The 47007-nt window shown below is 65.7% G+C and carries 34 protein-coding genes and 1 pseudogene; 18 read left to right on the top strand and 17 right to left on the bottom strand.

From position 1 onward, the window contains the following. Nucleotides 1-149 precede the first annotated feature (149 nt). A pseudogene (locus tag ACFYOW_RS19135) lies at nt 150-1274 on the top strand (DUF6545 domain-containing protein). Nucleotides 1275-1284: 10 nt separating this feature from the next. Next, nucleotides 1285-2043, top strand: a complete 759-nt coding sequence (locus tag ACFYOW_RS19130; RefSeq protein WP_387289563.1) for a dienelactone hydrolase family protein — start codon at nt 1285-1287, stop codon at nt 2041-2043. Nucleotides 2044-2180: 137 nt separating this feature from the next. Here ACFYOW_RS19130 and ACFYOW_RS19125 read toward each other — a convergent pair whose 3' ends face one another. Beyond that, nucleotides 2181-3347: a transcription termination factor Rho, short form gene (locus ACFYOW_RS19125; protein ID WP_387289561.1), complete on the bottom strand. Its 1167-nt coding sequence runs from the start codon at nt 3345-3347 to the stop codon at nt 2181-2183. A 347-nt stretch (nt 3348-3694) separates the two neighbouring features. Here ACFYOW_RS19125 and ACFYOW_RS19120 point away from each other — a divergent pair, with 347 nt between their 5' ends. After that, nucleotides 3695-4552 carry a cyclopropane mycolic acid synthase family methyltransferase gene (locus tag ACFYOW_RS19120; RefSeq protein WP_387289559.1) on the top strand — a complete coding sequence of 286 codons (858 nt, stop codon included), beginning with the start codon at nt 3695-3697 and terminating at the stop codon, nt 4550-4552. A gap of 4 nt (nt 4553-4556) precedes the next feature. On the opposite strand, the gene ACFYOW_RS19115 is transcribed toward ACFYOW_RS19120, so the two are convergent. From ACFYOW_RS19115 to ACFYOW_RS19100, 4 genes are all read right to left on the bottom strand, one after another. After that, nucleotides 4557-4958: a PaaI family thioesterase gene (locus tag ACFYOW_RS19115; protein WP_387289557.1), complete on the bottom strand. Its 402-nt coding sequence runs from the start codon at nt 4956-4958 to the stop codon at nt 4557-4559. 4 nt (nt 4959-4962) lie between these two features. Beyond that, nucleotides 4963-6165 carry an MFS transporter gene (locus ACFYOW_RS19110; RefSeq protein WP_387289554.1) on the bottom strand — a complete coding sequence of 401 codons (1203 nt, stop codon included), beginning with the start codon at nt 6163-6165 and terminating at the stop codon, nt 4963-4965. A 61-nt stretch (nt 6166-6226) separates the two neighbouring features. Further along, nucleotides 6227-6976 (bottom strand): SDR family oxidoreductase, encoded by a 750-nt coding sequence (locus ACFYOW_RS19105; protein ID WP_387289552.1) that lies wholly within the window; start codon nt 6974-6976, stop codon nt 6227-6229. A 54-nt stretch (nt 6977-7030) separates the two neighbouring features. Next, on the bottom strand, nt 7031-7396 hold the full coding sequence (locus ACFYOW_RS19100; protein WP_387289550.1) for a hypothetical protein: 366 nt from the start codon (nt 7394-7396) through the stop codon (nt 7031-7033). Nucleotides 7397-7619: 223 nt separating this feature from the next. On the opposite strand from ACFYOW_RS19100, the gene ACFYOW_RS19095 reads away from it, so the two are divergent. The 4 genes from ACFYOW_RS19095 to ACFYOW_RS19080 all read left to right on the top strand — a co-directional run bounded on the left by ACFYOW_RS19095 (nt 7620) and on the right by ACFYOW_RS19080 (nt 11331). After that, nucleotides 7620-8141, top strand: coding sequence for a sigma-70 family RNA polymerase sigma factor (locus tag ACFYOW_RS19095; protein ID WP_387289548.1), 522 nt, complete (start codon nt 7620-7622; stop codon nt 8139-8141). Between the two features lie 207 nt (nt 8142-8348). Beyond that, a complete protein-coding gene (locus ACFYOW_RS19090; RefSeq protein WP_387289545.1) occupies nt 8349-9716 on the top strand; it encodes an N-acetylmuramoyl-L-alanine amidase in 1368 nt (455 codons plus the stop codon). Nucleotides 9717-9915: 199 nt separating this feature from the next. Continuing rightward, entirely contained in the window at nt 9916-10941 is a 1026-nt protein-coding gene (locus tag ACFYOW_RS19085; protein ID WP_387289543.1) for a CobW family GTP-binding protein, read from the top strand. Between the two features lie 198 nt (nt 10942-11139). Beyond that, nucleotides 11140-11331, top strand: a complete 192-nt coding sequence (locus tag ACFYOW_RS19080; protein ID WP_387289541.1) for a hypothetical protein — start codon at nt 11140-11142, stop codon at nt 11329-11331. A gap of 47 nt (nt 11332-11378) precedes the next feature. On the opposite strand, the gene ACFYOW_RS19075 is transcribed toward ACFYOW_RS19080, so the two are convergent. The 4 genes from ACFYOW_RS19075 to glp form a co-directional block, all read right to left on the bottom strand. Beyond that, nucleotides 11379-12389, bottom strand: a complete 1011-nt coding sequence (locus ACFYOW_RS19075) for an AraC family transcriptional regulator ligand-binding domain-containing protein (RefSeq protein WP_387289539.1) — start codon at nt 12387-12389, stop codon at nt 11379-11381. Nucleotides 12390-12535: 146 nt separating this feature from the next. Beyond that, nucleotides 12536-12973 carry a molybdenum cofactor biosynthesis protein MoaE gene (locus tag ACFYOW_RS19070; RefSeq protein WP_387289537.1) on the bottom strand — a complete coding sequence of 146 codons (438 nt, stop codon included), beginning with the start codon at nt 12971-12973 and terminating at the stop codon, nt 12536-12538. Then, a complete protein-coding gene (gene moaCB / locus ACFYOW_RS19065; protein ID WP_387289535.1) occupies nt 12960-13997 on the bottom strand; it encodes a bifunctional molybdenum cofactor biosynthesis protein MoaC/MoaB in 1038 nt (345 codons plus the stop codon). Before moaCB ends, ACFYOW_RS19070 begins: the two co-directional genes overlap by 14 nt. After that, on the bottom strand, nt 13994-15262 hold the full coding sequence (glp, locus tag ACFYOW_RS19060; protein ID WP_387289533.1) for a gephyrin-like molybdotransferase Glp: 1269 nt from the start codon (nt 15260-15262) through the stop codon (nt 13994-13996). Before glp ends, moaCB begins: the two co-directional genes overlap by 4 nt. 155 nt (nt 15263-15417) lie before the next feature. Here glp and moaA point away from each other — a divergent pair, with 155 nt between their 5' ends. The 3 genes from moaA (at nt 15418) to ACFYOW_RS19045 (ending at nt 17186) form a co-directional block, all read left to right on the top strand. Next, entirely contained in the window at nt 15418-16461 is a 1044-nt protein-coding gene (moaA, locus tag ACFYOW_RS19055) for a GTP 3',8-cyclase MoaA (RefSeq protein WP_387290077.1), read from the top strand. Continuing rightward, nucleotides 16454-16696 (top strand): MoaD/ThiS family protein, encoded by a 243-nt coding sequence (locus ACFYOW_RS19050; RefSeq protein ID WP_040693948.1) that lies wholly within the window; start codon nt 16454-16456, stop codon nt 16694-16696. The genes moaA and ACFYOW_RS19050 overlap by 8 nt, the downstream gene beginning before the upstream one ends. Before the next feature lie 82 nt (nt 16697-16778). Next, the gene (locus ACFYOW_RS19045; protein WP_387289531.1) at nt 16779-17186 is read left to right on the top strand and encodes a DUF1003 domain-containing protein; all 408 of its coding nucleotides are present in this window, start codon (nt 16779-16781) and stop codon (nt 17184-17186) included. On the opposite strand, the gene nadE is transcribed toward ACFYOW_RS19045, so the two are convergent. Then, nucleotides 17187-18011 (bottom strand): ammonia-dependent NAD(+) synthetase, encoded by an 825-nt coding sequence (gene nadE, locus ACFYOW_RS19040; RefSeq protein ID WP_387289529.1) that lies wholly within the window; start codon nt 18009-18011, stop codon nt 17187-17189. Nucleotides 18012-18017: 6 nt separating this feature from the next. After that, a complete protein-coding gene (locus ACFYOW_RS19035; protein WP_387289527.1) occupies nt 18018-18659 on the bottom strand; it encodes a TetR/AcrR family transcriptional regulator in 642 nt (213 codons plus the stop codon). A 114-nt stretch (nt 18660-18773) separates the two neighbouring features. Between ACFYOW_RS19035 and ACFYOW_RS19030 the strand changes: the two genes are divergently transcribed. The 4 genes from ACFYOW_RS19030 (at nt 18774) to nrdE (ending at nt 22619) form a co-directional block, all read left to right on the top strand. Beyond that, nucleotides 18774-19340, top strand: a complete 567-nt coding sequence (locus tag ACFYOW_RS19030) for an NAD(P)H-dependent oxidoreductase (RefSeq protein ID WP_387289525.1) — start codon at nt 18774-18776, stop codon at nt 19338-19340. A gap of 391 nt (nt 19341-19731) precedes the next feature. Next, the gene (gene nrdH, locus ACFYOW_RS19025) at nt 19732-19965 is read left to right on the top strand and encodes a glutaredoxin-like protein NrdH (protein WP_387289523.1); all 234 of its coding nucleotides are present in this window, start codon (nt 19732-19734) and stop codon (nt 19963-19965) included. A 48-nt stretch (nt 19966-20013) separates the two neighbouring features. After that, a complete protein-coding gene (nrdI, locus tag ACFYOW_RS19020; RefSeq protein ID WP_063046323.1) occupies nt 20014-20475 on the top strand; it encodes a class Ib ribonucleoside-diphosphate reductase assembly flavoprotein NrdI in 462 nt (153 codons plus the stop codon). Between the two features lie 38 nt (nt 20476-20513). Further along, nucleotides 20514-22619: a class 1b ribonucleoside-diphosphate reductase subunit alpha gene (gene nrdE / locus ACFYOW_RS19015; protein WP_387289521.1), complete on the top strand. Its 2106-nt coding sequence runs from the start codon at nt 20514-20516 to the stop codon at nt 22617-22619. A gap of 295 nt (nt 22620-22914) precedes the next feature. Here nrdE and ACFYOW_RS19010 read toward each other — a convergent pair whose 3' ends face one another. Further along, a complete protein-coding gene (locus ACFYOW_RS19010) occupies nt 22915-23907 on the bottom strand; it encodes an LLM class F420-dependent oxidoreductase (protein WP_387289519.1) in 993 nt (330 codons plus the stop codon). Between the two features lie 293 nt (nt 23908-24200). Beyond that, the gene (locus ACFYOW_RS19005) at nt 24201-25193 is read right to left on the bottom strand and encodes an LLM class F420-dependent oxidoreductase (protein WP_387290074.1); all 993 of its coding nucleotides are present in this window, start codon (nt 25191-25193) and stop codon (nt 24201-24203) included. Nucleotides 25194-25350: 157 nt separating this feature from the next. On the opposite strand from ACFYOW_RS19005, the gene ACFYOW_RS19000 reads away from it, so the two are divergent. Both ACFYOW_RS19000 and mgtE read left to right on the top strand, forming a co-directional pair. Next, nucleotides 25351-25860 carry a hypothetical protein gene (locus tag ACFYOW_RS19000; protein WP_387289516.1) on the top strand — a complete coding sequence of 170 codons (510 nt, stop codon included), beginning with the start codon at nt 25351-25353 and terminating at the stop codon, nt 25858-25860. Nucleotides 25861-26196: 336 nt separating this feature from the next. Continuing rightward, on the top strand, nt 26197-27561 hold the full coding sequence (gene mgtE / locus ACFYOW_RS18995) for a magnesium transporter (RefSeq protein ID WP_387289515.1): 1365 nt from the start codon (nt 26197-26199) through the stop codon (nt 27559-27561). A gap of 65 nt (nt 27562-27626) precedes the next feature. Here the strand turns inward: mgtE and nrdF are convergent, their stop codons facing one another. Continuing rightward, nucleotides 27627-28589 (bottom strand): class 1b ribonucleoside-diphosphate reductase subunit beta, encoded by a 963-nt coding sequence (gene nrdF / locus ACFYOW_RS18990; RefSeq protein ID WP_387289513.1) that lies wholly within the window; start codon nt 28587-28589, stop codon nt 27627-27629. Between the two features lie 286 nt (nt 28590-28875). Between nrdF and ACFYOW_RS18985 the strand changes: the two genes are divergently transcribed. Continuing rightward, entirely contained in the window at nt 28876-30996 is a 2121-nt protein-coding gene (locus ACFYOW_RS18985; protein ID WP_387289511.1) for an MMPL family transporter, read from the top strand. An 87-nt stretch (nt 30997-31083) separates the two neighbouring features. Further along, entirely contained in the window at nt 31084-31497 is a 414-nt protein-coding gene (locus ACFYOW_RS18980; RefSeq protein WP_387289509.1) for a hypothetical protein, read from the top strand. Between the two features lie 57 nt (nt 31498-31554). Here the strand turns inward: ACFYOW_RS18980 and ACFYOW_RS18975 are convergent, their stop codons facing one another. The 3 genes from ACFYOW_RS18975 to ACFYOW_RS18965 all read right to left on the bottom strand — a co-directional run bounded on the left by ACFYOW_RS18975 (nt 31555) and on the right by ACFYOW_RS18965 (nt 46611). Beyond that, entirely contained in the window at nt 31555-32433 is an 879-nt protein-coding gene (locus ACFYOW_RS18975) for an intradiol ring-cleavage dioxygenase (RefSeq protein WP_387290072.1), read from the bottom strand. Between the two features lie 171 nt (nt 32434-32604). Continuing rightward, entirely contained in the window at nt 32605-45909 is a 13305-nt protein-coding gene (locus tag ACFYOW_RS18970; protein WP_387289507.1) for an amino acid adenylation domain-containing protein, read from the bottom strand. Between the two features lie 243 nt (nt 45910-46152). Continuing rightward, nucleotides 46153-46611 carry a hypothetical protein gene (locus ACFYOW_RS18965; protein ID WP_387289505.1) on the bottom strand — a complete coding sequence of 153 codons (459 nt, stop codon included), beginning with the start codon at nt 46609-46611 and terminating at the stop codon, nt 46153-46155. Nucleotides 46612-47007: the final 396 nt, after the last annotated feature.

Here is a 47007-nt window from a genome sequence, read left to right as displayed (position 1 = left end):
GGCCCCCCCCCCCCCCGCTGGGGCGCCGCCGCGCCGGGGGGGGGGCCGCGCGGCCCGCCCGCCCCACCCCCCCCCCGCGGCCGCCCCCCCCCCCGGGGGGGGCCCCCCCACGCCTGTTGTGTCAGAGCCTCACGGGTTGCCGGTGTCGTATGTTGCGGCCTGATCGGCAGCACCGCGAAGTTCCCTTGATACCGACCTGCGACAGCTGCGCGGCCCGACGCGTGCGGAGGCCGGCGGTCCGCAGCGCAATGGCGTGCGAGTTCGCAGCGGTATCCTCCGACGGGCACGGTTGCGGCGCCGAGAGGATATCGATGTCCTCACTGGTTCCCGCGACACTCGGCTGGCTGGTGCTCGGCTACGTCGGCGCCATTACGCTGGGTCGGCTGATGTTGTTGCGGGACAAGATCATCGATCAGCTCATCAATCACAACCTGCTCTGGAGCATCGCCGCCCTGCTGTGCTACCGATGCGCCCAGGCGAGTGTCACCAGTCCGGTCTACGTCCTCGCGCTGGGATGCGTGGAAATGACAAAAATGCACCTGTTTGTCATAGGCCGATACATTCTCGCCGAGACCGATTCGACAGTGGTGTGGCGGCTGCGTCGGTTTTCCTGCTCTCGGGCATCCATGAGCTGCGCTTGGGCGACCTCAGCGCCAAGATGCAGGTGGTCTGCTGGATGCTGGGCATCAGCGGCGGCTTCGTCTCGAGTAGTCGCACTTTCCATTGCGCAGTTGCTGACAGGGCGACCCGCCCTCGGTCCGCATTTGCCGGGTGGAGAACTCGATTTCGTGCTCTGCGTGACCCTGCTCGCAATCCCTTTGCTCAGCGCGCTGCGCACGCTGGCCGGTTGTGATCGCGACGCTCGAATCTGTCGCCGACTGCGGCCGCTGTGGCGCGACCTCACCGCGGCGGTCCCGGAGATCGTGCTGCCCGCCGACGCACGACACGGTGCGGATTCGGTCACCCGGCCGTTCCGCATGACTGTGGAAATCCGCGATGCACTGCTGCACCTCGGCTCCTACCTCCCGGCCGAGACCCTGCCACCGCATTAGGTTGAATCGGACTGGGACATAACCGATTACGCACACCGACTGGCACACGCCGTACGTGTCAGAAAGGCAGGCGAACCGCCCGCCGTGGTCGGTTCGAGACCCCGGATGCCCAGCACCGCACACGATTTCGACGCCGAACTCCGGCATCTGCTCGGCCTCGCCCGCGCCTGGCCGAAGACCGCGGTGCGATGTCCGGATGCCGCGGACCACCCACGGCCATAGGCTGTATCCCATGACCTACAGGATCGTTTCTCGGCAGTTCGACCTCGATGTGGACGGCTCATCGCTGACCGGTTATCTGGCCCGACCGGAAGGCGACAGCACATTTCCTGCCATCTTGGTCGGCGCCGAGTTGTGGGGACTCACCGAGGATGCGCGGCGGATTGTCGATCGGGTCGCCGAGCTCGGCTACGTGGCCTTCGTGGTGAACGTCTATCACCGCTCGGGTCCGGAGACGGCTGCGGGTCTTGCCGAGACCGACGAGAACCGGACGCGTGCCTTCGGCCTGCTCGGCGAGCTCACCCGCGACGGTGTCGAGGCCGACTTCCAGGCCGCCATCGCCTATGCCCGCGAGCACGGCGGCGCCACCGATAAGACCGGTGTGCTCGGCTTCAGCCTCGGCGGCCATCTGGCCTACTTCGCAGCCACCCGACTGGACCTGGATGCCGCGGCGATCTTCTATCCGGGCTGGCTGACCACGGCGGGGACCGCGCTGAGCAGGCCCGAGCCGCTGCTGGCCGCGACCGAGAACATCGCCAAGGGCGATGTGCGGCTGCTGCTGTTCTTCGCCGAACTCGATCACGTCATCGATGCCGAACAGCGCGAACAAGTCGAGGCGGCCTTGAATCAGGCCGGTGTGCGGCACGAATCGGTGGTCTACCCGGGCGCGAAGCATGCCTTCTTCTTCCCCGACCGGGAGCCGTACGACGAAGCCGCCGCTACGGATTCGTGGCGGCGCACCGCCGAGCTGTTCGCCACCGAATTGGGCTGAGCTCGAACCGAATACGACGAGAGCCCGACCGGCCCTGTCTCCCCCTCCGAAGACAGGCCCGATCGGGCTGTAATAAATATTCCTCGGAGAGCTTGACAGGGCCTTAAAGGAGCCTTAATGGAGACGTGTCAAGCGGATCAGTGCCGCTTGACACCGAGTTGAGCCAGGAATTCCGCATTGGTCGGAGCCTGACGCAGGCCCTCCAGCAGTAGGTCGGTGGCCTGCTGACCGTCCACCGCGGCGAGCGTGCGGCGCAACAGGTGGGTGGCTGTCAATTCGTCCGGGGTGAGCAGCAATTCGTCCTTACGGGTGCTGGACTGCGCGATATCGATGGCGGGAAAGACCCGGCGGTTCGCGGTCGCGCGATCCAGTTTCAGCTCGGCATTGCCGGTGCTCTTGTACTCCTCGAAGATCACGGTGTCGGCCAGCGAACCGGTCTCCACCAGGGCGGTGGCGATAATGGTGAGCGAGCCGCCGTTCTCGAAATTGCGTGCGGCGCCGAGGAATTTCTTCGGCGGCGCCAGCGCCGCGGCATCGACGCCACCGGAAAGTACCCGTCCGGAGGACGGTGCGGCGTTGTTGTACGCGCGGGCGAGGCGGGTCAGCGAGTCGAGCAGTACAACGACATCCCTGCCCATTTCGGCCAGGCGCTTGGCATGTTCGATGGCGAGTTCAGCCAATGCGATCTGCTCGCCCGGGGTTCGGTCGAAGGTGGCGGCGGCGACGTCGGCGGGTACCGACCTGGCCAGATCGGTGACCTCCTCGGGACGCTCGCCGACCAGCACGAGCATCAGTTCGCACTCCGAGTGGTTCTTCGCGATACCGTGCGCGATCGCTTGCAGCACAGAGGTTTTACCCGCTTTGGGCGGCGCGACGATGAGTGCACGCTGACCCTTGCCGATGGGCATGACCAGATCGGTGACCCGCGTCGTCATGGCATGCGGTTCGGTTTCCAGGCGCAACCGCTGGTTGGGGTAGATGGGGATGAGGTCCTCGAAGCGGGGCCGGGCGCGCTCGGGATCCTGACCGTTGACCGATTCGATGCGGACCAGCGGATCGAGCTTGTCGCTGCGTGCCGGTTCGGCGGTGCCGATAATGAAATCGCCACGGCGCAAACCGAATTCACGAATAAGTCGGGGCGGTACGTGCACGTCACGCGGGCCGGGGAGGTAGCCGTCGACCCGGAGGGCGGCGGCGCGGTTGTCGGCGATATCGAGGATGCCGCTGACGGATCGTACGGGGCGCGGAGCGGTCTCGGCCGCCGCGCCCCCGTCTTGTGATACGGGAAATGTGTTGTCTTTCATGGGTTTTCCTTTGCATGGGGTACGGCGAACGGCCGTGTGAGGCAGCGGCGAGTGGGCTCGCTGCGGTGAATGTCCCTGTGGGCTCCGGGAACGAGGTGGACCATCATCATGGTCGGGAAGTCGAGAAATCTTGCGGGAGTTCGGCTCTGATCGGCCGGGATATCAACATCCACAAGGACAGGGCCGAGGATACATCGTCCAACGGCTGGCGCGCAATGGTCACAGCTCGGTCACGGCGAACGGAGCAGGCCACGTTTTCGTATCGGTAGCCGTTCACGCGAACGGCTCGGCGGTGTGTCTCGTATCAGTCCATATCCGGCCAGGACCGACCGAAGGCAGGAGCTGCAATGGCCGAACTCGAACCGTTCTACCAGCAAGTCCAATCGCACTACGACGTCTCCGACGACTTCTACCGGCTATTCCTCGACCCCTCGATGACCTACAGTTGCGCCTACTTCGAGCGCGACGATATGACCCTCGAACAGGCCCAACTCGCCAAGATCGATCTCGCACTCGGCAAACTGGATCTGCGGCCCGGGATGACCTTGCTCGATATCGGATGCGGTTGGGGCGCAACGATGTTCCGTGCGGTCGAGCGTTACGGCGTGAAGGTCGTCGGTCTCACCTTGAGCCGCAATCAGTACGAGCACGTGCGCTCGGAGATCGGTCGGCGCGGTGTCGCGGGCGTCGAGATCCGGCTGCAGGGCTGGGAGGAGTTCGACGGGGGTGTGGACCGGATCGTCAGCATCGGTGCGTTCGAACATTTCCGCCGCGAGCGGTATCCGGCATTTTTCGAGCACTGCTACCGCATGCTCCCGCCCGATGGCCGGATGCTGCTGCATACGATCATCGGCCATACGCTCAACGACCTGCGTCGCATGAATATTCCGGTGACCAGGGAGGCCGCGCTTTTCCACATCTTCATCAGGCGCGAGATCTTCCCCGGCGGGCAGCTGCCCCAGCCCGCGGAGGTCACCCGCCTGGCCGGGCAGGCCGGATTCGGCACCGAGCGGATCCAGCCGCTACGCCTGCATTACGCACGCACGCTGGATCAGTGGGCGCACGCGCTGGCGGACCAGCACGACGAGGCGGTGCGGATCGCCTCGGAGGAGGTCTACGCCAGATATTTGAAATACCTCACCGGATGTGCCCGGTACTTCCGCAGCGGGCACATCGATGTCATGCAGTTCACATTGGCGAAGTGAGGGGTCAGAGGACGGCTTGGGTCTGGGTCACCTTGGCGACGAGTTTGTCCGCGTCGTCCCGGATTTCGGCCTCCACCACTATGAACGACCGTCCCGCGTGCAGCGGTCGTGCCGTCGCGGTCGCATAGCCGGAACGCACGGCTCGCAGGAAATTCGTCTTGGATTCGACCGTCGTCGTGCCCTGCTTGCCCTCGGGCAGATTCAGGAACGCACACACCGCGGCGGTGCCGTCGGCGAGCGACATCAGCACCCCGCCGTGCAGGACTCCGCCCAGCGTGCACAGCGATTCGTCCCAGGCGATCCGACTGCGCACCAATTCGGTCCCGTGTTCGAGCACCTCGACTCCGAGGCGCTCGGTGAACGGCATGGACTGGTGAAAGAGCTTGGTGCCCACTTCATCGATCATGAAGTCAGCGTGCCCGATGCACCCGGCGCGCGTCGATTACTCCCGAGGTAATGAGCAGTACGAGCAGCACGGTCGCACCGCCGCAGAGCAGCACCGTCCCGGGCGAGGTCCGATCCACGATCACCCCGCCGGCCAGCGCACCGACACAGAAGGTCGCCTGGAACGAGGCGGTGAACAGCACCGACGCCACCTCCGGCGCATCGGGCAGCGCATCGGCGAACCAGGTCTGCAGCACCACCGGCACACCGCCGTATCCGATACCCCACACGATGAGCAGCGCGATCGCGCCGAACTCCCAGCGCCCCAACAACGGCAGCAGCAGCATCGCGGCCGACATCGCACTCGACGCGAAGCCGAGCGCGCGACGGGGACGACCGAGCAGGGTGCCGCCGAGGAAGTTCCCGGCAACGCCCGCCACACCGTAGATCAGCAGCAGCACCGTGATCGTGCCCGCACTGACCTCGGTGACCAACTCCAGGAACGGCGTGACATAGGTGTAGGTGCCGAACTGCGCGATCACCACGAAAAACGTTGCCAGCAAAGCAATTCGGATACCCGGACCGCGCAGACCGAGGCGCAGCGCGGTCAGGCGAAGGGCCTGTTCAGCGGGCAGCGCGGGCAGTGCGACCGCGAGCAGCACCAGCACCACGGCGGAGAGCAGGCCCAAGACCGCGAACGCGGCCCGCCAGCCCGCGACATTGCCGACGAAGGTGCCCGCGGGCACGCCGAGCACCGAGCCGAGTGGAACGGAGGAGAAGATCACCGCGGTCGCCCGGTGCACCGACTCCGGCGGCACCAATCGGCCGGCCAGTCCGGCCGCGATCGACCAGTAGCCGCCGATGGTGATTCCGATCAGCACGCGAGAGCCGAGCACCACCCAGAACTCCGGTGCGAGCGCGGCCACCGCATTGGCGATCGCCAGCAATAATGTGCAGCCGCACAGCAACAGTCGGCGATCGATTCGCGCGGCAGCGACGGTCACCATGGGCGCGGCGACCGTGGCCAGCAGACCGGGCAGCGTCATCATCAGCCCCGCCATGCCGTCGGAGATCGTAAAATCGGCTCCGATCGAGGTCAGCAGGCCGATCGGCAGAATCTCGGTGGTCACGATCGAGAAGATGCCGAGCATCACGGCGACGACGCCGAGCCACCGGATCAGCGGCGGCCGGGCGACGGTGCTGGGGGAGGGCGCAAGAGCTGTCGACATGCGCTCCAGTCCAGCAATCCCGCCCGTCGACTTCTGGCGGGTTCAGGCCCTCATAATGCGCTCAGCTCATCCGGGTCACGACCGCGCCGGGCAGATGCGGCAGCACCACATCGATGAGCAGCCATGGCCACCCCGGAACGCAGGCACGAATCTTCTCGCGCTCGATCGCCCGCACCATCGCCGCGACGCCCTTCGCCAATGGCGTGACCATGCGTGCGTCACCGGCTTTCGCCGCCATATCGGTGGCGATGAATCCGGGAAGAAGTGTGGTCACCGCGATCGGTGAGTTGGCGAATTCGACCGTGAGCGCCTCGCCGAGCGCGGCCAGTCCCGCTTTGCTCGCGGAATACGCGGCCTTCTTGCCCGGCAGGCCGCGCACCGCACTCATCGACGACACCAGCACCAGATGCCCCGACTCCTGGGCACGAAAGACCTCCAGCGCCGCCTCGGTCTGGGCGAGGGCGCTGACGAAATTGGTGGTGGCCGTGGCGATATTGGCATCCGCGCGGCCGGTGCCGATCCGCGCGCCCTTGCCGATACCGGCATTGACGATCACCCGATCCACTCCGCCGAGTTCATCGCGCAGTTCCGCGAAAACCCGTGGGACGGCCGCATGGTCATCGACGTCGAGCGCGCGGACCGCGACGGTAATGCCCGGGTGCGCGGCGGTGAGTTCGTCGCGCAGGGCCTCGAGCGCGTCCAGGCGCCGGGCGCATAGAGCTAGGTCACGGCCCATGGCGGCAAAATTTCGCGCCATGGCCGCACCGAGTCCGGCGCTCGCGCCGGTGATCAGGATTTTGCTCCGCGTCATGGTTGCGAACCATAGCGGCTACTGAACGCGAGTCAATATCCCGTGTGGTTCGGCTCAGCCGCCGAATGAGCCCGTGCTCGGTGGCACCATGTGCCAGGCGCCGCAGTTCACCGTCTTGAAGGCGACATCGGTCGGCGCGATCTCGGCGCGGACCGGACGGTTTCTGGTGAAGTCGTTATTGATGATGTAGTGCTGATCGGTGTTATCGCCTTCGACCTTGCGCAGCCGCCGCCAGTCGCAGCCGACCGCCGGGTCGGGGGTGCCTTGGCCCTCCCAGGTACCGGGGAAGATATCGACGCCGACCAGGTAGACGCCATCCTCGGTGATGGTGTTGCTGGGCTGGGCGGCCGCGGTCCCGGTGCCCAGCAGTGTCACGGTGGATGCCATTGCCCCCGCGATCACGAGCGTGCTTGCACGCATACTGCTGTCTCCTCGAATTGTGCTCTGGCCGCCACTGGCGGCTGACCTGCGGAGATCCCCGTATCTCCGGGGCAAAGGTCTACCAGACTCAGTGGTCGATTTCGGTGGAATCGCCAGATTCCGTCTCGGGCGTGATTCCACTCGCCCCGATTCCCGCGATATCTCTTATATGAGTGGTATTTGTCCGGTGGTCGATGTCGCGGGCGGGCGGTCGACTTGCGGGGTGGCATGTGCTGGGCTCTGTACCGACGACGGGCTCGCCTCCGTGCTAGCCGCGGACCGGGCGCTACTGCATTGGCGCGCCATGCGCGGACTCGGCGATTCGGGCCTTGCCGAACACGCGGTGCAGGAGACGCTGCTGCGAGCCTGGCGCTCGTGCTCGGGGTTCGATGAACGCAAGGGCACGGTGCGCACCTGGCTGCTCGCCATCGAACGCAACGTCATGATCGATATCGCCCGCGCCCGCGCCGCCCGGCCCGCGGATACCAGGTGGGATGAGATCACCGAGCTCAGCGATGTCCGCTTCGCGAATCCGGACTTCGTCGAACGTCTCGTCGACGGTCTGCTGGTCGCCGATCTACTCGCCAGGCTGCCTGAACTGCAGCGCACGGCGGTGGTGGAGGTGATCCTGCGGGACCGGGCCTATCAAGAGGTGGCCGATGACTTCGGCGTCCCGGTCGGCACGGTCAAGACCCGGGTGCACTATGCGCTGCGGTCGTTGCGCCGCTTGCCGATCGGGGCCTGAGCCCGCATCCGGTTGGCAATCCCCGTTTGACGGCGGTGTGAGCCGCATTTTGGTCGTCTGATCAGGGAGAATGCGCTCGACCACATCGATAACATTTCGATAACGTAGCTTGCTTTGCTGATGCTGACGTTGCCAGAGTGAACCACTGGGTTTGGTGTTACTAGTGGGAAGGGAGGGGTGCTCCGTCCCGGGGCACCGACACCGCACATGAAGCCAAGCATCATCAGCACCGGTATCTGCGGCGCCGTCACGGCCGCCGTGGTGGTGACGCTGTCAGGGCTGGCCCCGGCCGCGATCGCCGATCCGGCAGCGCCGGATATGTCCACGAAACTCGCAGGCAAGACGATATTCCTGGACCCGGGTCATCAGGGGCCCAACCACGCCGAGAATTTGGCAACGCAAGTGAGCAACGGTCGCGGCGGCACCAAGGACTGCCAGACCACCGGCATGACCACGGTCAATGGCGTGCCGGAGCACACCATCAACTGGAAGGTCGCCGACCTGGTCCGGGCCGCCCTGCAGGATCTGGGCGCCAAGGTGGTACTCAGCCGTCAGGACGACTCCGGATGGGGCGGCTGCGTCGATGAACGCGCGCGGGCCGCCAATGCCTCCGGCGCCGATGTGGCGGTGAGCATCCACGCCGATGGTGCACCGGCGCAGGACCGCGGCTTCCATCTGATCGTGCCGCAGCTGCCGATCCCGGATCCGAAGGCCGATCAGGTCCAGTCCGGACCCGGTCTCGCGGCGACGAAGGCGGTGCGCGACGCGTATCTCGAGGCCGGATTCCCGGCCGCGAATTATGCGGGCGCGCAAGACGGTCTGCAGACCCGCGCGGATGTGGCCGGTCCCGCGCTGACCACCGTGCCCGATGTTTTCATCGAAATGGGCAATGGCGCCAATGTCGAGGACGCCGCACTGCTGGAGAGTCCGGAGGGTCAGGTCAAACACGCTCTGGCCATAACGACCGGCCTGGTCGGCTTCCTGCTCGGCGCACCGCAGCAGGCGACGGCAGCGCAGGGGACGGTTCCGGGGCAGACCGGGTCGACCGATCGGCCTGCCTCGGCTCCGCAGGGTCCCGCTGCACAGCAGGCTCCTGGTGGAGCGCAGACTTCGGCTATCCCGCAGCCGCAGGCCGTTCCCGAACCCGCGGTGTCCCCGAATTCGACGGGGGCGGTGCCGACCGCATCCGCGTCATCGAATCCGCCGCAGGGGTACAGCCAGGCACCGGGCTACGCGCAGGTGCCGAGCTCGCCCGATCCGCAGACACCGGGATCGGCGCAGTCGCCCAGTACTCCGCAAGCGGGTTCACCACAGGGCTATGGGCTCTCGCCCAACACACCACAGTCGCAGGGTTTCGGGCTATTGCCGAATAGCCCGCAGTCGCCCGGTTCTCAGTTGTCGCCGGGCCAGACCGTGCCGCGCACGACCGGTACTCTGCCGGCCTTGGTCGGCACGATCATGCAACTGATGCTCCCGCTGGCGAAGTCCCTCGGCATGGACAACACCGTGATCACCTCGCAGCTGATCAACTTCGCCTACACCTTGGCCAGCACCCTGCTCGGCCCGACCAAGTAACACAGTCGCCTGACTGTGGAGTTAGTCGCGAGTGGCCCGCGTTCGGTCGCTACCACGGAGCGAGTCCGTTCGCGGCCCATCTTGCGTCCGAGTCGTCGAAGCGCATGCGCCGTAGGCGCGAGTCTCGACGGCTCGGACGCAAGACAGTAGAGGGCCGCGAACACGCAGCGCCGCAGGCGCTGCCAATAGAATCAGCCGGGTGCCTGAGCGGATTCCTGTTCTCATAGTCGCCGGGTTCCTCGGATCCGGGAAGACGACGCTGCTCAATCATCTGCTGCGCAATAACCGGGGCACGCGGATCGGGGTGGTGGTCAACGACTTCGGGGCCATCAATATCGATTCCATGCTGGTGGCCGGGCAGGTCGATGCGATGGTGTCGCTCGGCAACGGGTGCGTCTGCTGTGCGGTGGACGTCGGCGAACTCGACGACTTGTTCACCAAGCTTGCGCAGCCGCGTGCCAAGATCGACGTGATTGTGGTCGAGGCCAGTGGACTGGCCGAACCGCGCAATCTGATTCGGATGGTGGTGGGCAGCGAGAACCCGCGCATCCGCTACGGCGGTTTGGTCGAGGTGGTCGACGCCGAGCAGTTTCCGGACAGTCGCGAGCGTCATCCCGAGCTGGCCACCCATCTGCGCTTGGCGGACCTGGTGGTGCTCAACAAGGCCGATCGGGTGCCGCAGGATCGGCTGGACGGGTTGCGGCAGGAGATCACCGAGCTGATCGGGCAGGTGCCCGTGTACGCGACCACCCGTGGCCGCATCGACCCCGGCCTGCTCTTCGACGAGCCGCTGCGGGAAATCCCGCGGGTCGCCGAACAATTGAGCTTCGACGAACTGCTCCACGACCACGACAATGCCGAGGACCGGCATCTACACGACGACTACACCAGCGTGTCCTTCAGCAGCGATCGTGAATTGGATCCGCGCCGCCTGGTCGAATTCCTCGAGGATCCACCGCCCGGCCTGTTCCGCGCCAAGGGTTTCGCAGCCTTCGGGGTCGCCGCCGAACGCCGCAAGTTCGTGCTGCACATGGTCGGTCGCCATATCGTCTTCGAACCGGACTCCTGGTCGCGCGGTGAATCGCGCACGACCCGATTGGTGCTGATCGGTGCGGGTCTGCCCGCCGCCGCGGCACTGGCGCGGCTGCACGATACCGTGCACACCGCCGCCGAACCGCTGGACCAGCAAGCCATGCTCGGCGTCTGGCGCTACACCCCGCACTGACGCCGGGAAAGTTGGCGCGTTCTGCTCGAAGCTGGCGCGTTCGGTACTTGGAGCGGCGGTCGCGTGGACATAGAACTGAGACATTGCCCCGCCGCGCGCGGCATGTGCGCAACGGAGCGAACGTGGCGCGCGCGGTGTCGGTTCGACCCGAGAACCGTGATCGACCGTATTCGTCTCTACGACCGATTGGAGAGTTCCGTGGCAGAGACCTGGGAGAGTGCCACCGCGTACGTGGTCGCCGCATTGGAGGCGAAGGGCACCGCGACGCGTGACGATTTCGACGTGCCCGCCATCGTCGCCGCATCCCGAGATATTGCCGACAGCTGGGATTTTCGCGCTATCGAGGATGCGACCTTCTGGCGCATCGCGGCGGCGTTCCTGAAGGTCTGACCGCCCGGCGTGACGGTAGGGGATGCGGCGCGTGGGGATGCGGCGGATCAGGCCGGTAGTTCCGATCGGTACATGAGCTGGGTCATGGATCGACGACGGGCCGCCCGCCGCATCGAACCCACATCCGAATATCCGAGCAGTTCGGCTTGGCGTGTTCGGCTCAGCACAGCGCCTTCGGGGCTCGCCTGCGCGAGCCGGGCATTGCGCGCCCGCTCCAATTCCATTCGCCAGGTGGTGCCCGCCTCCATCAGCCGCCGCTGTAGCGTCCGCGGGCTGGTGGCGAGTCGGCGAGCCACCCGATCCAGCGAAACCGCACCGTCCGCCATTGCCTCGGCCAAGGCGGTCGCTACTCGATCCGGCCATGCGGTCGCCAGGGGCGGCGGTGGCGGCAGGGCGTCGGCGAGCGGCTGCAGCACGGCAGCCAGGACGGGATCGCTGGTGGTCAGCGGCAGATTCATATCGCCGGCGCGGAAGGTCATCGCATCGACCGGTGCGCCGAACTCGATAGCGGGGGTGCCGAATACCTCGACAAAGGTCTCGATTTTGGCCGGCGCCTGCTGCCGCAATGCCACCCGCAACGGGACGAGCGGGGTCCGGACCACACGCCGTGCCCTGCTGAGCACCGCCGCCAGGCCCCACACCTGGGTGAGATCCCGGCCGCGGCCCTCGCCATCGATCATGTCGAGGTAGAGCGTGACCTCGTGCTCGTTCTCGGCGACCAGTTCGAACCGATGATTGGTGGTCACCGCGCAGACGTAGGGACCGCAGGTCGCCAGGCCCGCGCCGAGTGTCGGCGCGGTGGCGAACAGGTAGTCGTAGAGGCCGAAACTGTTGAGTTTGTAGCGGCTGGCCACATGCAACGCGACATTCGGATCGCCGAGCCCGTGTTCGCCCAGCTCCCAGAGTCGCGAAAAGGTGTGGCTCGGCAGGTGTACGTCCTCGCCGACCATGGTCCATTCGGGTAGGCCGGTCTCTCGGATCAGTCGATCCCGATCCAGCCCCGCATCCGTGAGCTGCGAGATGACGAATCTGTGCAGCAGCACCTGATCGGTTCCCAATGCGCCCCTCCTACCGCGGATCGACGTCCTCGTGCGGGAGAACGCTATCCCGCGCCTATTGAATCGTCACTGAATTCGCGTCACAGTGTTGTTTCGGGTAACAACATCAGGCGCTCACATCGCCGTTATTCATAGGCAATGGGCCTTTACCCGCAGGCGTTCACCCATTCCGAGAGTCCGTCGGCGAAGAGCTGGCGCTTCCAGATCGGCACCTCGTGTTTGATCCGATCCACCAATTCCGCACAGGTGGCGAACGCTTCGGCTCGGTGCGGTGCGGCGACCGCGACGACGATCGCGAGATCGCCGACGGTCAACTGACCGATTCGGTGGACGGCCGCGACCGGAAGTCCGGAGCGCTCGGCGAGTTCCGCACAGCAATTTCGCAGGAACCGTTCAGCTTCCGGATGCGCCGAATATTCCAGAGCGGAAACCGCCTGTCCGCCATCGTGATTGCGCACCTTGCCGGTGAAAACCACTACGGCGCCGTGCTCCGGTCCGGTCACCGCCGCCTCGACCGCCGCCGGATCCAGTGGCTCATCGCTGATACCGGCTAGGCGTACGGCCGCGAATTCACTTGTTGTCATGGTTGCCGCCTCCGGCTACTTGCGCGAGCAGATGATCCAGCAGCGGCTCGAGCACCGCCATACCGTCTTTGACACCACCGGGGGAGCCGGGCAGATTCACCACCACCGATCGGCCCGCCTGTCCGGCCACGCCGCGACTGAGCGCGGCCAGTGGGAATTTCGCGGTGCCACGTTGCCGAATCGCCTCTGCGACACCGGGTAATTCGCGATCCAGGACGGCCAGCGTCGCCTCGGGTGTCGCATCGGTGGGGGAGGCGCCGGTGCCGCCGGTGCTGATCACCAGCGACGGCTCGAAGCGCAGGGCGTCGGCCAAGCCGATGTCGATTTCGGCGTCGGCGTAGATCAGCGGGCCACGCACCGAGAAGCCGAGTCCGCCAAGCCATTGCGCGAGTACGGGACCGGTGGTGTCCGCTCTGGTGCCGATCGCGGCTCCGGTGGAGGCGACCAGGACGACGGCGGTGCGCTGGTCGGAATCCGAGAGCTCTTCCGGTGCAATGTCTTCGGTGGGCTCTGGTTCGTCGGCGAGTGTGGGGATGTCCACGGGAGCCTGCTCTGCGGGCCGCTCCCAATGTCCGTGTTTGCCGCCCTCTTTGGTGAGTAGCCGGATGCCGTTGAGCGTGGCCGCGGGGTCGACCGCCTTGACCATATCGTGCAGGGTGAGCCCGGCCACCGCCACCGCGGTCAGCGCTTCCATCTCGACGCCGGTGGGGCCCTTGGTTTTCGCGCTCGCCTCGATCGTGATGGTGTCCTCGGTGAAGCCGAATTCGACCTTTACCGAGGACAAGGCCAGCTGATGGCACAGCGGAATGAGTTCGGAGGTTTTCTTCGCACCCGTGATACCGGCGATTCGGGCGGTCGCGAGCACATCGGCCTTCGGCATATCGTCGGCCCGCACCAGCGCGACCACTTCGGCGGTGGTGCGCAGCTCACCGGCCGCGACCGCGATCCGAGTGGTGTCGGACTTCGCGCTCACATCGACCATGCGGGCGCGACCTTCCTGGTCGACATGGGACAACTCACTCATAGCGACCACACTCGCACAGGTGCACCGACCGGCAGCGAGGTGACCTCGGCGGGCACATCGATCAATACATCCGCCCAGGCCATGCCGGCGATGAGATGCGAACCGGGGCCGGAGGCAACCTCGACGGCCGTCGGCCTGCGATGCAATCCCGGCGCCGCGGCATCGTCGCGCACCAGTCGACCGCGCAGGAATTGGCGTCGTCCCTCGGGGGAGCGCACCGCATTGCGTAGCGGCACTTCGTAGATCTCCACTTCGGGCAGGCCCGCGATATGGCGCAGCATCGGCCGCGCGAAGACCTCGAAGGACACCATGGTGCTCACCGGATTCCCGGGAAAGCTCAGTACCGGCACACCATGGACGACGGTAAGTCCTTGCGGCCCACCGGGTTGCACCGCGACCGAGCCGAATTCACCGCCCAGCGGTTGCAGTACATCCTTGACCACCTCGAAGTCGCCCTTGGACACCCCGCCGGAGGTGAAGACGATATCGGCGGATTTCGTTGCGGCGGAAAGCAATGCTCGGAATTTCGCCGGATCGTCGGTGCTGTGCTCCACCGATACGACGCTGACGCCGTTGGCGCTGAGCGCAGCCGCGAGCGCGATACCATTGGAGTTGTAGATCTGGCCGGGCCGCAATGGTGTTCCGGCGGCGACCAATTCGTCACCGGTGGTGATGACCGCCGCCCGAATCGGTTGGAATACCGGCACATTCGGCAGCCCGACCGCCGCCAGTGCGGCGATGTGACGCGGGGCCAGCAGGGTGCCCGCGCGGGCCAGCAGCTCACCGGTGCGCACATCGGTGCCCGGTTCGCGCACGAACTCACCCGCGGTGCGGCCCCGCTCGACGGTCACCGTCGCGTCATCGGTGTGCACATCCTCCACCGGCACCACACAATCGGCGCCGGGCGGAATCGGCGCACCGGTCATCACCTTCATCGCGGCGCCGTGCGGCAACGGCGTCTGTCCGGCCGCGCCTGCCGCGACCACACCGACCAGCGGCAGTGTCACCGGAGTGACCGCCACCGATGCGGCACGCACCGCATAGCCGTCCATTGCCGAGTTGCGGAACACCGGCAGGTCGACCGGCGCGTGGATATCGCCGGCCAGCTGTCGGCCCAGCGCCGCGGGCACCGCGACGGATTCGACCGCGCGGGCGGCCAGCGGGCGCAGCAGCGCCTCGATGGTGTCCCGGTAGGCGTCGACGGACCGGGCGGTGGCGGACGGGCTGGGCCGGTGGCCACCGGAGGTGTCGGCACGCGAGGTCATACGGCCAGCCTAATCGCCCAGCAGTAGCGAGTTCTCTTGTCGTATCGCACGAACGCTCACCCCCCGAACTCGGAGTTTGTGAGCTCAGGATGGTGCGGTCCGCCCATGGGCACAGCGTGCGGACCGGTCATAATGGACATGTGACGCTGGTCGAGATGGGGATTCCCGCCGTACGGTCCAGGCTGCCCTCACTCGACGGACGGCCGGACACGCCGTACCTGGTTGATCGATTCGGGCGCACCGCACGCGATCTGCGCGTATCGATCACCGAGAAGTGTTCGCTGCGATGTACCTACTGCATGCCCGAGGAGGGCCTGCCCGCGATTCCGCAGGACGAACTGCTGACGGTCGAGGAGATTGTGCGACTGGTCACGCTCGCGGTGCGGGAGTTGGGGGTGCGTGAGGTCAGGTTCACCGGCGGTGAGCCGCTGCTGCGCCGCGATCTCGAGCGGATCGTCGGGGGCTGTCATGAGCGGGTGCCCGGGGTCCCGCTGTCCATGACGACCAATGGCGTCGGACTCGCCCATCGGGTCCACGGTCTCGCGGCCGCCGGGCTGAGCCGGGTGAATGTCTCGCTGGATACCGTCGATCGGCTCGGCTTCGCCCGCCTGACCCGCCGCGATCGGCTCGAATCCGTTTTCGCGGGCATCCGCGCGGCCAGGGATGCCGGACTGGCGCCGATGAAGATCAATGCCGTACTGATGCGCGACACCCTCGCCGGTGCGCCGGATCTGCTGCGCTGGTGTCTGGACGAGGGCTGCGAACTGCGGTTCATCGAGGAGATGCCGTTGGACGCCGATCACGAATGGGCCCGCGCCAATATGGTGACCGCGGCCGAATTGCTCGACGTGCTCGGTACCCGGTTCACACTGACCGAGGTCGGCCGGTCCGATCCCGCCGCCCCGGCGGAGAAATGGCTCGTCGACGGCGGTCCGGCGGCGGTCGGCATCATCGCGACGGTGACCCGCAAATTCTGCGACAGCTGCGATCGGACCCGGCTCACCGCCGACGGCATGCTGCGGTCGTGCCTGTTCAGCGATCAGGAATTCGATGTGCGCCAAGCACTGCGGTCGGGCGCGGACGACGATCAGATCGCGACCATCTGGCGTGGCGCCATGTGGAACAAATGGGCGGGACACGGGATCGATGCCGAGGATTTCGTCCCGCCGGAACGCACGATGGGAGCCATCGGTGGTTGAGATCCGCTACTTCGCCGCGATTGCCGACGTCGTCGGCAAGGACCGGGAAACCCTGGACTTTCCGGCCGACGCCACCGTCGCCGACCTGCGCACCACCCTCGCCGAGTGCTACGGTCCCGACCTCGACAAGATGCTCGCCGTCTGTGCCTACCTGGTCGGCGACGAACTCACCCGTGACCCGTCGGTCGCGCTGACTCCGCGTGTCGACGTCCTACCACCCTTCGCGGGCGGCTGACGTGTGCGTGGGCGTGTAGGCGCTCGTCGACCGGGTTAGCATCTGCGCCAATGCAGTTCGCCGGATCGGATCAGGAGTCGATATGTCCCAGCCGTCGAATCAGGCACCTGCGCGGCACCCGGCGGTGGTGCGGTTCCACGAGGTGCGGGCCGAGAGTCTGCAACTACGGGTGGCGGACTGGATCACGAAGTTCGCCGGATCGATGCGGTTCGTCTACATCCACGCCATCGGTTTCGCGATCTGGATGATCTGGGCCGAGCAGAGTCCATGGCCGACGCTGACCCTGGTCGTCTCCTTGGAGGCGATATTCCTGTCCACCTTCGTGATGATCGGCCAGAATCGGCAGGCCGAGTTCCAGCAGATGAAGGCCGATCACGATTTCAACGAGCAGGAGTTGGAGCTCAAGACCAATACCGAGCTGACCAGGGCCATCCACAAGATGACCAAGGAACTGCACCGCAGGCTGCTGGAGACCCCGGATCCGAAGTAATCAGCGCCACCAGGTGTCGAGCGGCGTGACCGGGACGGTGCGCTTGTGGCGGGTGTTCAGGAAGATCGTCTCGAGCTTCTGGGCGACCTCCGGCGTGACGTCGTTGCCCTCCAGATAGTCATCGATCTCGCTGTAGCGCAGGCCGAGCGCCTCCTCATCGGGCAGGGCCGGGCGGTCGTCCTCGAGATCAGCGGTCGGCACCTTGGACCAGATGCTCGACGGCGCACCGAGTTCCTGCAGCAGCGCCGCGCCCTGGCGCTTGGTGAGGCCGGTCAGCGGGGTGATGTCGACGCCGCCGTCGCCGAATTTGGTGAAGAAGCCGGTGACCGCCTCGGCCGCGTGATCGGTGCCGACGACGAGCATATTTTCCTGACCGGCGATGGCGTACTGGGTCACCATGCGTTCGCGGGCCTTGATATTGCCGCGCACGAAATCGCGCAGCTTATCCACCTGCAACGCCGAGGCGACTTCGGCGGCAACGGCATTGGCGCCGGGGCGGATATTGACCACCACCGAGCGGTCGGGCTGGATGAACCGCAGCGCGATCCGAGCATCGGCCTCGTCGGCCTGCACACCGTAGGGCAGTCGCACCGCGATGAAGGCGGCATCAGCGCCGTCGGCACGCAGTTCCTCGACCGCGAGCTGGCACAGTCGTCCGGTCAGCGCACTGTCCTGACCACCGCTGATGCCGAGTACGAAACCTCGTGCGGGACTTGCGCTCAGATAGTCCTTGAGAAAATCGACCCGACGCCGAACCTCGAGCTTCGGTTCGATATTCGATTGGACGCCCAACTCGGCGATGATCTGTTCACGCAGGTTCCCCATGACGCATCACTCTACTGGCCGCGCCGAGACGACCACCCGCCGAACGAACGCCTCCCAGTTGTCGCCGATCTGACATCGGTCGTAACCGAGGACATGCATCTGATGCATCACCAATGCGGCGCCGAGCAGGCCGAGCAGACCATCGGCGACCAGTACGACATCGCCGTCGACCCGCGCCTGCCGCAGCAGCATCGTCACGTGCGCGCGCAGCAGTCCGTAGGGCGGGCCGGTGAAGCGGTCGCCCGCCTCGCCGATTTCCGCGGCGCGATGCAGTTCGCCCGCGACCTCGATATCGAGTAGCCGGGCCCGGCCGAAGGCGACCAATCGCTCCACCGCCGGTGCGCCGGGTCCCATCGGCGGCGGTCCGAACATGAACTCTTCCTGGAACTTTCGCTCGGCGTGGTCCAAGAGCGCGCGCAGCAGCCCCGACCTGCTGCCGAACCGTCGGAAGACGGTGCCCTTGCCGACGCCGGCCCGCTTGGCGAGCGCGTCCATCGTCAGGCTGTCCACACCTTGTTCGCGCACGATCTCCTGCGCCGCGTCCAGGAGTAGCTGGCGGTTGCGTGCGGCGTCGGCGCGTTCGTGATTTCCGGGCAGGGGTGCACCGATGCCGAGCAGCGGTCGCTCGGGCATCATTCCGTCCGGCATGGATGTGCTGTAGCTCACAGGCCTCTCGCGGTTCTCCCGGGAATGGAATCGGACCATGGTCCGGTTAGTGTAGGCAAAAGAACGGACACCACATTCAGTACACCAGGAGAAAACATGAGCGCGACCCGGATTCTTACCCTTGTCGGCAGCCTTCGCGCCGCCTCGATCAACCGCAGGCTCGCCGAGGCCGCGGCGCAGACCGCGCCGGCGGGTGTCGAGTTCACCATCTACGAGGGCCTTGCCGATATCCCCTTCTACAACGAGGATCTCGACGTGCCCGGCTCCGTACCCGCCGCGGCGCAGGCGCTGCGTGACGCGGTCGCCGCATCCGACGGTCTGCTCCTGGTGACGCCCGAATACAACGGGAGCATTCCCGCCGTACTGAAGAACGCCATCGACTGGGCCTCGCGTCCGTATGGCGCGGGCGCCCTCAAGGATCGGCCGGTCGCGGTGGTCAGTGGTTCGATCAGTCCGAATGCGGCCAAGTGGGCGCACGGCGATGTGGTCAAGGCGCTCGGCGTCGCGGGCGCCCGGGTTGTCGAGACCGCCCACCTGCACTTCGCCGGATTCGGCGAGCGGTTCGCCGCGTCGCATCCGCGCGAGGATGCCGAGGCACTGACGCAGCTCGGCGCGACCGTGCACGAACTGGTGCAGGCGACCGGCGAACTGGTGTCTGCCTAAGCCTCGAGGCTTGCTGCCAGGGGCGCCCCCGGCTCCATCCGTGGAGTACGGGGGCGGCCCTTTTTCGTTCGTCGAAAGAAGTTTGCTGGAAGAGCGCTACGGTACGAAATTGTGATCTGCGCCACTGTTGTGTCGGGTTGCGAATCGAGCGTCCAGGTACTTACCGCTTGGGAATTTCATCTTTGTGACTCGCAACATGTCGTGTTTTATGACTCTGTCGGCCACTAGGTGTAGTGTCTTCGGTACTGGAAGACGAGATGAGATCAGCCCGGCCGCGCGCGGCTGAGCAGGGGTTTCAGCTACCGGTCCAGGAGTTTGCGCAGCGTACGTCGGATCAAGCACTGCATACGGATCACAGGCTGTGGATCAGGCATAGGAGAGAGGGACATCATTGACCATCACCGTGTACACCAAGCCCGCTTGCGTCCAGTGCAATGCCACCTACAAGGCGCTCGACAAGGCCGGGGTGGACTACGAAGTAGTCGACATCTCCGAGAACGACGAGGCGCGTGACTACGTCATGGCGCTGGGTTACCTGCAGGCTCCGGTCGTCGTCGCCGGTGAGGACCACTGGTCCGGCTTCCGGCCCGACCGCATCAAGTCGCTCGCGACCGTGGCGGCCTGATCGCATCCTGCTTTCCGGTGTATCCGATGGAAGGGGGAGGAGGTAGCCATGTCCACAGCGACAGCGCTGGTCTACTTCTCCAGCGCCTCGGAGAATACGCACCGCTTCGTCGAGAAGCTGGGACTCCCGGCGACTCGCATACCACTGCACACCGCTGACTCGCTGCGCGTAGACGAACCATACGTGCTGATCGTCCCCACCTACGGGGGCGGTCGGCACGTACTGGGGGGAAATAGATCCGATAAGGATTTCGTGCCGCGGCAGGTCGCCAAGTTCCTCAACGATCCGCACAACCGTGCGCTGCTGCGCGGCGTCGTCGCGGCGGGCAACACGAACTTCGGCGATACCTATTGCTATGCGGGCGAGGTGATCTCGCGTAAGTGCGGGGTGCCCTACCTGTATCGCTTCGAACTCATGGGAACCGCTGAGGACGTCGAGCGCGTCCGAGAGGGATTGGGATTGTTTTGGCAACAGCAACGACAGCACCGACCGGCAAAACGGCTCGCTTAGAGCAGCCACCGGTCCGTACCGCCGAGGCGGGCGAGGTCATGGACTACCACGCCCTCAACGCGATGCTGAACCTGTACGGCGCCGACGGCAAGATCCAGTTCGACAAGGACCGTGAGGCCGCGCACCAGTACTTCCTGCAGCACGTCAACCAGAACACCGTCTTCTTCCACAATCTGGACGAGAAGCTGGACTACCTGGTCGACGAGAACTATTACGAGGCAGAGGTTCTCGAGCAGTACAGCCGCGCGTTCATCAAGACGCTGTTCCAACAGGCCTACGCCAAGAAGTTCCGGTTCCCGACCTTCCTCGGCGCGTTCAAGTACTACACCTCCTACACGCTCAAGACCTTCGACGGTAAGCGCTACCTGGAGCGGTTCGAGGACCGGGTTTGCATGGTGGCGCTGACGCTGGCGGCCGGTGACGAGGTGCTCGCGAGCAAGCTGGTCGACGAGATCATCGACGGGCGCTTTCAGCCCGCCACCCCGACCTTCCTCAACTCGGGTAAGAAGCAGCGCGGCGAACCGGTGTCCTGCTTCCTGCTGCGCATCGAGGACAACATGGAGTCGATCGGGCGCTCCATCAACTCGGCGCTGCAGCTGTCCAAGCGCGGTGGCGGAGTTGCCCTGCTGCTCACCAATATTCGTGAGCACGGTGCGCCGATCAAGAAGATCGAGAACCAGAGCTCGGGTGTCATCCCGATCATGAAGCTGCTCGAGGATTCGTTTTCCTACGCCAACCAGCTCGGTGCGCGGCAGGGTGCGGGCGCGGTGTATCTGCACGCGCACCACCCGGATATCTACCGGTTCCTGGACACCAAGCGGGAGAACGCGGACGAGAAGATCCGCATCAAGACACTGTCCCTGGGTGTGGTGATCCCGGACATCACCTTCGAACTGGCGAAGAAGAACGAGGATATGTACCTCTTCTCGCCGTACGACGTGGAGCGCATCTACGGGGTGCCGTTCGCCGATATCAATGTCACCGAGAAGTACTACGAGATGGTCGACGACAAGCGCATCCGCAAGTCGAAGATCAAGGCGCGCGAGTTCTTCCAGACCATTGCCGAGCTGCAGTTCGAATCCGGCTACCCGTACATCATGTTCGAGGACACGGTGAACCGGGCCAATCCGATCGCGGGCAAGATCACGCACTCGAATCTGTGCTCGGAGATCCTGCAGGTGTCGACGCCGTCGCTGTTCAACGACGATCTTTCCTATGCCAAGGTGGGCAAGGACATCTCGTGCAATCTCGGCTCGTTGAACATCGCCAAGACGATGGATTCACCCGACTTCGCGCGCACCATCGAGGTGGCGATCCGGGCGCTGACCGCGGTGTCGGATCAGACGCATATCTACTCGGTGCCCTCGATCGAGCAGGGCAACAACGAATCCCATGCGATCGGCCTCGGCCAGATGAACCTGCACGGGTATCTGGCCCGTGAGCGGGTGCACTACGGGTCCGAAGAGGGCATCGACTTCACCAATATCTACTTCTATACCGTGGTGTACCACGCGATTCGGGCCTCGAACCTGATCGCGAAGGAGCGCGGCGCCTATTTCGGCGGCTTCCCCGAGTCCAAGTACGCCTCCGGTGAGTACTTCGACAAGTACACCGATCAGGTGTGGGAGCCGAAGACCGAACGGGTCGCGCAGCTGTTCGCCGATGCGGGCGTGCACATTCCGACCCAGGACGATTGGCGTGAGCTGAAGGCCTCGGTCATGGAGCACGGCATCTACAACCAGAACCTGCAGGCCGTCCCGCCGACCGGTTCGATCTCCTACATCAACCACTCCACCAGCTCGATCCACCCGGTGGCGTCGAAGATCGAGATCCGCAAGGAAGGCAAGATCGGCCGCGTCTACTACCCGGCGCCCTACCTGGACAACGACAACCTCGAGTACTACGACGACGCCTACGAAATCGGCTACGAGAAGATCATCGACACCTACGCAGCCGCCACGCAGCACGTGGACCAGGGCCTGTCGCTGACCCTCTTCTTCAAGGACACCGCCACCACCCGCGACCTCAACCGCGCCCAGATCTACGCTTGGCGCAAGGGCATCAAAACCCTCTACTACATCCGCCTGCGCCAAATGGCTTTGGAGGGAACCGAAGTCGAGGGCTGCGTTTCCTGCATGCTGTGATGTGCCTGTTTTCAGCCGCACCAGAGTTTGATCAATCGAGTCATCGTGTCGTGAGCTGATCGCCGACCATTGTGTCAGCGGTCCCAGTGGTGGGAAGTGCGAGGTCCGCGGGCGCATCGGCCTGCGGACCTCGGTCCATCAGCAAGCGCACGGCCATCCGCGCCGAACCCGTCGGGGTGGAACCGATCACGCAACGAGTCGGACTGACCGCCCAAGCCGTCAAACGTCCAAGCGTACGTGGAAGTCCTGGCCCGGTACGGGATCCTGGCTTCCTGAACACGCCGGATACGAGCGGTTACCGCAGGGCTGGGGCTATTTCGCGTTCGAAGAGGTCGATTCCGCTGGTGTCGTAGGCGGCTTCGGGGAAGTTGAAGATGGCGTAGCCCAGACCGAGATCGCGTACCTCGGAGAGGGTTTTGATGATCTTTTCGGGTGTGCCGACCGTGCGGGAGGTACGAAATATGTTGTCGACGAAGGCGGTCGCCTGATCAGAGCCGACGACGGTGGCTACGCGGGCCTGCACGGCGGAAAGGCGTTCTTCGACTTCGGCTTTCGTTGATCCGATGATCGTGTTGAAGTTCGAGGATCGGACGATGGCGTCGAAATCGGTGCCGACATCGGCGCAGTGGGCGCGCAGGATTTCGGACTTGCGGGCGAACTCTGCGGGATCGCCGCTGAAGTTGGTGTACTGGGCGTACTTTGCCGCAATGAGCAGGGTCTTCCTCTCCCCACCGCCGGCGATCCACAGTGGAATTCCGCTTTTCTGCAGCGGAAGAGGGCGGACAATGGCACCGTCGACCTGGTAGTACCTGCCGTCCATAGTGGCCTTCCCCTCGGTCCAGGCCTGTCGGAAGATCTGTACGCCCTCGTCCAGGCGACCGAGGCGCTCAGCGGTCGATAGGAAACCGTAACCGTAGGCGCGCCATTCGTGTTCGTACCAGCCGCCGCCAATGCCCATCTCAACCCTGCCGCCAGAGATCAGGTCCACCGTTGCCGCGATCTTCGCGAGGTAGGCGGGATTTCGATAGCTGATCGAGGTGCACATCTGGCCCAGTCGCACTCGCGACGTCGACGCGGCGAACGCCGACATCAATGTCCATGCCTCATGTGTTGCCTCCTCAGTCGGCATCGGCACCGTATGGAAGTGGTCACAGACCCAGATCGACTCCCAGGTGTCACTCGCATCGATTCGCTGGCCGAGATCGCGCATCACTCGCCACTGCTCTGCCGGGTCGATGTCAACCAGATCTAGCCACCACCCCTGCGGAATGAAGATCCCGAATCGCACAGATATCTCCTTCGTGTGTTTGCCGAATCTGCTCGGTGCGGGGGCGCAGCGCCTCTCGAGGTCACCCCAAAACTGCAGTGGGGTCGCAACGATGGCGGTTGTCGGTTCGTGACGGCTTTGTCTCGGGACCGGCCTGGCGGCTGTCTGCCGAATTGCCGTGGTACACAGTCGGAATCCCCCCGGAGTCGTGCATTCGCAGTCACCGCGAATCGTATTCGATGACCATTGTGCCAGCGGTGTCGTACCCCAAAGCGGCGGACGCCGTCGGGGCGGACGCCGCTTTGGCAGTGGTCTCAGCGCAGGGCTGGGGCTATTTCGCGTTCGAAGAGGTCGATGCCGCTGGTGTCGTAGGCGGCTTCGGGGAAGTTGAAGATGGCGTAGCCGAGGCCGAGTTCGCGGACGGTGGACAGGCGCTCGGTGATCTGCTCCGGGGTGCCGACGGCGGGGGAGGTGCGGAGCATGCCGTCGACGAAGGATTTGGCCCGGTCGTCGCTGATCGCCGTGGCCAAGCGGGTCTGCAGGGCCGAAAGGCGTTGCTCTACTTCGGCTTCGGTGGATCCGATGACGGCGTTGAAGTTCGAGGAGCGCACGATGGCATCGAAATCGGTGCCCACCTCGGCGCAGTGCGCGCGCAGGATCTCGGACTTGTGGGTGAATTCCTCCGGTGCGCCACTGAAGTTGGTGTACTGGGCGTACTTTGCCGCGATTCGCAGCGTCTTCTTCTCACCACCGCCCGCGACCCAGATCGGAATACCGCCCTCCTGCAATGGAAGTGGCCGCACGATCGCACCGTCGACCTGGTAGTACCTACCGTCCAGCGTGGCCTTGCCCTCGGTCCAGGCTTGGCGGAAGATCTGTACGCCCTCGTCGAGCCGTCCGAGCCGCTCACCCGCCGACGGAAACCCGTAACCGTAAGCGCGCCACTCGTGTTCGTACCAGCCGCCGCCGATGCCCATCTCGACCCGGCCGCCGGAGATCAGGTCCGTGGTCGCGGCGACCTTGGCAAGATATGCCGGATTGCGGTAGCTGATCGCGGTACACATCTGTCCCAGCCGAATTCGCGATGTGGTGGCCGCGAACGCCGCCATCAGCGTCCACGCCTCGTGCGTCGCCTCCTCGGTCGGCACCGGCACCGTGTGGAAGTGGTCGTACACCCATAGCGATTCCCAGGTATCTCCGGTATCGGCCCGCTGGGCGAGATCGCGCATCACCCCCCACTGCGCCGCCGGGTCGATATCGACCAAATCCAGCCGCCACCCCTGTGGAATGAAGATGCCGAAGCGCACAGATCTCTCCTTCATGTGTTTTCACCGAACCTAGCCGCAACGATCCTCGCGGGCCTCCCATGATTGGTGCAGAGTTCGGCTCGGCCTGCGTCGAATCTCCTGCTGGCCGGAAAATTCGCTGGCGGCGCCGGTGCGGTCCGGGTCATGCTGAAGGTCGATGAACAAAGAAAGACAACAGCGACTCGGCATCGACTTCGGCCGGGTCATCCAGGGGGCGGCCTTCGCGGCGGGCGCTGCGGACACCGTATTTCTGTCCGGGGGAATCGAGCAGGCGCTGGCATCGCCGCCGAGTGCCGACGCGTTCGAAGTATTGGCGCGGTTGGTGCGTCGGTTCGACGGCCAGGCATGGGTCATCTCGAAATGTGGGCCCCGGGTTCAGGAGCGCACCCTGCAGTGGCTCGACCACCACGAGTTCTACGACCGGACGGGCGTGCCGAAGGACAACGTGCGGTTCTGCCGGGCAAGGGCGGATAAGGCGAAGCACTGCGCGGAATTGGGGCTCACGCACATGATCGACGACCGCCTGGAGGTGCATCAGGCCCTACGCGATCTGGTACCGAATCTGTATCTGTTCGGTGTACAGGAGGGGCCGGTACCGGACTGGGTGGAGCACACGCCGACCTGGCCCGATGTCGAGATCGCCGTCGGCGCCACCTTGTCATCCTGACACCGGATGTGGGTCCGGTCATATCGGAGCGAGATATCGTCGATCTTTACGCGATTCGAGTGTGAACACCGGCGTCACCGCATGTATCCTTCAACCGGAAGCTGTGCGGTCGGCCCGATCCGGGTGCCGCATTCGAGAAATCCGCAGTGGTGACGGCCCTGTGGTGGCGTTGAGGAGGTGGGGTTGCGATGCGCAGCGAACCTCCCAGTCGAAGGCCGCGCGGCGCCGCCCCTTCGTAAAACCGTCCTGTAGTAGTCGGTCCCGGGGTTGGTGCCCGCGGTGTGACTTCGTTCTTTCGATTCACTCGCCTATCTCGCCGTGTGCTGAGGACCTCCCATGTCGCAGACCGATCTCATCGAAGCACGTCCGACGCTGTCCGCATCCCTGCAGGACATCGTGGACACCCATCGTGTCGACGCCGCACTCGACTGGCTCGACAATCAGCAGCCGCACGTCATAGCGGACGAACTCGCACGCATGGACGCCGTGCAGGCGGGCGTCGCCTTCCGTCTCCTCGACAAGGATCTGGCGCTCGCCGTCTTCGAGGAGCTCGAACCCGTTGACCAGCAACAGATTCTGGAGGGTCTGCGCGATCAGAGCTTCCGCGATCTGGTCGAGGCGATGGATCCCGACGACCGCGCCAGGATGCTGCGCGAGGCGCCGGCGAAGGTCGCGAAGAAGGTGCTGGCCGGACTGAGCGCGCGCGAACGCCGGATGACCGCTGCACTGCTCGGCTATCCGGAAGGTTCGGTCGGGCTGTACATGACGCCGGAAGTCGTTGCGCTGCCGCGCAATCTGAGCGTGCCCGACGCACTGCAGACGGTACGGATCAAGGGCATCAATGCCGAAACGGTGTACACGCTGCCCGTCGTCGACGCCGGTCGCCGGCTCACCGGGATTGTCGAATTGCGTGAGCTGGTGCTGAGCCGTCCCGAGACCATGGTGTCGGACCTGGTCGTCACCGAGCCGACATTCGTGCGCGCGACCGACTCCGCCGAGAAGGCGGCGCGGCTGATGCGCGAAACCAATGTCATCAACCTGCCGGTCGTCGACAGTGAGGACCGGCTGGTCGGACTGCTCACCATCGATGACGCCGTGGAGGTCATCGAGGCCGCCGACAGCGAGGACGTCGCCAAGCAGGCGGGTTCGGCACCGTGGGAGGGCCACTACATGGCGGCCAAGGTGTTCCAGCTGGCCCGCTATCGCGCACTGTGGTTGCTGCTGTTGCTGTTCGCGGCCACCCTGACGGTCAGCGTCACCGACTTCTTCGAGGGCACCCTGCAGCAGGCGGCGCACCTGGCGCTGTTCATCCCGCTGCTCATCGGCGCGGGCGGAAATGCGGGGGCGCAGGCGGCGACCGCATGTGTGCGTGCGGTCGCCGTCGGCGAGGTGCGCGGCTCCGACCTGTTCAAGGTGATCTGGCGCGAATGCCGCGTCGGCCTGGTGCTCGGCACCATGCTCGCCACCGCGGGCATCGCCATCGGCGCGCTGTTCGTCGATCCGGGCACGGCACTGGTCGTCGGCATCACCCTGGTCATCATCTGCGGCTGGGCCGCGACCATCGGTGGCACCATGCCATTGCTCGCCAAGCGATTCCACATCGATCCGGCGGTCGTCTCGGCCCCGATGGTCACCACCCTGGTCGACGCCACCGGCCTCATCATCTACTTCACCACCGCCAAGCTGGTCCTCGGCATCTGAGCAAGACCAGAAATCCGGCTCGGTCCCTGCGAACCGAGCCGGATTTCATTGTGGGCGTGTGGGTTTCAGAACTCCCAGTCTTCGTCTTCGGTATTGACGGCCTTGCCGATGACGTAGCTGGAGCCGGAGCCGGAGAAGAAGTCGTGGTTCTCGTCGGCGTTGGGGGACAGGGCCGAGAGGATGGCCGGGTTGACGTCGGTTTCGTCCTTGGGGAACAGGCCTTCGTAGCCGAGGTTCATCAGTGCCTTGTTGGCGTTGTAGCGCAGGAATTTCTTGACGTCCTCGGTGAGGCCGACCTCGTCGTAGAGATCCTGGGTGTATTCGACCTCGTTGTCGTAGAGCTCGAAGAGCAGCTCGAACGTGTAGTTCTTGAGGTCGTCGCGTTCGGCCTGGCCGAGCAGTTCCAGACCCTTCTGGTACTTGTAACCGATGTAGTAGCCGTGCACCGCCTCGTCGCGGATGATCAGGCGGATCAGGTCGGCGGTGTTGGTGAGCTTGGCCCGCGAGGACCAGTACATCGGCAGGTAGAAGCCGGAGTAGAACAGGAAGCTCTCCAGCAGGGTGGAGGCCACCTTGCGCTTGAGCGGATCGTCGCCGCGGTAGTACTCCAGCACGATCTCGGCCTTGCGCTGCAGGTTTCGGTTCTCCTCCGACCAGCGGAACGCGTCATCGATCTCGCGGGTGGAGCACAACGTGGAGAAGATCGAGCTGTAGCTCTTGGCGTGCACCGACTCCATGAACGCGATATTGGTGAGCACCGCCTCTTCGTGCGGCGTCGCGGCGTCTGGGATCAGGCTCACCGCGCCGACCGTGCCCTGGATCGTGTCCAGCAGCGTCAGGCCGGTGAAGACCCGCATGGTCAGTTGCTTCTCGTCGGCGGTGAGGGTGTTCCACGACGGGATGTCGTTGGACACCGGCACCTTCTCGGGCAGCCAGAAGTTGCCGGTCAGGCGATCCCAGACCTCGGCATCCTTCTCGTCGGGCACCCGATTCCAGTTGATGGCCGACACCCGATCGATCAGTTTCATCCTGCCTCCACACCCTTCCCGAGCACGCTGCCGTCACGGAATTGCTACGCCCTGGACACTACTCCTTGGGGGTGACAAGTCCATGCAGCACAACACCTTGTGTCGCAGCGGTGTCTTTCGCGATGGCGCAGATGCGCCGGTGACCACCGCCTGCGGCACCCATTGTGCGGCACGCGATGCGAAATCCGTGCATCGCGCCGGATGGGCGCGCAGTCACATTTTCCCTCGCGGATGGGAGCCCGGCAGTAGCATGGTCCGACCGTGTGGCGGCGACCGAGGGGGCCCGATGTCCGCACCGACCGATCCGGATATGTCCGATCTGCTCGGCCGACTCGCGCGTGTGCCGAGTGGCCGTCGGAGCAAATGGGTGGTGCTCGGCGTCTGGATCATCGCCCTGCTGGCACTGGGCACCTTCGCCGGAAAGCTCACCGGGGCACAGAAGAACGACAATGTCACCTGGCTGCCGGACAGCGCCGAATCCACCCAGGCATTCAAGCTGGCCGAGAAATTCGGCAATAGCGACGATATTCCGGTGGTGCTGGTGTACGAGCGCCGCGACGGGCTCACCGACGCCGATCGGCTGGCGGTCGGCGCCGATGCCAAACGGTTCCGGCAGGTCGAGCATGTCGTGCCCGATAAGGTGCTCGGCCCGATCCAGTCCGGCGATGGTCAGGGGCTGGAAATCCTGGTGCCGATCTCGATGGGATCCGAGGGCTGGAACCGCCTGACGGATGTGGTCGGTGCGATCAATGACGCGGCGGGGGAGCGCCCCGACGGATTGTCCTTCTATGCCACCGGACCGGCCGGGTACGCGGCCGAATTCGGCGAGGTGTTCAAGGGGATCGACGGTCTGCTGCTGTACTCGGCCGCCGCCGTCGTCATCGTCATTCTGCTGCTCACCTACGGTCCGATGCTGTGGGCGTTTCCGTTGATCACCGTCGGTTTCGCGCTGGTGATATCGCAGGCCGCGGTATTCGGCGCGACCCAGGTGGGGCTGACCGTCAACGCGCAGAGCCAGGCCGTCCTCACCGTGCTGGTTTTCGGCGCGGGCACCGACTATGCGCTCCTGCTGGTTGCGCGCTATCGCGAGGAACTGCGCCGCCATCCCGATAAACACGAGGCGATGGCGGTCGCACTGCATCGCGCCGGGCCTGCGGTGCTGGCCAGCGGTTGCACCGTGATCGTCTCGATGTTGGCGCTGCTGGTGGCGGAGATGAACTCGACCAAGGGCATCGGGCCGGTCTGCGCCATCGGAATCACGGTGGCGCTGCTGGCGATGTTGACGCTGCTGCCCGCACTGCTGGTGATCGTCGGCCGGTGGATCTTCTGGCCTCGGCATCCGAATTTCGGCACCGTCAACGAGACCGAATCCGGCGTCTGGGCGCGCGTCGGATTCGCGATTGCCCGGCGGCCGCGCACCGTCTGGATCGGCACCGCATTGGCACTCGGTGCACTGGCACTCGGTGCCGGTGGGCTGGAGGCCGAGGGCATCGCGAATAAGGACGCCTTCGTCGGCTCATCCGCCGCGGTGACCGGAACCGAGGTGCTGGAACGGCATTTCGAGGCGGGCACCGGTCAGCCGGTGATGGTCGTCGCCTCGTCCGCGCGCGTCGATGCGGTCGCCACCGCCTTGGGCTCGACACCCGGAATTACCGCGCCGTCGCGACCGATCGTCAAGGGTGATCTGGCCTATCTCGAGGGCACGCTCACGGATCCGCCGGACAGCCGGGCCGCCGAGGCCACCATCGATCGGGTGCGTGCGGCCGTGCACGCGGTGGATCCGCAGGCCAGGGTCGGCGGGCAGACCGCCGTCGTGCTCGACATAAAACGCGCTGTGGCACATGACAATCGGGTCATCGTGCCGGTGGTGCTCGCCATTGTGCTGGCGATCCTGATGATGCTGCTGCGCGCCGTGGCCGCGCCGATTCTGCTCACGGCGACCGTGGTGCTGTCCTATTTCGCCGCGCTCGGGCTGAGCCGCTGGATTTTCGATCTGGCCGGTTTCAAGGGCGCCGACGCCGGACTGCCGCTGCTGACCTTCGTCTTCCTGGTGGCACTCGGCATCGACTACAACATCTTCCTGATGTCGCGGGTGCACGAGGAGGCGATCAAGCATCGCACCAAGGCGGGCGCGCTCATCGGCTTGGCCGCAACAGGCGGCGTGATCACTTCGGCCGGATTGGTCCTGGCAGGCACATTCGCGGTATTCGCGACCATGCCGGTGGTGACCTTCGCCGAAATGGGCATTGTCATCGCCGTCGGCGTGCTGCTCGATACTTTGATCGTGCGTTCGATCCTGGTCACCGCCCTGACGCTGGATATCGGCGACCGGATCTGGTGGCCGAGCGCATTGGCTCGGCCCAGGGTGGCCGCGGAACGCGAGCCGGAGACCAGTCTCAGTAGGTGACCCGCCGCCGCGCTGCCGTATTTCGGCTGCGGCGAGGGTTACGTTGTGGCCGTCGGTTACCACGCGTTTCGTCAAGGAGGGTGTGTTATGACCAGTCCCGGCCCGACCAAAACCGGACCCGCGCTCAATGACATGACGATCTTCGCGGGCGTATTGATTCTGATCACCGGCATACTGCATCTGCTCGCCGCCATAGCGGCCATCGCCAAGCGTGACTTGTTCGTCTTGACCGAGGATCAGGTCTTCCAGGTGAATGTCTCGGCCTGGGGCTGGGTTCACCTGGTGATCGCGGTGCTGATCATTATCGCGGGCATCGGCATTATCACCGGACAGACCTGGGGTTATCTGGCGGGTATCGTGATGGCCTCGATCAGCCTGCTGGACAACTTCCTGTTCGCGCCGATGTACCCGTTCTGGTCGTTGGTGATGATCGCGCTCGACGTGCTCATCATCTGGGCGCTGTCGCGGCAGATCGGCGCTGAAAGCGGAGTCGCGCGATAGGTTTCGCGTTGTCGGCCCCCGGCCCGTCGAGTACGGGCCGGGGGCCGAGTTGTCTGCCTACCTCGTGCGCGGGGGCGGTCCGCCCTGCCCGCCTTGTCCACCGGGACCACCCTGTCCCGGTGGCGTGCCGCCATTGCCGGACGGGGTGTTCTGCGATTTCTCGGCGACGCCGATGGTGATCGAGACGGTCATACCCGAACTCGGAGTGCCGGTGACCGTGGCCATTTCGGCATCCCAGCCGTCGCCGAAGACATTGTCCGAGGCGAGTGAGATCTGGGAAAGGTTGCCGATGCTCTGTGCGTATCCGGAGTCGGCGGCGAAGACGGTGCTGCACACGTCCTGCGGCAGTGCGATCTGTGAGGTGAGGCGGGCGTTCTCGCCCGCCACGGCGCTGCTGAGCGAGTCGTAGACCTCGAAATGGATATGCGGCCAGCGACCGGAATAGCAGGCTGGGAAGATCGAGGTGAACCTCACCTCGCCATTGGCATCCGCGACTTGGACGCCGCGCAGATAGTTTTGGTCGGTAATGCTCTTACCGTAGAGCGAGTATTCGCCGGAGCGGTCGCAATGCCAGACGTAGACGGCCATGCCCGCGCCCGCGGCGCCGCTCTTGGCCAAGTCCTGCAGCTTCAATCGCAACGTCATCGGAACACCCTGCGCGACACCGGAATACGCACCGAAGCTGGTCGTGATATCGGATCGGACCACACCGGATTCGATCAGCACGTTGGGTCCGTTCGAGCCGTCGCCGGGGTACGGGCCCGCGGTCTCCTGCGGTGCGGCGGTGACCGTCCCGGTGCTGGTAGTCGTGGTGCCGGTGGTGGTGGAGGAGGAGGTGGTGCTGGTGGTCGTCGCCGATGCGCAGCCCGCCGCCACCGTCGCCGCCCCGGCCACGCCGAAGAAGGCCAGGGCGCGGCGGCGTGACATCACCTTCATATCGTGGGCGAGTCCGAGATCGTGCTCGTGTACGTCGCCGTCGCGGCGGCGCGCTGGCTGTGCGCTCACTGCGTTGTCCTTCCGTCGTCGCGGTCAGCTGTCGATCGTGACGCTATGGACGCAGGCTAGGCGGTATGTGGGCCCAGGCTGGGAGCAAGCTGTGAGTGGTGGTCACGTGCCCGGTTTCGGCGCCGCCGCGAGGTGCTCATCGAGTACCGGCGCAATGATCGAGAGTGCGCGTGGCGAGGTCAGGTCGTTGTGGGCGAGGTCGATATCGTGGTTGACGACCCGGCCGGAGGCGTAGGGCCGCCAGCCGTCCGGCCCGACCATATCGGAGCTGTCCACGGTGGCGCTGAAATAGAGCAGGTCGCCCCGGTAGACCGGGCGGTGGTAGCCGGTGCGGGTGCGCGCGGCCGCGTTGTAGGAAGCCGCCATTCGCTCGATGATCTCGGCGTCGATGAGTTCCATACCGAGCCGCGCCTCGATGAGTTCGGCGGCCTCCTGGGCGCTCGCCTCGGCGGGAACGTCTTCGATGCCGAAGATCGCGCCGAAGGTATTGACGAATGCGCCCGCGGAAAGCTGTTCGATGGAATCGCTGTCGATATCGGCATGGTCGCTGTCCAGAAGCGCCACGACACCGACGGTTTCGCCCGCCGCCTGCAGTTTCGCCGCCATGGCGTGTGCGATGAGGCCACCGAAGGACCAGCCGAGCAGGTGGTACGGCCCGTTCGGCTGGACGGCACGGATTTCGCGGATGTACCGGTCGGCGGACTCCTCGATGGAGCTTGCGGCCGGTTCGCGACCGCTGAGTTCCGGGGCCTGTAGTCCGTAGATCGGGCGGCCAGGCCGCAGCCGTTCCGCGAATCCCAAGTAGCTCCAGGACATTCCGGACGACGAGTGAATGCAGAACAGTGCGGGCTCGGTGCCGCCGAGCCGGATCGGCAGCAGCACATCGAGACCGAGTCCGCCCGGTGCGGCGGCGGTTTCGCGTGCCGCGACCTGTGCGGCTATCGTCGCGGCTTCATCGTCGGCCGCGCGCTGCGCCGCCGGGGTATGCGCGAAATGAGCTGCCGCACTGAGCATCTCGTACCACCGGCGAGACAACTCGGCGATCTCGGAGCGGTCCACGAGTGTTTCCGGGAAGCGGAGATCCGCGTGCAACCGATCGTCGATGACGACTGCGCTGATCTCGATCGCGGACCCGACCGGCAGTTCGGGATGCTCATCGGCGTGCAGGTCGCCGAATTCATCGGTGGCGGACCAGCCCAGCCCTTCGAGTCCGGCGGGAATGTCGACATCCGAGTGCCGACCGAGGTATTCGAAGCTGATCCGGCCTGGCAATCGAGTCGGAAGGTGTTCTGCTGCAGTGGGATTGAGGTAGCGCAGCATCCCGTATCCGATGCCCTTGTCCGGCACCGCGAGCAGTTGGTGTTTCATCGCGCGGATCGCCGCGCCCATCGCCGCACCGCCTGTGCAGGCATCATCGATATCGATCGCCGACAGATCCAGCCGCGCCGGGTAGATACTCGTGAACCAGCCGAGTGTCCGATTCAGATTCGCACCCGGGATCACATCCCGCCTGCCGTCGCCCGCCAAGCGCAGCAGGGCCGTCGGCTCGTCCGCATTCCGCCACCGCACCAGCGCCAATGTCAGCGTGGCGAGCAGAGCATCGGTGACCGCGCCCTGGAACAGTTCCGGCAGTGTGGTGAGCAGGGCGGTGGTGACCTCCTCGGATACCTCGAATCCGACCGTGCGCAGTGTGTGCGCCTGATCGATCGCCGGATCGAGCTCACGGGAGCCGATCAGCGGGTCGGGACCGGCGATCATGTCCTGCCAGTACTCGAGTTCGGCGCTGCGCCGTTCGGTCCGCGCCTCCTCGACGAGAGCATGCGACCACCGACGCATCGACGTACCGACGTCGGCGAGCACAGGTGTGTTCCCGACCGAAACCTGGGCCCACGCGGCGATCAAGTCCGCCACCAGAATTCGCCACGAAGCACTGTCGACGGCGAGCCGGTGCGCCACCACGATCAGGCGGCCCGATCGCGTCCTGGCTCCGGCATCGCCGACCGGATCGAGCCAGACAGCCTGCAGCACAATGCCATTCGCCAGGGAGAGCCGATCTGCCGCGGAATCCAGCTCGGTGGCGGCATATTCGCGCAGATCGAGCGCGTCGGCTCCGGCATCGTATTCGATGCGGTGCACCAGCACTTCGACATCGACCGAGCCCGGTTCGTCGACCCGCCACTGCCAGCCGTCCTCGGCTCGCCAGAGCCGCGAGCGCAGTATGTCGTGCCGATCGACCACCGCGGCGAGTGTCGCGACGAGTTGCGCACGCTCGACGCCGACCGGAAGTTCCAACACAACGGACTGCGCGCAGCGGTCGATCTCGCCGCCACGCTCGACCAGTTCGTGCACGCTCGGGGTGAGTGGCAACTCGCCGATTCCGCCGCCTGGCAGTTCGTCGAGCGTCACGACCGGCCCGGCCACCACAGCGGCCAATGCGGCGACCGTGCGATGTTCGAAGACCTGCAGCGGCGTGCACAGGATGCCGTGCATTTTCGCGCGGGAAACCAGTTTGATCGCCATGATGCTGTCGCCGCCGAGCGCGAAGAACGAATCGTCGACGCCGACCTTGTTGCGGTCGAGCAGCTCGGCGTAGATCTGCGCCAGGACTTCCTCCGTGGGAGTCGTCGGAGCGCGGTACTCGGTCTCCTCGACGACGAATTCCGGTTCCGGCAATGCTCTTCGATCGAGCTTGCCCACGGCGTTGAGCGGGATGGCATCCATGACCACGAATGCGGCGGGCACCATATACGCGGGCAAGGTATCGGCGGCGAACGCGCGCACGCGGGCGATATCGAGTTCGATACCGGGCTTGCGCACGAGATACGCCGCGAGCGCCGTGGATCCGGTGGGACCGGGAACGCCGAGGGTGACCGCGAAGTCGACCCCGTCCGCGCGCCCGAGAACCGCATCGATCTCACCCAGCTCGATGCGCTGACCGCGCACCTTGACCTGGAAGTCGGTGCGGCCGATGTATTCCAGCTCCAACCCGGCCGCCCGAATCCAGCGCACCAGGTCGCCGGTGCGGTACATGAGTTCGCCGGGACCGCCGAAGGGATTCGCGATGAAGCGCGCGGCAGTCAGGCTCGGCCGGGCGTGATAGCAGCGGGCCAGCGCGGAGCCCGCGAGGTACAACTCGCCCGCGACACCGACGGGCACCGGGCGCAGCCGATCATCCAGGACCAGTACGGCAGCACCGCGAATGGGCGCACCGATGGTGACCGGCGTACCCGCGGCGAGCGGCGCGGAACCTGTTGCCCAGATGGTGAATTCGGTCGGACCGTAGAGATTCACCATGCTCCGGCCTTCGCACCAGCGTTCGACCAATTCGGCGCCGACCGCCTCGCCCGCCACCGCGAGCACCCGCACACTCGACACCTCGGCGGGATCGATGGTGGCCAGTGCCGACGGTGTTATCACCATATGCGTGACCTGTTCGGCGGCAATCAATTCGGCGAGTGCGCTACCGCCGAAGACCTCCGGCGGCGCAACCACCGACGCGCCGCCGGAGCCGAATGCCATCAGCGCCTCGAAGACCGATGCGTCGAAACTCGGTGAGGCGACCTGCAATACCCGCGAGTGCTCGTCGACGCCGAGCGATTCCCGTTGTGCCGCAATGAGGTCGGCGATACCGCGATGGGTGACGGTGACGCCCTTGGGTGTTCCGGTCGAACCCGAGGTGTAGATCATCCAGGCGGGGCTGTCCGGACGGATCGACTTCGACGACAACGCTGCGTCACTTGCTGTCTGTTGGCGGCCGCTGAACTCGGCATCGTCGAGCACCAGCCATTCGGTACTGTCAGGCAGCAGTGGCCGATAGGCGGCGAGGGTGAGGCCGACCCGCGCACCGGAATCGGTGAGCATGTGATCGATCCGGTCCACCGGATGTTTCGGATCGACCGGCAGGAAGGCGGCACCGGCCTTCGCGGCCGCCCACATGCCGATCAGCAGTTCAGCGGATCGGGGGAGCCCCAGCGCCACGACGGTTTCCGTGCCGACGCCCGCTTCGAACAGGAGCCGGGCCAACTTGTTCGACGTGGCGTCGAGCTCACGGTAGGTCGTCGTGCGTCCGTCGGCGACCAAAGCCGGGCGGTCCCAATAGGAGGCGGCGGATGCGGCGAGCGCGTCGGTGAGAGTCGTGGTCCCCGCGGTCTCGGTGCCGCGCACCGGAACCAGTTCGGTGCGTTCGGATTCGGCGAGGATATCGATATCGGCCAGGCGGATATCGATGTCCGAGACGATCGCGGCGAGCACGCGACGCCATCGATCGATGAAGGTCGCCACCGTGGCTTCGTCGAAAAGGTCCGTCGCGTAGGTCAATACGCCCTCGACGCCGTCCGAGCCGTCTGCGGTGAAACGTTCACGCAGGTCGAGCGTCAGGTCGAATTGCGAGGCGCCGCGATCGAAATCCTCCACCTCGAACCGCAATCCGGGCAGTTCCAGGACCGGTTCGACGAAGTTCTGCAGTGACAGCGACACCTGGAATATCGGATGGTGTGCGGTCGATCTGGTCGGATTGAGCACCTGGACGAGCCGTTCGAACGGCACATCGGTATTGCCGAAGGCATCCAGATCCGCGGCCCGTACGGTCGCGAGGAACTGCCGGAAGCCGGTTCCCGGATCGACCGGCGTGCGCAGGGCCAGCGTATTGACGAACATGCCGACGAGTTCGTCGAGCGCCTCCTCGCCACGGCCTGCGACGGGCGTGCCGATCACGACATCGTCGGTACCGCCGAGCCGGGCCAGCAGCACCGCGAGCGCGGCGTGCACGACCATGAATACGCTGACATTGTTCGCGGCCGCGAATTCGATGATGGCGCTGTGCAATTGCGCGTCCAGCGTGAAATCGACGTCGGCGCTGCGCATCGACTGCACTGCCGGGCGCGGGCGATCGGCGGGCAGCTCCAACACATCCGGCGCACCGCCGAGGATGTCGGACCAGTACCGGATCTGCCGTGCCGCAAGCGATTCCGGATCCGACTCGCTACCGAGCAACTCCCGATGCCACAGCGCGAAATCGGCGTACTGCACGCCGAGCGGCACGCGGGTCGTGTCGGCACCGCTGGTCCGCTCCGAGTACGCAGCCACCAGATCGGCCGCCAATGGCGCCATCGAGGCGCCGTCGGCGCTGATGTGATGGACCACGAGCACGACGACATGCACCGAGGGCGGCTCGACCACAACTGGCGCCTCGGCCACGAGGGGACCCGACGACACCGGCGGAACATCCATCGAAGCGTGCGACGACACCGGCGGAATGCCCGCGCCGGCGCCGGAGGACACCGGCACCGATCCCTTGCCGTTCGCGCCGGTACCGTCGCTGATCCGGAAGATGCCGACCCGCAGCGGCGGCTCCTTGGTGATATCGAATCCGGTGCCCGCCAAGGCATTGATCCGATGACGCAGGGCCGCGGTGTCTCCGGTGTCGATCACGGTCAACTCCGGCGCGGCGGCCGCCGTACCGATCACCACCTGACGAGGTCCCTCCGCATCCGCGGGGTAGATGGTGCGCAGACTCTCGTGCCGCTCGACCACATCGGCGAGCGCATGTTGCATCGCCGCCACATCGAGGTTTCCGGTGAGCCGCAAGGCGACCGCGATGTTGTACGCGGGCGAGGCCGGGTCCATCCGATTGAGGACCCACATGCGCTGCTGGGCGGGGGACAACGGAATTCGGTCCGGACGGATGCGTGGTGCGAGCGTGAACCGGCCCGGCTTGCCGTCGGTGGCCGGGATTACCCGCGCGGACAGTTGGGCGACGGTCGGCGCGTCGAAGAGATCGCGCAGCGCGATGGTGGAGCCGAGGGACGAATTGATCCGGGCGACAACCTTGGTCGCGCTGAGTGAATTACCGCCGAGTTCGAAGAACGACTCGTCGGCGCTCACCTGCTCGCTGCCCAGCACCTCGCCGAATACCTCGGCGACCGCTCGTTCGACCGGCGTCCGCGGCGCGAGATACGGCCGCTTTTCCACCGAGAAGTCCGGCACCGGAAGGGCTTTGCGATCCAGCTTGCCGACCGGGGTCAGCGGAATGTCATCGAGCACGACCAGGTATCCGGGCACCATATAGCTGGGCAGTTCGGCCGCCACTTGCTCCCGCAGGCGCTCGGGATCGAGTTCGGTGCCCGTGGTCGGCAGGACATACGAGACCAGCACTGTCGCGCCCGCCGGTCCGGTGATGCCGATGGTCACCGCGTATTCGACCTGTTCGTCGCGTGCGAGCACGGCATCGATTTCGCCGAGTTCGATCCGCAGACCACGGATCTTGACCTGGAAGTCGCTGCGGCCCAGATACTCGAGCTCGAGTGCGTCATCGGCACCGGTGACCCATCGGACCATATCGCCGGTCCGATACATCCTTTCCCCGGCCGCGCCGTACGGATTCGCGATGAAGCGCGCCGCGGTCATCTCGAACCGATTGAAGTAACCACGTGCCAGCGCCGGACCGGCCAGGTACAGCTCACCCGCGATGCCCACAGGAACCGGTCGCAGCCAGGTATCGAGCACCAGATTCGACGCACCGCGGATCGGCCCGCCGATGGTGATCGGTTCCCCCGGCAGCAGTTCGACGGGGCTGGTCGCGCAGACGCTGAATTCGGTGGGGCCGTACAGATTCACCATCCGCCGCCCGACCGCCCACCGGTCGATCAGTTCTGGTGAGGTGGCCTCGCCCCCGACCCCGAGCACCCGCAGGTCGGCCAGATCGGTCGGTTCCATGGTGGCCAGCGCCGACGGCGTGATCGCGGCGTGGGTGATCCGTTCGGTGCGCAGCAGATGTTCGAGATCGCTGCCGCCGTAGACATCCGGTGGCGCTACCACCAGGCGGCCACCCGTCGAATGCGCCATCAGCAGCTCCATGACCGATGCGTCGAAACTCGGCGAAGCGACCTGTAGCGAACTGATAGAGGGATCGAGTTCGAGGCCTTCTTGTTGTGCGGTGGCCATATTCGTGAGGCCGCGATGGCTGACCAGGACAGCCTTGGGCTTACCGGTGGAGCCCGAGGTGTAGATCAGGTAGGCGGTCTGGTCGATATTGATAGGGCCGCCGCGCTCTTCGTCTGTGATCGGTGCGTCGGAGACAAGCATGACTCGTCGAATCGTGTTCAGGTCGTCGAGCAGCAGCCAGTCGATGGTGCCGGGTAGCGTCTCACCGGTCGCCGTAACCGTCACCCCGATCGGGGCCTTCGAATCGGAGAGCATGTGCTCGATCCGCTCCACCGGATAGCTCGGATCCAGCGGTAGGAACGCCGCGCCGGACTTGGCTAGCGCCCAGACGGCCACCACCGATTCCAGTGATCGGGTGAGTGCGAGTATGACGAAGACCTCCCGACCGACACCGCGACCGAGCAGTACCCGGGCGAAACGGTTGGACCAGGCGTCGAGTTCGCCATAGCTCATGCTGAGATCACCCGCGGTGATCGCGATAGCGTCTGGATCGATGCGCGCGCCTGCCGACAGGATGTCCGGAAGTGTCTGCGGCGGAACCGATTCCGCACCGCGCACGGGGGCCAGGGCGGCCAGTTCGGCATCGTCGCAGTATTGTAGTTGGGAGACGAGGGCATTCGGGTTGTCGGCGAGTTGGGTCAGTAGCCGGACGAAGCGCTCGAGCAGTGGTTGTGCCGCCGTGCGATCGAGCTGGTCGGCCATGAATTTCAGGTTGATGCGCAGTGTGTCGTGCCCGTCTTCGCCGTGCACCGGAATGACCATGAGGCCCAACGGGTAGGGCGTCGCGTCGGTGCCCGCGATATCGAGCACCCGCATACCCGCGATATCGAGCGCCTGCGACAGCGCCTCCCGGTCGATCGGATACGACTCGAATACGGTGAGCGTGTCGAAGAGTTCGGCGAGGCCGACGGCCCGGTGGATGGCGGCCAGCCCCACATGCTGGTGGTCGAGCAGGCGCGCCTGCTCGGCCTGGATGCGGGTCAGCAGGTCGGCGACCTTCTCCGCGGGATCGAGCTGGACCCGCACCGGGAGCGTATTGATGAACAATCCGACCATCTCTTCGACACCGGGCAGCTCCGGTGGCCTACCGGATACGGTGCCGCCGAACACCACATCCGTGCGCCCGGTCGACATGGCGAGCAGCATTGCCCATGCGGCCTGCACCACCGTGTTCACTGTCGCGCCGGAGTCGCGTGCGGTGGTCTCCAGCCGCTCGACCGTGGCCCGGGTCAGGTCGTGCGTGATCATTCCGGCCTCGGTCGATTCGATCCCGGCCAGCGACGGGACCGCGCGCGTCGGCGAATCCACGCCGGCCAGCGATTGCGTCCAGGCTGCGAGCGAGGCCTCGTTGTCCTGCTCGTCGAGCCATGCCAGGAACTCCCGGTACGAGTGCGCGGGCGGCAGTGCGGAGGTGTCGCCCCTGGCGACGTAGAGCGTCAGCAGCTCGCGCACCAGCAGTGGCGTCGACCAGCCGTCCAGCACCAGATGGTGATTGGTCATGACCAGCCGATAGATATCGGCCCCGATGCGGATGAGGGTGAAGCGGATCAGCGGTGGGCGGTCGAGTTCGAATCGGGTGCGGGCATCGAGGGCGATGAGGCGGTCGAGTTCGCGGTCGCGTTCGTCGGCGTCGGCAATATCGGTGAGATCGATATCGTGCCAGCGGATTTCGCAGCCGCCGAGAACGAGCTGGCGCGGACCGTCATCGGTTTCGGCGAAGGCGACGCGCAGGTTCTCGTGCCGCTCCAGCAAGGCCTGTGCCGCACTGCGCAAGCGGGCGGCATCGACGGTGCCCGCCAGGGTGAGCAGTGATTGGACGGTGTAGTCGTCGGCGGTATCGGTGTCGTAGAGCGCATGGAAGAGCAGACCGTACTGCAACGGCGAAAGCGGCCAGACGTCGACGAGATTCGGGTAGGTGCGTTCCCAGTTCTCGATCTGCTGTTGTGGCACCGCGACGAGTTCGAAGTCCGACGGGGTGCGTCCGCCCGCGCCCGGCGAGCCTGCGTGCGCCGCGAGCGCGCCCAGCGCTTGCGACCACAGCTCGGCGAGTTGACCGACATCCGCCTCGTCGAGCAACCGCGTGGCGTAGGCCCAGGTGACCTCCAAGCCGACATCGGTGAGCACGGCATTGATATCGACGACCGCGGCCAGCGGCGCCGACTCGTTGTGCGTCGCCGCGAAACGCTGTGGCAGCCACGCTCCCGCGTGCCCGCCGGTGAGCGCACGGCCGAGATAGTTGAAGCTGAGCTGCGGGATCGGCGCGTCCGCGAGGGCGGCGGCGGACTCCGGATGCTGATAGCGCAGCATGCCGTAGCCGATGCCCTTGTCCGGCACCGCACGCAGCTGTTCTTTGACCTTTTTGATCGCGGTGCCCGCCGCGGCGCCACCGGCGAACGCGTCGTCGAGATCAATGCCGGTCACATCGATGGCCACCGGGTAGATGCTGGTGAACCAGCCTGCCGTGCGTGCGATATCGGCGCCGGGCAGCAGCGTCTCGGAGCGGCCGTGGCCTTCCATGGTGAGCAGTGCGGTATTGCGATCGCGCCAGCGGCTCACCGCGAGGGCGAGTCCGGTGAGCAGCACATCGTCTGCGCCGCAATGGAATTGGTCGGGCAGCGTGGCCAGTACGGTACTGGCGATATCCGGGTCGACGGTGGTCCGGCACTGGCCCATGGTGGCGACGACGTCGACCGCGGGATCCAGTGCCGCCGAGCCGATGATCGGATCCGGGGTGGCCAGCATCTGTTGCCACAGCGGCAGTTCGGCCACCCGCTCGGGCGCCAGTTCGACTTGACCGTATGCCCACCGCCGGAAGGAAGTGCCGACGGGCGCGAGTGCGCCGCCCGCCGCCGCGATCGCCAGGTCCGGCAGCAGGATTCGCCAGGAGACGCCGTCGGTCACCAGATGGTGCAGCACCAGCCAGCACAGTGGATCGGCCCCCGCCCGCTCGATCAGCACGAAGCGCGCGACCACACCCGCCTCGGGATCGAGCAGATCCGCCGCCTGTTGTAATTCGCGTTCGTAGCTGTCGTCGGAGTCCGCGTCGGCCGCGACTACCTCGATCAAATCATCGGCGGTTATCGAATCACGTTCGGCGACAACCCATTCCCAGCCTTGTTCGGTGTGCCGCAGGGTGGAGCGAAGCACATCGTGATGGTCGATGAGCGCTTGGACCGCGGCGCTGAGCTGGTCGCGGCCGAAAGCCTCCGGGAGACCGATCAAGACGGCCTGACCGAAGCGGTTCCAGGTCGGTCCCTGCTCCACCATGGCGTGCACGATCGGCGTGAGCTCCACGGTGCCGACCCCGCCGCCGGGCAGTTCGTCGACCGTCTGCGCGCGCACGTCGGTCGCGATCGCGGCCAGCGCGGCAACGGTCTTGCGCTCGAACACATCTCGTGCACTGAAGCCGATCCCGGCGGCCTTCGCGCGCGATACCAGCTGGATGGAGACGATACTGTCACCGCCGAGTGCGAAGAAGCTGTCGTCGACACCGACCGTTTCGAGTCCGAGGACATCGGCGAACAAGTCGGCCAGTGCCGCTTCGCGCGGCGTCGACGGCGCTCGGCTCGCAACGGCTCGGACACTGAAATCCGGTGCGGGCAGGGCCCTGCGGTCCACCTTGCCCAGCGGTGTCAGCGGAATGCTGTCGAGCACCATGATGACCGAGGGGACCATATAGGCCGGAAGCGTTTCACCGGCAGCGGCTTTCAGTGCCTCCGGGTGAATCTCGGTGCCGGGCTTACCGAGCACGTACGCCACCAGTGCGGTCACTCCGGTGGGAGTCTTCGCGCCGATGGTGAGTGCGAAATCGACATCGGGCTGCCGTTGCAGAGCGGCATCGATCTCGCCGAGTTCGATGCGGAACCCGCGCACCTTGACCTGGAAGTCACTGCGGCCGTGGTACTCCAGTTCGTCGTCTGCGGTCCACCGCACCAGATCGCCGGTGCGGTACATCCGCTCACCCGGCGCGTACGGATTGGCGACGAAACGGCTGGCGGTCAGCCCGTTGCGCTGGTGATAGCCGCGCGCGACGCCCGCGCCGGCCAGATACAGCTCACCGACCGCGCCGCGGGCCACCGGCCGCAACCACGGGTCGAGCACGACAGCGGTGACGCCGCGCACGATGCTGCCGATGGTCACCGGCCCGCCGGGGCGCAACGGCCCGCTCAAGGTCACGGTGACGGTGGTTTCGGTGGGCCCGTAGCCGTTCAACAGCGTCCGCCCGGACCAGGTGGTCACCAACTCCGGCGGACACGCGTCACCACCGACGACGATCGTCCGCAGATCCGGCAGCGTCGCCGGGTCCAGCGAGCCCACCACCGTCGGGGTGACATTGAGATGGGTGACCCGGTGCGCGCGCAGAACTTCGGCCATCTCATCGCCCGCATACGCCGACGGCGGCACGACGGCGATCGTCGCACCCGCCGCGAGGGTGACCAGGATCTCCTCGACGGAAATATCGAAACTCGGCGAAACCGCGTGTGCCACTATCGAATCGGCGTCGACACCGAATCCGGCGCCGGAACCGGTGACCAAATTCGCCAGGCCGCGATGCGACACCAGCACACCCTTGGGCAGTCCCGTCGATCCGGATGTGTAGATGATGTAGGCGATCTGATCCAGGCGTACCGGCCCACGGCGCTCGGCATCGGTGATCGCCGCCGAATCCTGCGCTGCCACCGTTTCGGCCGTCGCGTCGTCGTCGAGCAGTAGCCAATTCACGCGGTCCGGCAAGGACTTTCGCGCCGGGTGCACGGTCAAGCCCGCGACGACCCCGCTGTCGCCGACCATATGCTCGATCCGGTCGGCGGGATAGGTCGGGTCGATGGGGACGAATGCCGCTCCGGATTTCGCCACCGCGAGCGTGGCGAGGACGGATTCGGCCGAACGCGGAATCGAAATCGCGACGGTGCGTTCGGGTCCGGCGCCTGCCGCGATCAGCACGCGGGCCAGGCGGTTGGTGTACTCGTCGACCTGACGGTAGGTCATGCTGGTGTCACCGCTGCGCAGCGCCACCGCCTCCGGGTCGAGTGCGGCACCGGCCGCGATGATTTCGGGAAGAGTGCGCGGTGCGACCGCCTCGGGTCCGCGCGCGGGCACCAGCCGATCCCGCTCCTGCGGGGAGACGACCTGGACGGTACTCAGCGGCGCATCCGGTCCGGCGGCCAGGAAGGTGTGCAGGAACATCAAGAAGCGGGCATGGTGTGCCGCCAATTCATCGGTGCTGTACAGGTTTCCGTTGCCCTGCAGATCGATGTGGGTGCTCTCGCCGCCGACGCCCGGATACAGGTTGAAGAACACATCATCGATCAACCCGGATGTCAGCACGTGCAGTCGTCCGGTGACCGAGCCGAGCTGAATCCTGGTGTCCACCATCATCAAATTGACGGCCGGACCGAACGACGAAGCCTCGTCCATCGACCAGCCGAGATCACGGACGATGTCCTCCTGCCGGTAACGCTGTCTGCGCAGCGCCCCGGTCAGCTCACTCTGCGCTGCCCGGATCACGTCACCGACCGTCGTGGTCGGTGACAACATCAGGCGCATCGGAACGACATTGGCGACCATGCCGCCGGAGCGGCGCAGTGCCGCCGTGGTGCGTCCCGAAACCGGCAGGCTCAGCACCACTTCGGGCGCACCGGTCATCGCGGCGAGATAGGCGCCGAAGGCGGCGACGATGGTCGGCGCGGCATTCGAGTCGGCCGCCTTCGCCACGGTATCGAGCAGTTCGGCCGTCGCGGCGGGCAATGCGCCCGAGACCCGGTTCGGCGGCGCGTCGACATCGGCCTCGCGGCCCGCGAGATTGACCGGGTCGGCCATCCCGGCCAGATGCTCGCGCCAGTACTCGCGGTCGGCGTCGAATCGGTCCGAGCCGCGGTAGGCCAGATCGGCTTCGGCGATCTTCTGCAGTGGTTCGGCCTTGGCGGGCGGCGCCTCGCTGCCCTCGATGGTCGCGTTGTAGATCTCGCCGGTGCGCTGTACCAGTGCGAGCGCACCCATTCCGTCCAGCACGATGTGGTGCATGCGCGAGTACCAGAACCAGTGGTCATCGGCCAGCCGCAGCATGGCCACCGCGACCAACCGGTCGTGCATCAGATCCAGCGGCGCGGAGTACTCCGCGCGCATCCAGGCATGTGCCGCTGCCTCGGGATCGGGCTTATCGCGCAGGTCGATGACGGTGAGTTCGTCGACAATGGTGGTGTCGACGAGCTGGTACGGCTGACCCTCGACATCGAGCAGCCGGACATAGCCGGTCCCGAATTCGCGCCCGGTCTGCTTGGCGGCCGCGGCGAGTGCGTCGAGATCGAGTTCGCCGGTCAGTTCGACGTACTGTGCGATCGAGATAGGCGTATCACCCGCGATGTGCTGGGCGAACCAGATGCCGCGCTGGGCCGCCGACAGCGGGAACGCGCTGTCGGGCGGTGCGGTGCCTATTTTTCCGTTCGAGGACGATGGCTGTTGCATAAGCACACCTGCGTTCTGACGTCTGGAGCGGTGGTGCACCGCTGGTCCCGACCGTCGCGTAGTAGCAAGTTCATTTTGGACCGGCGCCGAGCCGACCGAAGGCGTATTGACCAACACTGTGTTCGATCGGCGGCGTCCCGGGGGCGCTCGAGTGGCCGCGCGGCGCTGCCGCCTGCGGGCCCGGCATACGCGCCGCTGCGCGCCCGAACTCCGTGGGTTCGGGCGCGCAGGCTGAATAGCAGGTCAGGCGGACTTCCGCTCGGTCAGCCGATCGGCATCGGTGATCGGGGCGTCGGAGCTGACCAGATAGCGCTGCAGCGTCGAGCGGTCGTCCAGGAGCAGCCAGTCGATGGCATCGCTGAGCTCGGGACGGCGGGCCTTGGTGGTGATGCCGAGGGAAGCACCAGGGACGGCGGTCGCGTCCTCGGCCACCGATGCCGCAGTCGCGCCGAGCTTGACAACGGCGGATGCGGCAACCGTGGCTTCGATCTGCGGGTCGATCGCCAGCGCGATCCGCGTGTTCACGGCGGCGCCACGGTTGATCAGCACTCGGGCCAGCCGGTTCGCCCAACGATCCAGCTCGACGTTGGCGAGCGTCCCGGAGTCGTTCGGGACCGCACACAGCTCGAGCTCGGCCGCTTTCCGCAGGCGCGGCTGCAGCTGGATGACGTTGGTGGCGGGCGCTTCGACCAGAGTGCTCATTTTGTGATCCCCTCACAGGTTCCGTCTTTGTTTTCGATGCCCTTCTAATCTCGCTGCCGGGAGGGGTTGGCGACAGCTACCCAAGCGCTGGTGGGAGCACTCCGAGGGTTAGCGAATCCATACCCAAGGTGTGCGCCCCGATCGAATTGATCAAGCTGCTCGCTACGACGACGGAGCGAGTCTTACGAGCGGCCTGTTCGCGGCCCGTCTCGCGTCCGAGTCGTCGAAGCGCATGCGCGGGTCTGACCTTTCCGGCGCGCGTATGTCAGGTGCCGGACGTCCCGCCATCAGCGACCACCGCGGAGCGAGTCTTACGAGCGGCCTGTTCGCGGCCCGTCTCGCGTCCGAGTCGTCGAAGCGCATGCGCGGGTCTGACCTTTCCGGCGCGCGTATGTC

Origin of the sequence: Nocardia sp. NPDC006982 (genome assembly GCF_042869435.1) — a bacterium.
Taxonomy (GTDB): domain Bacteria; phylum Actinomycetota; class Actinomycetes; order Mycobacteriales; family Mycobacteriaceae; genus Nocardia.
The sequence above is the reverse complement of the archived record's forward strand: the minus strand, read 5'-3'. Positions and strand labels throughout refer to the sequence as shown.

Bases quoted from the DNA above. Each gene is read 5' to 3' on its own strand.
- ACFYOW_RS18970 (WP_387289507.1), bottom strand. From the start codon at position 45,909: ATGCAACAGCCATCGTCCTCGAACGGAAAAATAGGCACCGCACCGCCC.
- ACFYOW_RS19070 (WP_387289537.1), bottom strand. From the start codon at position 12,973: ATGACAACAAGTGAATTCGCGGCCGTACGCCTAGCCGGTATCAGCGAT.
- moaA (WP_387290077.1), top strand. From the start codon at position 15,418: ATGGGGATTCCCGCCGTACGGTCCAGGCTGCCCTCACTCGACGGACGG.
- ACFYOW_RS18975 (WP_387290072.1), bottom strand. From the start codon at position 32,433: ATGAAGGTGATGTCACGCCGCCGCGCCCTGGCCTTCTTCGGCGTGGCC.
- ACFYOW_RS19090 (WP_387289545.1), top strand. From the start codon at position 8,349: ATGAAGCCAAGCATCATCAGCACCGGTATCTGCGGCGCCGTCACGGCC.
- nrdF (WP_387289513.1), bottom strand. From the start codon at position 28,589: ATGAAACTGATCGATCGGGTGTCGGCCATCAACTGGAATCGGGTGCCC.
- ACFYOW_RS19030 (WP_387289525.1), top strand. From the start codon at position 18,774: ATGAGCGCGACCCGGATTCTTACCCTTGTCGGCAGCCTTCGCGCCGCC.
- ACFYOW_RS19105 (WP_387289552.1), bottom strand. From the start codon at position 6,976: ATGACGCGGAGCAAAATCCTGATCACCGGCGCGAGCGCCGGACTCGGT.
- ACFYOW_RS18980 (WP_387289509.1), top strand. From the start codon at position 31,084: ATGACCAGTCCCGGCCCGACCAAAACCGGACCCGCGCTCAATGACATG.
- ACFYOW_RS19110 (WP_387289554.1), bottom strand. From the start codon at position 6,165: ATGTCGACAGCTCTTGCGCCCTCCCCCAGCACCGTCGCCCGGCCGCCG.
- ACFYOW_RS19120 (WP_387289559.1), top strand. From the start codon at position 3,695: ATGGCCGAACTCGAACCGTTCTACCAGCAAGTCCAATCGCACTACGAC.
- ACFYOW_RS19130 (WP_387289563.1), top strand. From the start codon at position 1,285: ATGACCTACAGGATCGTTTCTCGGCAGTTCGACCTCGATGTGGACGGC.
- ACFYOW_RS19100 (WP_387289550.1), bottom strand. From the start codon at position 7,396: ATGCGTGCAAGCACGCTCGTGATCGCGGGGGCAATGGCATCCACCGTG.
- glp (WP_387289533.1), bottom strand. From the start codon at position 15,262: ATGACCTCGCGTGCCGACACCTCCGGTGGCCACCGGCCCAGCCCGTCC.
- ACFYOW_RS19125 (WP_387289561.1), bottom strand. From the start codon at position 3,347: ATGAAAGACAACACATTTCCCGTATCACAAGACGGGGGCGCGGCGGCC.
- mgtE (WP_387289515.1), top strand. From the start codon at position 26,197: ATGTCGCAGACCGATCTCATCGAAGCACGTCCGACGCTGTCCGCATCC.
- ACFYOW_RS18985 (WP_387289511.1), top strand. From the start codon at position 28,876: ATGTCCGCACCGACCGATCCGGATATGTCCGATCTGCTCGGCCGACTC.
- ACFYOW_RS18965 (WP_387289505.1), bottom strand. From the start codon at position 46,611: ATGAGCACTCTGGTCGAAGCGCCCGCCACCAACGTCATCCAGCTGCAG.
- ACFYOW_RS19115 (WP_387289557.1), bottom strand. From the start codon at position 4,958: ATGATCGATGAAGTGGGCACCAAGCTCTTTCACCAGTCCATGCCGTTC.
- moaCB (WP_387289535.1), bottom strand. From the start codon at position 13,997: ATGAGTGAGTTGTCCCATGTCGACCAGGAAGGTCGCGCCCGCATGGTC.
- ACFYOW_RS19045 (WP_387289531.1), top strand. From the start codon at position 16,779: ATGTCCCAGCCGTCGAATCAGGCACCTGCGCGGCACCCGGCGGTGGTG.
- nrdE (WP_387289521.1), top strand. From the start codon at position 20,514: ATGGACTACCACGCCCTCAACGCGATGCTGAACCTGTACGGCGCCGAC.
- nrdI (WP_063046323.1), top strand. From the start codon at position 20,014: ATGTCCACAGCGACAGCGCTGGTCTACTTCTCCAGCGCCTCGGAGAAT.
- nadE (WP_387289529.1), bottom strand. From the start codon at position 18,011: ATGGGGAACCTGCGTGAACAGATCATCGCCGAGTTGGGCGTCCAATCG.
- ACFYOW_RS19035 (WP_387289527.1), bottom strand. From the start codon at position 18,659: ATGCCGGACGGAATGATGCCCGAGCGACCGCTGCTCGGCATCGGTGCA.
- ACFYOW_RS19000 (WP_387289516.1), top strand. From the start codon at position 25,351: ATGAACAAAGAAAGACAACAGCGACTCGGCATCGACTTCGGCCGGGTC.